Annotated in this window: 48 protein-coding genes and 2 pseudogenes (2 of these 50 running past the window's edge); 20 read left to right on the forward strand and 30 right to left on the reverse strand. The window is 64.8% G+C overall.

Going from position 1 to position 57671, the window contains the following annotated elements:
• The 5 genes from C7G42_RS13340 to C7G42_RS13360 form a co-directional block, all read right to left on the reverse strand.
• Window positions 1–259, reverse strand: partial view of a hypothetical protein gene (locus C7G42_RS13340; protein ID WP_106949401.1) — the 5' end (the start) only. It extends 392 nt beyond the left edge of the window; 259 of the gene's 651 nt are visible here — the first part of the coding sequence; its start codon is at window positions 257–259; its stop codon lies off the left edge, out of view.
• Window positions 260–382: 123 nt separating this feature from the next.
• Entirely contained in the window at window positions 383–970 is a 588-nt protein-coding gene (locus tag C7G42_RS13345; RefSeq protein WP_094973334.1) for a GNAT family N-acetyltransferase, read from the reverse strand.
• A gap of 39 nt (window positions 971–1009) precedes the next feature.
• Window positions 1010–2299 carry a M16 family metallopeptidase gene (locus C7G42_RS13350; protein WP_106949402.1) on the reverse strand — a complete coding sequence of 430 codons (1290 nt, stop codon included), beginning with the start codon at window positions 2297–2299 and terminating at the stop codon, window positions 1010–1012.
• Window positions 2296–3714, reverse strand: coding sequence for a threonine synthase (gene thrC, locus C7G42_RS13355; RefSeq protein WP_199580877.1), 1419 nt, complete (start codon window positions 3712–3714; stop codon window positions 2296–2298). The genes C7G42_RS13350 and thrC overlap by 4 nt, the downstream gene beginning before the upstream one ends.
• Before the next feature lie 585 nt (window positions 3715–4299).
• Window positions 4300–4944, reverse strand: a complete 645-nt coding sequence (locus C7G42_RS13360; RefSeq protein WP_106949404.1) for a response regulator transcription factor — start codon at window positions 4942–4944, stop codon at window positions 4300–4302.
• An 86-nt stretch (window positions 4945–5030) separates the two neighbouring features.
• Here C7G42_RS13360 and C7G42_RS13365 point away from each other — a divergent pair, with 86 nt between their 5' ends.
• Complete coding sequence (locus C7G42_RS13365; RefSeq protein ID WP_106949405.1) at window positions 5031–6413, forward strand: ATP-binding protein; 1383 nt, start codon at window positions 5031–5033, stop codon at window positions 6411–6413.
• On the opposite strand, the gene C7G42_RS13370 is transcribed toward C7G42_RS13365, so the two are convergent.
• The 9 genes from C7G42_RS13370 to coxB form a co-directional block, all read right to left on the reverse strand.
• Complete coding sequence (locus C7G42_RS13370) at window positions 6410–6775, reverse strand: nuclear transport factor 2 family protein (RefSeq protein ID WP_106949406.1); 366 nt, start codon at window positions 6773–6775, stop codon at window positions 6410–6412. The genes C7G42_RS13365 and C7G42_RS13370 overlap by 4 nt on opposite strands.
• Before the next feature lie 116 nt (window positions 6776–6891).
• The gene (locus C7G42_RS13375) at window positions 6892–7644 is read right to left on the reverse strand and encodes an SURF1 family protein (RefSeq protein ID WP_106949407.1); all 753 of its coding nucleotides are present in this window, start codon (window positions 7642–7644) and stop codon (window positions 6892–6894) included.
• Window positions 7641–8042, reverse strand: coding sequence for a DUF983 domain-containing protein (locus C7G42_RS13380; protein WP_106949408.1), 402 nt, complete (start codon window positions 8040–8042; stop codon window positions 7641–7643). Before C7G42_RS13380 ends, C7G42_RS13375 begins: the two co-directional genes overlap by 4 nt.
• Window positions 8043–8141: 99 nt before the next feature.
• Entirely contained in the window at window positions 8142–9038 is an 897-nt protein-coding gene (locus tag C7G42_RS13385) for a cytochrome c oxidase subunit 3 (protein ID WP_106949409.1), read from the reverse strand.
• A gap of 78 nt (window positions 9039–9116) precedes the next feature.
• Window positions 9117–9770 carry a cytochrome c oxidase assembly protein gene (locus C7G42_RS13390; protein WP_106949410.1) on the reverse strand — a complete coding sequence of 218 codons (654 nt, stop codon included), beginning with the start codon at window positions 9768–9770 and terminating at the stop codon, window positions 9117–9119.
• A gap of 5 nt (window positions 9771–9775) precedes the next feature.
• Window positions 9776–9952 carry a cytochrome c oxidase system small membrane protein gene (locus tag C7G42_RS13395; protein WP_035700697.1) on the reverse strand — a complete coding sequence of 59 codons (177 nt, stop codon included), beginning with the start codon at window positions 9950–9952 and terminating at the stop codon, window positions 9776–9778.
• Complete coding sequence (locus C7G42_RS13400; RefSeq protein WP_106949411.1) at window positions 9949–10893, reverse strand: heme o synthase; 945 nt, start codon at window positions 10891–10893, stop codon at window positions 9949–9951. The genes C7G42_RS13395 and C7G42_RS13400 overlap by 4 nt, the downstream gene beginning before the upstream one ends.
• Window positions 10894–10954: 61 nt before the next feature.
• Window positions 10955–12580 carry a cytochrome c oxidase subunit I gene (gene ctaD / locus C7G42_RS13405; protein ID WP_106949412.1) on the reverse strand — a complete coding sequence of 542 codons (1626 nt, stop codon included), beginning with the start codon at window positions 12578–12580 and terminating at the stop codon, window positions 10955–10957.
• An 87-nt stretch (window positions 12581–12667) separates the two neighbouring features.
• Entirely contained in the window at window positions 12668–13507 is an 840-nt protein-coding gene (gene coxB / locus C7G42_RS13410; protein ID WP_106949413.1) for a cytochrome c oxidase subunit II, read from the reverse strand.
• Window positions 13508–13954: 447 nt separating this feature from the next.
• Here coxB and C7G42_RS13415 point away from each other — a divergent pair, with 447 nt between their 5' ends.
• A complete protein-coding gene (locus tag C7G42_RS13415) occupies window positions 13955–14512 on the forward strand; it encodes an invasion associated locus B family protein (protein ID WP_199580878.1) in 558 nt (185 codons plus the stop codon).
• Window positions 14513–14548: 36 nt separating this feature from the next.
• Here C7G42_RS13415 and C7G42_RS13420 read toward each other — a convergent pair whose 3' ends face one another.
• The gene (locus tag C7G42_RS13420; RefSeq protein WP_199580879.1) at window positions 14549–15892 is read right to left on the reverse strand and encodes an HD-GYP domain-containing protein; all 1344 of its coding nucleotides are present in this window, start codon (window positions 15890–15892) and stop codon (window positions 14549–14551) included.
• A gap of 301 nt (window positions 15893–16193) precedes the next feature.
• On the opposite strand from C7G42_RS13420, the gene tldD reads away from it, so the two are divergent.
• From tldD to C7G42_RS13435, 3 genes and pseudogenes are all read left to right on the forward strand, one after another.
• The gene (tldD, locus tag C7G42_RS13425; RefSeq protein WP_106949726.1) at window positions 16194–17621 is read left to right on the forward strand and encodes a metalloprotease TldD; all 1428 of its coding nucleotides are present in this window, start codon (window positions 16194–16196) and stop codon (window positions 17619–17621) included.
• A complete protein-coding gene (lepB, locus tag C7G42_RS13430) occupies window positions 17618–18397 on the forward strand; it encodes a signal peptidase I (protein ID WP_106949415.1) in 780 nt (259 codons plus the stop codon). The genes tldD and lepB overlap by 4 nt, the downstream gene beginning before the upstream one ends.
• Window positions 18398–18484: 87 nt before the next feature.
• A pseudogene (locus C7G42_RS13435) lies at window positions 18485–19034 on the forward strand (nucleotidyltransferase family protein).
• 100 nt (window positions 19035–19134) lie between these two features.
• On the opposite strand, the gene C7G42_RS13440 reads toward C7G42_RS13435, so the two are convergent.
• From C7G42_RS13440 to C7G42_RS13450, 3 genes are all read right to left on the reverse strand, one after another.
• Window positions 19135–19713: a PAN domain-containing protein gene (locus C7G42_RS13440; RefSeq protein WP_106949416.1), complete on the reverse strand. Its 579-nt coding sequence runs from the start codon at window positions 19711–19713 to the stop codon at window positions 19135–19137.
• 110 nt (window positions 19714–19823) lie between these two features.
• Window positions 19824–21194: a glutamate--cysteine ligase gene (locus tag C7G42_RS13445; protein WP_106949417.1), complete on the reverse strand. Its 1371-nt coding sequence runs from the start codon at window positions 21192–21194 to the stop codon at window positions 19824–19826.
• A gap of 99 nt (window positions 21195–21293) precedes the next feature.
• Complete coding sequence (locus tag C7G42_RS13450; protein WP_018316363.1) at window positions 21294–21791, reverse strand: MarR family winged helix-turn-helix transcriptional regulator; 498 nt, start codon at window positions 21789–21791, stop codon at window positions 21294–21296.
• A gap of 126 nt (window positions 21792–21917) precedes the next feature.
• Here C7G42_RS13450 and gstA point away from each other — a divergent pair, with 126 nt between their 5' ends.
• On the forward strand, window positions 21918–22532 hold the full coding sequence (gstA, locus tag C7G42_RS13455; RefSeq protein ID WP_106949418.1) for a glutathione transferase GstA: 615 nt from the start codon (window positions 21918–21920) through the stop codon (window positions 22530–22532).
• Window positions 22533–22602: 70 nt separating this feature from the next.
• Here gstA and C7G42_RS13460 read toward each other — a convergent pair whose 3' ends face one another.
• From C7G42_RS13460 to C7G42_RS13475, 4 genes are all read right to left on the reverse strand, one after another.
• Window positions 22603–24816 carry an FAD-dependent oxidoreductase gene (locus C7G42_RS13460; RefSeq protein WP_106949419.1) on the reverse strand — a complete coding sequence of 738 codons (2214 nt, stop codon included), beginning with the start codon at window positions 24814–24816 and terminating at the stop codon, window positions 22603–22605.
• 165 nt (window positions 24817–24981) lie between these two features.
• Window positions 24982–26190, reverse strand: coding sequence for an acetyl-CoA C-acetyltransferase (locus C7G42_RS13465; protein WP_106949420.1), 1209 nt, complete (start codon window positions 26188–26190; stop codon window positions 24982–24984).
• 55 nt (window positions 26191–26245) lie between these two features.
• Window positions 26246–28036 (reverse strand): acyl-CoA dehydrogenase C-terminal domain-containing protein, encoded by a 1791-nt coding sequence (locus C7G42_RS13470; protein WP_106949421.1) that lies wholly within the window; start codon window positions 28034–28036, stop codon window positions 26246–26248.
• 103 nt (window positions 28037–28139) lie between these two features.
• The gene (locus C7G42_RS13475) at window positions 28140–28523 is read right to left on the reverse strand and encodes a nuclear transport factor 2 family protein (protein WP_106949422.1); all 384 of its coding nucleotides are present in this window, start codon (window positions 28521–28523) and stop codon (window positions 28140–28142) included.
• A gap of 196 nt (window positions 28524–28719) precedes the next feature.
• On the opposite strand from C7G42_RS13475, the gene C7G42_RS13480 reads away from it, so the two are divergent.
• Window positions 28720–29310 (forward strand): PadR family transcriptional regulator, encoded by a 591-nt coding sequence (locus tag C7G42_RS13480; protein WP_106949423.1) that lies wholly within the window; start codon window positions 28720–28722, stop codon window positions 29308–29310.
• A 69-nt stretch (window positions 29311–29379) separates the two neighbouring features.
• Here C7G42_RS13480 and C7G42_RS13485 read toward each other — a convergent pair whose 3' ends face one another.
• Window positions 29380–29556, reverse strand: a complete 177-nt coding sequence (locus C7G42_RS13485) for a DUF2934 domain-containing protein (RefSeq protein ID WP_106949424.1) — start codon at window positions 29554–29556, stop codon at window positions 29380–29382.
• Between the two features lie 289 nt (window positions 29557–29845).
• On the opposite strand from C7G42_RS13485, the gene C7G42_RS13490 reads away from it, so the two are divergent.
• The 3 genes from C7G42_RS13490 to C7G42_RS13500 all read left to right on the forward strand — a co-directional run bounded on the left by C7G42_RS13490 (window position 29846) and on the right by C7G42_RS13500 (window position 35381).
• Complete coding sequence (locus C7G42_RS13490; RefSeq protein WP_199580880.1) at window positions 29846–33328, forward strand: tetratricopeptide repeat protein; 3483 nt, start codon at window positions 29846–29848, stop codon at window positions 33326–33328.
• Between the two features lie 368 nt (window positions 33329–33696).
• Complete coding sequence (locus C7G42_RS13495; RefSeq protein WP_106949426.1) at window positions 33697–34614, forward strand: sulfite exporter TauE/SafE family protein; 918 nt, start codon at window positions 33697–33699, stop codon at window positions 34612–34614.
• Window positions 34614–35381, forward strand: coding sequence for a TIGR02186 family protein (locus C7G42_RS13500; RefSeq protein WP_245427686.1), 768 nt, complete (start codon window positions 34614–34616; stop codon window positions 35379–35381). Before C7G42_RS13495 ends, C7G42_RS13500 begins: the two co-directional genes overlap by 1 nt.
• A gap of 118 nt (window positions 35382–35499) precedes the next feature.
• Here C7G42_RS13500 and C7G42_RS13505 read toward each other — a convergent pair whose 3' ends face one another.
• Entirely contained in the window at window positions 35500–36408 is a 909-nt protein-coding gene (locus C7G42_RS13505) for a DMT family transporter (protein ID WP_106949427.1), read from the reverse strand.
• Between the two features lie 96 nt (window positions 36409–36504).
• Here C7G42_RS13505 and C7G42_RS13510 point away from each other — a divergent pair, with 96 nt between their 5' ends.
• The 3 genes from C7G42_RS13510 (at window position 36505) to C7G42_RS13520 (ending at window position 41020) form a co-directional block, all read left to right on the forward strand.
• The gene (locus C7G42_RS13510) at window positions 36505–37368 is read left to right on the forward strand and encodes a LysR family transcriptional regulator (RefSeq protein WP_199580881.1); all 864 of its coding nucleotides are present in this window, start codon (window positions 36505–36507) and stop codon (window positions 37366–37368) included.
• Between the two features lie 223 nt (window positions 37369–37591).
• Window positions 37592–40108, forward strand: coding sequence for a glycogen/starch/alpha-glucan phosphorylase (locus C7G42_RS13515; RefSeq protein WP_199580882.1), 2517 nt, complete (start codon window positions 37592–37594; stop codon window positions 40106–40108).
• Between the two features lie 96 nt (window positions 40109–40204).
• Entirely contained in the window at window positions 40205–41020 is an 816-nt protein-coding gene (locus C7G42_RS13520) for an acyl-CoA thioesterase (RefSeq protein ID WP_106949430.1), read from the forward strand.
• Window positions 41021–41057: 37 nt separating this feature from the next.
• Here C7G42_RS13520 and acmB read toward each other — a convergent pair whose 3' ends face one another.
• Both acmB and C7G42_RS13530 read right to left on the reverse strand, forming a co-directional pair.
• On the reverse strand, window positions 41058–42251 hold the full coding sequence (gene acmB, locus C7G42_RS13525) for a methyl acetate hydrolase AcmB (RefSeq protein ID WP_106949431.1): 1194 nt from the start codon (window positions 42249–42251) through the stop codon (window positions 41058–41060).
• A gap of 55 nt (window positions 42252–42306) precedes the next feature.
• The gene (locus C7G42_RS13530) at window positions 42307–43947 is read right to left on the reverse strand and encodes a flavin-containing monooxygenase (RefSeq protein WP_106949432.1); all 1641 of its coding nucleotides are present in this window, start codon (window positions 43945–43947) and stop codon (window positions 42307–42309) included.
• 169 nt (window positions 43948–44116) lie between these two features.
• Between C7G42_RS13530 and C7G42_RS13535 the strand changes: the two genes are divergently transcribed.
• Window positions 44117–45169, forward strand: coding sequence for a helix-turn-helix domain-containing protein (locus C7G42_RS13535; RefSeq protein ID WP_245427689.1), 1053 nt, complete (start codon window positions 44117–44119; stop codon window positions 45167–45169).
• A 152-nt stretch (window positions 45170–45321) separates the two neighbouring features.
• On the opposite strand, the gene C7G42_RS13540 is transcribed toward C7G42_RS13535, so the two are convergent.
• The 3 genes from C7G42_RS13540 to C7G42_RS13550 form a co-directional block, all read right to left on the reverse strand.
• Window positions 45322–46938, reverse strand: a complete 1617-nt coding sequence (locus C7G42_RS13540; protein ID WP_106949434.1) for a phosphoenolpyruvate carboxykinase — start codon at window positions 46936–46938, stop codon at window positions 45322–45324.
• A gap of 284 nt (window positions 46939–47222) precedes the next feature.
• The gene (locus C7G42_RS13545) at window positions 47223–49817 is read right to left on the reverse strand and encodes a CHAT domain-containing tetratricopeptide repeat protein (protein WP_106949435.1); all 2595 of its coding nucleotides are present in this window, start codon (window positions 49815–49817) and stop codon (window positions 47223–47225) included.
• A gap of 64 nt (window positions 49818–49881) precedes the next feature.
• On the reverse strand, window positions 49882–50631 hold the full coding sequence (locus tag C7G42_RS13550) for a HugZ family pyridoxamine 5'-phosphate oxidase (protein WP_106949436.1): 750 nt from the start codon (window positions 50629–50631) through the stop codon (window positions 49882–49884).
• Window positions 50632–50871: 240 nt separating this feature from the next.
• On the opposite strand from C7G42_RS13550, the gene C7G42_RS13555 reads away from it, so the two are divergent.
• The 5 genes and pseudogenes from C7G42_RS13555 (at window position 50872) to C7G42_RS13575 (ending at window position 54888) form a co-directional block, all read left to right on the forward strand.
• The gene (locus C7G42_RS13555; protein ID WP_008542552.1) at window positions 50872–51573 is read left to right on the forward strand and encodes a response regulator transcription factor; all 702 of its coding nucleotides are present in this window, start codon (window positions 50872–50874) and stop codon (window positions 51571–51573) included.
• A gap of 119 nt (window positions 51574–51692) precedes the next feature.
• Complete coding sequence (locus tag C7G42_RS13560; protein WP_199580883.1) at window positions 51693–53489, forward strand: sensor histidine kinase; 1797 nt, start codon at window positions 51693–51695, stop codon at window positions 53487–53489.
• Between the two features lie 26 nt (window positions 53490–53515).
• Window positions 53516–53983 (forward strand): annotated as a pseudogene (locus tag C7G42_RS13565) (HPr kinase/phosphorylase).
• 189 nt (window positions 53984–54172) lie between these two features.
• On the forward strand, window positions 54173–54574 hold the full coding sequence (locus tag C7G42_RS13570) for a PTS sugar transporter subunit IIA (protein WP_007597752.1): 402 nt from the start codon (window positions 54173–54175) through the stop codon (window positions 54572–54574).
• Window positions 54571–54888, forward strand: a complete 318-nt coding sequence (locus C7G42_RS13575; RefSeq protein ID WP_106949437.1) for an HPr family phosphocarrier protein — start codon at window positions 54571–54573, stop codon at window positions 54886–54888. The genes C7G42_RS13570 and C7G42_RS13575 overlap by 4 nt, the downstream gene beginning before the upstream one ends.
• Window positions 54889–55011: 123 nt before the next feature.
• Here the strand turns inward: C7G42_RS13575 and C7G42_RS13580 are convergent, their stop codons facing one another.
• Window positions 55012–56637, reverse strand: coding sequence for a glycosyltransferase family 39 protein (locus C7G42_RS13580; RefSeq protein WP_106949438.1), 1626 nt, complete (start codon window positions 56635–56637; stop codon window positions 55012–55014).
• A 114-nt stretch (window positions 56638–56751) separates the two neighbouring features.
• On the opposite strand from C7G42_RS13580, the gene lepA reads away from it, so the two are divergent.
• Window positions 56752–57671: the 5' portion of a translation elongation factor 4 gene (gene lepA, locus C7G42_RS13585; RefSeq protein WP_106949439.1), read on the forward strand. The gene runs 892 nt beyond the window's last position; the window shows 920 of its 1812 coding nt (coding positions 1–920); its start codon is at window positions 56752–56754; its stop codon lies beyond the right edge, outside the window.

Here is a 57671-nt window from a genome sequence, read left to right on the forward strand (position 1 = left end):
CTCCGACCGCATAGGTGGAGGCTCCGGCGCGCACCGTCACCTGCGGGCAATCGACGTCGTCTTCCGCCGGCTGACCAGGCGCGGGGGCGGGCTTGGGCGGGGCCGGCTCATCCGACTTGCCGCCGAACAGGTTCTTGAAGCGGTCGGTCAAGGACTGGGCGGCTACCGGCGAAGCTGCCGCGAATGACATCGACAAGACAAGCATGATCGCCGGCATCCGCCGCAGCACATTCTCCGATGACCGAAGCTGCTTCACCATCAAAGCCCGTACTCCAATGACAATTGCCCGGCCGATCACCGGCCGGAACATGCGGGTTATATCGCCAAAATCGGCGAACCCAAGGCAGCAAAAAGGGGGATTTGGCCACATGAATCGAGCGGCTCAGCCGCGGAAGTCCTCATGCAGCAGGCCGAACAGCAAATGGTCCTGCCAGACCCCGTTGATGCAGAGATAGCGGCGCGCCAGGCCCTCGCGGGAGAAGCCGCACTTCTCCAGCACCCGGATCGACGGCGCGTTGGTCGGGATGCAGGCTGCCTCCACCCGGTGCAGATTGAGCTCGCCGAACAGGGTCGGCAGAAGCACCCGCAGCGCAGCCGTCATGTAGCCGCGATGGGCATGGGGTTGCCCAACCCAATAGCCGATCGTGCCGGCCTGCACGATGCCGCGCCGGACATTGGCCAGCGTGATGCCGCCGACCATGGCGCCGTCGAGCTCTCGGAAGACCAGAAAGGGATAGGAACGGTCCGCGGCAATGTCCTCGGAATAGCGGCGCAGGCGGCGGCGGAAGCCGGAGCGGGTCAGGTCGTCCGACGGCCAGATCGGCTCCCAGGGCGTCAGGTAATCGCGGCTGGTTTCGCGCAAATGCGCCCATTGCAGGAAGTCCGACATCTGCGGCGCGCGCAGCAACAGCCCGTTGCCGCGCGGCGCGAGGGCGGCGGGTCCACTGGACGGCAGGCGAAAGAGGGCCATGGTGATGCTTCCCGGGGCAGCTCGGCCCGCGCGCGACTCCTAATGCAGCCGCGCCTTGGCACGTGCCCGCGTCAATCCTTCCGCAAAAGACACCGCCGTGTCCAGACCCCTGCCACTGCCTAATGCGACAACCGCAGGCCGGCTCCGCGACAGCAGCGCACGCGCGGCATCCCGGGTCGATTCGACGCTGACGGCATCGATCCGGCCCACCAGCTCCTCGACCGTCTGCGGCCGGCCATAGGCCAGAACGTGGCGTGCCAGCTGCTCGGCGCGGGACGAGCAGCTCTCCAGCGCCATCAAGAGGCCCGCCTTCATCTGCGCCTTGGCCCGCGCGATCTCGGCCTCGGTCAGCGTCTCCACCGAATCATTCATGATGTCGACCACGACCTCCATCATCTCCGGCGCATCGGCCGGGTCGGTGCCGGTGTAGAGGCCGAAGAAGCCGGTATCGGTATAGGGCGCGTGGAACGAATAGATGGAGTAGCAGAGGCCGCGCTTCTCGCGGACCTCCTGGAATAGGCGCGACGACATTCCGCCGCCGAGGATGTTGGTGAAGACCTGGAGCGAGAACAACGACAGATCGCTCTGCGGCACGCCCTCCAGCGCCAGCGTCAAATGCGCCTGCTCGAGCTCGCGATGCACCACCTTGGTACCACCCTTGCCGAACATCGCCGCCTGCGGCTTGGGACCCGGCGTCCCCTCAAAACTTGCAAAGCGCTTCTCGACCTCGGCGACCACCTGCTTGTGATCGACCGCGCCGGCCGCGGCCACCACCATGTCGGGCCCGCGATAATGCGTCGAGAGATAGTCGCGCAGCGAATCGCGATTGAAGGCGCGCAGCGTCTTGGCGGTGCCGAGCAGCGAACGGCCCATCGGCTGGTCGGGATAGCAGAGCTCGTTGAGATGCTCAAACACAACGTCGTCGGGAGTGTCCTGCGCAGCACCGATCTCCTGCACGATGACGTTCTTCTCGCGTTCGAGCTCATCGGGCTCGAACGCGGGATTGGCGAGGATGTCGGCGAGCACGTCGAGCGCCAGCGGCACGTCGGCCCTCAGCACCCGCGCGTAATAGGACGTGGTCTCGGTCGAGGTGCCGGCATTGAGGTCGCCGCCGACGGCCTCGATCTCCTCGACGATCTCGCGCGAGGAGCGCTTGGTCGTGCCCTTGAACGCCATGTGCTCGAGCAGATGCGAGATGCCGTGCTCGTTGGGCTTTTCATCGCGTCCGCCGACGCCGGCCCAGACGCCAAGCGCCGCGGTTTCGAGATGGGGCATCTTGTCGGTGACGACGGTCAGGCCGGACGCAAGCTTGGAAATCTCGACGCTCATCCGGCAACTCCTTGCTTTGCGGCGCGGCTGACCGACAGCACGAACCGCTCGACCTCGCCCTGCTCGTTCTTCATCACCTTCATGTGTTCGGATTTGGTCATGAGACCGTCGAGCCAGGCCGGCAGTTGCGGCCGCTGGCCGCAGGCCGCTTCAACGGCATCGGGGAATTTGGCCGGATGCGCCGTGGAGAGCACGATGCTCGGCACCCGCGTGTCGGTGGTGTCGCGGTCGGCCACGGCGAGCGCCACCGCCGTATGGGGATCGACCAGCTCACCGGCCTCGCGCCAGGCGGCGCGGATCGCAGCCGCGGTCTCGGTCTCGTCGGCGCGCCCGGCGTCGAACTCCTCGCGGATCGCGGCCAGCGTCGCGTCGGGCAACACGAACCGCCCGGACTGCTTCAGCTGCTCCATCGGACGGCGTACGCCGGCGGCATCGCGCCCGCCGGCCTCGAACATCAGCCGCTCGAAATTTGACGAGATCTGGATGTCCATCGAGGGCGATGCCGTCGCGTGCACCTCGCGCACCTCATAGATCCCCGTCTTCAGCGTGCGCGCCAGGATATCGTTGACGTTGGCGGCGATGCGCAGGGTCCGCACCGACAGCCCCATCCGCTTGGCGACGTAGCCGGCGAAGATGTCGCCGAAATTGCCGGTCGGCACGACGAAATCCACCGCGCGCGCCGGCGCACCTACTGCAACGGCAGAGGTGAAATAATAGACCACCTGGGCGACGATGCGCGCCCAGTTGATGGAATTGACGCCGGAGAGCGAGGTCGCATCGCGGAAGCGATGGTTGTTGAACATCCCCTTCACGAGGGCCTGGCAGTCGTCGAAATTGCCTTCGATGGCGAGCGCGTGGACATTGGCCGCGCCCGTCGTCGTCATCATCCGCTGCTGCACCTGGGAGATACGGCCGTGCGGAAACAGCACGATAAGGTCGACATTCTCCAGTCCCGCAAACGCATCGACCGCGGCGCCGCCGGTGTCGCCTGAGGTCGCGACCACGATGGTGGTACGCTGGCCGCGCTTGGCAAGCACATGGTCCATCAGCCGCGAGATCAGCTGCATCGCCACGTCCTTGAAGGCGAGCGTCGGACCGTGGAACAGCTCCAGCACGAACTGGTGCGGCGACATCTGGCGCAGCGGCACCACCGCCGGATGGCGGAAGGTTGCATAGGCTTCGTTCGCCATGCGGCCGAGTTCGGCATCCGAAATCTCGCCGCCGACGAAGGGACGGATCACCTCGACCGCGACCTCCCAATAGGGGCGGCCGAAGAAGCCGGCGATGGCTTCGGTGGAGAGTTGCGGCCAGATGGTCGGCACGTATAGGCCGCCGTCGCGGGCGAGCCCGGTCAGCATCACGTCGCAGAAGCCGAGTTCGGGGGCCTCGCCCCGGGTCGAGATATAACGAGTCAAACTGCCCTCCAAAGGCCGACCGGGCCTGAGCCCACTCGTTAAGCCTTTGATTTTACGAAATTACTTGTCAACAGCCAGAGGCTTTGGGCCACCATAAAGTGTTTTGCGGCATCAGGAAACCGCTTCCCGCCTCTACCCGGTCCAACGAAAAAGGGCTGCGGCGATGCCGCAGCCCTTCTCTTGGAAGGTCTGTCGTTAATGTGTGCAGACCGGTTTGCCTCGTCCGGGTCGCCGACCCGTCAAAAACTGTTCCCGCAACCTTGCGTCGCTCGTCACGAAACCGTCAAGGGAAAACGACGCGCGTGCCAGAATGTTCCAGGTTTTCCCGATCAGCCGCGCTTGAGTTAGTGTCAAAAGAGGGTGGAAACTGAAAAATTTGCCGTCTTTTCCCGAATGTTCAACATGTCGCGGAACCTTGTCTCGGCGCTCCTCGTTGGACCGGCGGACAGGTGTCAGCGACGTCCATGCATTGCCCGGCTGCGCGCCGACATCAATCCGCGCCGAACCGGCTGCATCCTGGAGCAGCCGGTTCGGTGCGCGCGCGGGCGTCAGCCTCGGGGCACGTGCAGGCGAGCAAATGCAAATTCAGCTCATCCCGATTTCGACCGCGATCCGGATCAGGTCGGAATGGTTCTTCGCCCCCAGCTTCTGCTTGAGCAGGGACGTGGTGTTGGCGACGGTTTTGTAGGAGATGCCGAGTGCCTCGGCGACTTCGACGATCTTGTCGCCGCGTCCGAGCAGACGGAGAATTTCGAGCTCCCGCGGCGTCATCTGCGAGGCCGGGTTTGCCTTGATGGCCGCGCCGGAGAACGTCACGGCTTCCGCGAGCTGAGGGGAGATGAAATTGTCGCCCGCCACCACCTTGCGCACCGCTTTCAGCAGGATCCGGGGATCGTCGCCCTTGGAGACGTAGCCCTGCGCCCCGAGCTCGACCGCCCGCACCACGAAGGCTGGGTCGTCGTTCATGCTGAACATGATGATCTTGGCGTCGGGATCGTCCTTGCGGATGCGTCGCATCAACTCGAAGCCCGAGACGTCCGGCAGGCTGATGTCGATCACGGTGACGTCGGGCCGCTTGCTGACATAGGCGCGATGGCCGGATTTGGCGTCGGTCGCCTCATCGATACGGATCGAATGATCCGAAGCGAACAGGGTGCGGCAGCCGGACAACACCACGGGATGGTCGTCGACAATCAGGACCCGGGTCCCCGGTTTGGTAGTATCTTGCATCGCGCACTCTCTTGTTCTTCGACTCATAGACCGGCGGGAACAAATGGAAAGAGCAAATCCCACCGACGCGCGTTAGAATTGACCTAATGTGGCAACGACTCTCGTTCAGAACGCAACTATTTCTTCCGCTCGGCGCGAGCTTGCTCGTAGCGCTGATCCTGGGCGGCATATTGCTGCATCTCTTTGCAACAATTCAGCTGGCCGATGAAAACGAGCCGGCACGACGCTCGACCAGGATCATTTCCGCCGCGCTCAACAACTCGCTGAGCGCCTCGGGCAATCCGCAGAAGACGCTGGATGCCTTTGTCCAACTGTTGGACACGTCCTCCGATATTCAATTCCGTCGTGTCGAAGAGGGTCCATTGCCCTCTCCGAGGGATGACATCCGCAACCTGAAATTGGTTCCAGGCTGGTTCATCAACCTGCTGACCATACCGGACATGGATAATGCCTCGCCTGTCATGATTGACGGCAAGCAGGTGGGCAATCTCGTGTTCCTGCCGGATCTCTCCGCCGATTTGTTCGAGAAGTGGATCGGCTTCCTCGCGCTGGCCAGCTTGGTCGCCGCGCTGATGCTGCTGACCGGTACCGTTGCCTATCTCTTCGCGGGTTCGACCTTGCGCCGGTTGCAACATCTCGGCAACGGGCTCACCCGCATCCGGCGCGGCGATTACGCAACTCCGATCCCGGTGGGAGGACCGCCCGAAATCCGGCAAAGCTGCGAGGAAGCAAATGCACTGGCGGCAACGCTGGCGCAACTCAGCCAGGACAATCGCGATCTGATGCACCGTCTGGTGTCGCTGCAGGACGACGAGCGGCGCGATCTCGCCCGCGAATTGCACGACGAGCTCGGACCGCTGCTGTTCGGCATCCGCGCCGGCACGATTGCGCTGATCGACGCCGCACCGCAGGCGGGAAATCTCAGCAACTCGGCCGAAGAGATGCTGCAATCGGTCGAAGCGCTCCAGCAGACCAACCGCCGCATCCTCGACCGCCTTCGGCCGCTCTACATTGAGGAGCTCGGCCTTTCGACCAGCGTGCGGACGCTGCTCCAGAACTTTCGCAAGCAGGCACCGCATATCGTCCTGACGGACACGATCGGTTCCGACCTCAATGGGGTCGACGGGCCGCTCGCGCAGACCGTCTATCGCGTGATCCAGGAGGCGCTGACCAACGTGCTGCGTCATGCCAAGGCCAGCAACGCCGACGTCCACGTGGCCATCACCGGTGAAACGCTCGTCGTCGAGATCTCCGACGACGGCGGCGGCTTCCCCGAAGGCAACGTTTTCGGCCGCGGCCTGACCGGCATGCATGAGCGCGTGCGCGCGCTCAGCGGATCGCTGTCACTGCTACGCGTGGACGGGCGAACCTATGTGCGCTGCCGCCTGCCGGTCCAATTGGCACGCGAGGCGCCGGTCTCGCCAAGCATGATCTTGTCGGAGAAACTCCCCACGCAAATCGAGCGCTAGCACGCGCGGCCAATTTGCGCAGTCTGTCGCGCTGGCTCGCACAGCATGTTGCGGATCTTGCCTTCCGGGCAAAATCGAAACGAGGCGCGAATACGAAGCGCCCCGGCAACCGAATATTCGAGATCAACGCCGTCCGAGGCGGGATGAATCTCCTCGAGCCGGAAGCCCGCCGACGAGAAAGCGCCAAGTCGCGGTCTCCAATACCCTTCGATCTCGCTCCTGCCGCGGTGGCACCGCGATTCGCTGCAGATGCATTCAAGCTCGGCGTCGTCCGCATAGAGGTCGAGCAACGTCGTGAGGTCGCCCTTCCGGCAGGCGTCCACCCAATCGACGACAATTCCCATCTGGTCGAAATCGCTCACGCCGCAATCCTGTCTGCCGCGGAAAATCGATCGCGGCTTAGGACCACACTCGTGAATGTGTGCTGAATGGTAAACCCCGGGCGATACCGGGTTCCCTCGGGAGCCTGCGGACGAGCTCAGCTCTGCCGCCGGCCTCTTGCCCACACGGCGAAGGCGATCAGCACGGCGCCTGCGAGCATGAACCAGGTGACGGCGTATTGCAGGTGATCGTCCTTCAGATGCACGTCGAGCGGCCCCGGACGCGGAATGCCGTTCGCGGGCGCGGGCTGCTCGAGGTCGACGTAGAACGGCGCGACCAAGCCCCAGCCGAGCGCGCTTGCGATCGCCGGATGATCGCGCACGAACCAGAGCCGCTTGTCGCGGTTCTCCGCCGGCGTCAGCCAGCCGGGCGGCTCGGGAAAGCGCAAATAGCCGGTGAGCGCGACCGATTGCCCGGTGACGAGCTTCTTCACCGCGCGATCCTCGACGCTGCGGTCCTGCATCGTGTTCTCGACGAAGCCCGCATCGATCACGACCGTCTCGCCGCCGGGAAGCCGCGCCGGCAGGAACGCCCAAGTCCCCGGACCGGAGGCGTCCTTGCGCACCGCGGAGCCGGAGGAATAGACCATCGCATCCGGCAGGGCCGCGTAGGTCGCGGTAAAGCTGACGCGGCGGAATTCGTCGCGCGCGGGATTGAGTGCGGCCCATTGCGAAGGCGGCGGCAGCGCAATGGGCGCCTCTGCAAGGCGCTCGGTGAGGGCTGCGACCAGCGCGTGCTTGGCGGTCCGGCGCTGCAATTGCCACAGGCCGAGCGCGACGAAGACGGCCGTGAGGAACAGCGTGAACAGCGCGAAGCCGGCCACGCGGGGCTTGCGCGCAGGCGGGTTCATTTCGCGCGGTCGACCAACCGGCCAGGCGCCGCCTTGTGGTGGAATTGCAGCGCGATCAGCAGCGACTTCATCGCCCGCAGCGGCAACAGCGTGGTGACCAGGATCAGCGGCAACCACAGCGCCGCATGCAGCCAGTAAGGCGGCTGGTATTTGACCTCGACGATCAGTGCGGCCGCCACCACGATCCCGCCGGCCAGCATGATGATGAAGATCGCCGGCCCGTCGCCGGTATCGATGAAGGCGTAGTCGAGACCGCAGCGGTCGCAGGCGGGTGCGAGCGTCAGGAAGCCTGCATAAAGCTTGCCCTCGCCGCAGCGCGGACATCTGCAGGCAAGCCCACGCAGCGCGCTTTGCAGGACGGTCGTTTCAGGCGCGGGCTTGGCGGCGGTGTCGTTCATGATGACAGACTCTATCATAGTTTTCGCCGAAACTTTCCGGCGGCCCGAAAAGCGAAAGGGCGGCCCGGGGGCCGCCCTTTCTGATCCCAGCGTGGCGGCTCAGTGCGCGCCGTGGGCCATGGTCTCGGCACCGTGTCCCCAGACATAGATGCAGAGGAACAGGAACAGCCAGACCACGTCGACGAAGTGCCAGTACCAGGCGGCGAACTCGAAACCGAGATGCTGCGTCGGCGTGAAATGGCCGGCATAGGCGCGGAACAGGCACACCAGCAGGAAGATGGTGCCGACGAGCACGTGGAAACCGTGGAATCCGGTCGCCATGAAGAAGGTCGCGCCATAAACGTTCCCGCCGAACGAGAACGCCGCATGGCTGTACTCATAGGCCTGCACGCAGGTGAAGAGCGCCCCCAGCACGACAGTGATGATCAGGCCGTACTTCAGGCCCTGGCGGTCGTTCTCCAGCAGCGCATGGTGAGCCCAGGTCACGGTGGTGCCCGACGTCAGCAAGATCAGCGTGTTCAGCAGCGGCAAATGCCAGGGATCGAAGGTCTCGATGCCATGCGGCGGCCAGGTGCCGGGGACGGCGCAGGCACCGGCCGCAGTACCGAGGCCGCAACCGAACACCGCATCGCGGGTGGCGTGGACCGCGTCCGCCGGAAACAGTGCGGCGTTGAAATAGGCCCAGAACCAGGCGACGAAGAACATCACCTCGGAGGCGATGAACAGGATCATGCCGTAGCGGTGGTGCAGCTGCACGACGCGGGTGTGGTCGCCCTTGTACTGGGCTTCCTTGATCACGTCGCCCCACCAGCTCGCCATGGTGTAGAGCACGCCCACGGTGCCGACGCCGAACACGATCGGCGCGGCCGAGAACATGTGATGCATCCAGGTGATCGCACCGACCGCCATGATGAAGGCCGAGAACGAACCGACGGCCGGCCAGGGCGATGGATCGACCAGGTGATAGTCGTGATGCTTGGTGTGCGCCGTTGCCATTTGCGGTCTCTCTCCTCAATCCCGTGCCTGTCGGGCACTTATCCCCTTGTTTCCAACCTTCCGGCGTCAGCCCGGCGGTCAGAGATTTCCCTTGCGCTTGTCGCCTTCGCCCGATGCGAGCGGCTTCACCACGGGATCCTTCACCGGATAGAACGTGTAGGACAGTGTGATGGTGTTCAACCCATCGTTCTCGTGATCGTCGGCGAGCGACGGATCGACGTAGAACACCACGGGCATCTCGCGCTTCTCGCCGGGCGCCATGGTCTGCTCGGTGAAGCAGAAGCAGTTGATCTTCTGGAAATAGGAGCCGACCGTCAGCGGCGCGACATTGTAGGCGGCCTGCGCGGACGTGGTGCGCGCGGCCTGGTTGGTCACGGTGTAGAAGACGGTCACGACCTGGCCGATATTGACCTCGATCTCGCTCTGCTCCGGCTCGAACTTCCAGGGCAGGCCGGGCGCGACGTTGGAATCGAAGCGCACCGAGATTTTCCGCGCGATCGGGCCGGTCGCCGGCGCGGAGGTCGCGACCTGGGTCGTGCCGTTGAAGCCGGTGGCGCGGCAGAACCAGTTGTAGAACGGCACCGCCGCGTAGGAGGCGCCGACCATCAGCGCGACCACGCCGCCGCAGATGGAAGCAACCACCACGTCGCGGCCGAGCCCGTGACGCTTGGTCGGCTCACGCCTGGCCGGCTTGGCGCCGACATCCTGCGATATGGTGGGCTCGTGATCCATGTTTCCTACATCGGCCGGACGAGGACTGCCGGCCCCTTGACCATGGTGACGGCGAAGAACAGCACCACCAGCACGCCGAGCGCGAGAGCGATCGCGATCGAGCGTTGACGACGGCTCTTCTTCTGCGCCTCGGTGAGGACGATTCCATCTGGCTCGGGTTTGTCGGCCATCGCGGTGATCATACGCCCCAGACCATGGGAGCCAGCGCGCGGAATACGACCTCGAGCAAGAGGGTCGCAAACAGCACGAACAGATAGAGGATCGAGAAGGCGAACAGCTTACGGGTCGCGCGCAGCGACGCAGCTCGCTCGCGGCGCATGTAGACGTTGATCGCGAGCACCAGCATGCCGGTGCCGAGGATCAGCGAGACGATGCCGTAGACGGCGTCGAAATAGCCGAGCGCCCAGGGTGCGGCGGCGACCGCGATCAGCACGATGGTGTAGAGCAGGATCTGGAGACGGGTCGCGTCGGGGCCGGCGACATTGGGCAGCATGGGAATGCCGGCGCGCGCGTAATCGTCGGAGCGGAACAGCGCCAGCGCCCAGAAGTGCGGCGGGGTCCAGAAGAAGATGATGGCGAACAGCAGCAGCGGCTCGACGTCGACCGTGCCCGTGACCGCGGCCCACGCCACCACCGGCGGCAGCGCGCCGGCGGCGCCGCCGATCACGATGTTCTGCGCGGTCCAGCGCTTCAGGCCCATCGTGTAGATCACGACATAGAAGAAGATGGTGAAAGCGAGCAGCGCGCCCGCGATCCAGTTGACGAGGATGCCGAGCGTCATCACCGAGAAGAAGGACAGCGTCAGGCCGAACGCCATGGCTTCAGGGCGGGTGATGCGGCCGCGCGGAATCGGCCGGTTCGCGGTGCGCGACATCTTGGCGTCGATATCGCCTTCCAGCGCCATGTTGAGCGCGCCGGAGGCGCCGGCGCCGACGGCGATGCAGAGCAGCGAGGTGATCGCCAGCACCCAGTGGAAACGCCCGGGCGCCATCGCCATCCCGACCAGCGCGGTGAAGATCACCAGCGACATCACCCGCGGCTTCAGGAGCGCGATGTAATCGCCGACCTCCGCTTCGGAGATGCGGGGATTGATGTCGATGGCGTTGTGGTCGAGGACGGACACTTAATTCAACTCGCTTCGTTATAAAGCCGCGGCGCCCGTCACGGGCGCCGCGGAAGATCGATCACTGCACGCGGGGCAGCACTTCGAACTGGTGGAAGGGCGGCGGCGAGGGCAAGGTCCACTCCAGCGTGGTCGCACCCGCACCCCACGGATTGTCGCCGGCCGGCACCTTCTTCATGAAGGCATCGAGCACGCAGTAGAGGAAGATCAGCACGCCGAAGCCGGAGATGTAGGACCCGACCGACGAGACCAGGTTCCAGCCCGCGAACGCGTCGGGATAGTCGACGTAGCGGCGCGGCATGCCCGACAGGCCGAGGAAATGCTGCGGGAAGAACACCAGATTGACGCCGATGAAGGTGACCCAGAAGTGCGCCTTCGCGAGCGTCTCGTTGTACATGTAGCCCGACATCTTCGGGAACCAGTAGTACCAGCCGGCGAAGATTCCGAACACCGCACCCAGCGACAGCACGTAGTGGAAGTGCGCGACGACGTAGTAGGTCTCCTGCAGCACGCGGTCGACGCCGGCATTCGCCAGCACGACGCCGGTGACGCCGCCGACGGTGAACAGGAAGATGAAGCCCACCGCCCAGATCATCGGTGCCCGGAATTCGATCGAGCCGCCCCACATCGTGGCGATCCACGAGAAGATCTTCACGCCGGTCGGAACCGCGATGACCATGGTCGCCGCGACGAAATAGGCCTGCGTCGCCGAGGACATGCCGACCGTGTACATGTGGTGCGCCCACACCACGAAGCCGATGCCGCCGATCGCGACCATGGCGTAGGCCATGCCGAGATAGCCGAACACGGGCTTGCGCGAGAAGGTCGAGATGATCTGGCTGACCATGCCGAAAGCCGGCAGGATCAGGATGTACACTTCGGGGTGGCCGAAGAACCAGAACAGATGCTGGAACAGCACGGGGTCGCCGCCGCCTTCGGGGTTGAAGAACGTCGTGTGGAAGTTGCGGTCGGTGAGCAACATGGTGATCGCACCGGCGAGCACCGGCAGCGACAACAGCAGCAGGAACACCGTCACCAGGATCGACCAAACGAACAGCGGCATCTTGTGCAGGGTCATGCCCGGCGCGCGCATGTTGAAGATCGTGGTGATGAAGTTGATGGCGCCGAGGATCGACGAGGCACCTGCCAGATGCAGCGACAGGATCGCGAAGTCGACGGCCGGGCCCGGATGGCCGGAGGCCGACAGCGGCACATACATGGTCCAGCCGGCGCCGACGCCGTTGGCGCCCGGCTCGCCCTCGACGAAGGTCGACATCAGCAGCAGCGCGAAGGAGGCCGGCAGCAGCCAGAACGAGATGTTGTTCATGCGCGGGAACGCCATGTCGGGCGCGCCGATCATCAGCGGCACGAACCAGTTGCCGAAGCCGCCGATCATCGCAGGCATGACCATGAAGAAGATCATGATCAGGCCGTGAGAGGTCACAAACACGTTATAGGTGTGCGTCTCGTGGAAGATCTGCACGCCCGGATACATCAGCTCGGCACGGATCGCGATCGACATCGCGGCGCCGATGACGCCGGCGATGACCGCGAAGATCAGGTACATCGTGCCGATGTCCTTGTGGTTGGTCGAATAGACGTAGCGCCGCCATCCGGTCGGATGGGCATGCTCGTCATGTCCGTGGTCCTGGGCGTGATCGCCGTGTGCCGCTGCGCTCGTTGCCATTTTCAAATCCTGCCTTGCGTCCCAATCGGACCTCTGGAGGTCCCGCCCTTATGTCGCTTTCAGTCCCTGAAAGCCGCTACCCGACGCTTACTGCGTCGGGCCGGCCGCGGAGGCGAAAGTGCTGGTGCCGCCGCTCGCATATTTCTTCTTGGCCGTCTCGACCCAGGAGGCGAACTCCGTGTCCTCCACGACGCGAATCGCGATCGGCATGAAGGCGTGGTCCTTGCCGCAGAGCTCCGAGCACTGGCCGTAGAACATGCCGGTCTTGGTGGCCTTGAACCAGGTCTCATTCAGCCGCCCCGGAATGGCGTCGATCTTGACGCCGAAAGCCGGCAGCGCGAAGGCGTGGATGACGTCCGCGCCGGTGACCTGGACACGAATCACCTTGTTGACCGGCACCACCATTTCGTTGTCGACGCCGAGCAGCCGGGGCTGCTTGTCCTGCGCCATCAGCGAGTCGAACTCGAACTTGCCGTTGTCGGGATAGGCATAGGACCAGTACCACTGCTTGCCGGTCGCCTTGATGGTGATGTCCGCCTTCGGCACGTCGAGCTCGAGGAACAGAAGCCGGAACGACGGCACCGAGATGCCGACCAGGATCAGCACGGGAACCAGCGTCCAGGCCACCTCGATCAGCGTGTTGTGGGTGGTCCGCGACGGCACCGGATTGGCCCGCGCGTTGAACTTGACGACCACGACCACGAGCAGCGCCAGAACGAACAGCGTGATCAGCGTGATCAGCACGAACAGGAAATTGTGGAACCAGACGATGTTGTCCATCACCGGGGAGCCGGACTCCTGAAGCGTCCATTCCCAAGGCTTCGGTTGCCCGAGCTCGGCAAACGCCACACCGCCCGTCGCCAGCGTCAGACCCGCCACGGCCAATCCTAGCAAGTGCCGGCCCACCGGGCCCATCGACATCCTCATGCCGTTCGCGCTCCCCTAACGAAATCACCCCAAGTGCGCTCCCCTGCTTGCGGGAAACGCTTATTCGATCCGCCCGCCTGACAACCGCCGCGCAAGAATACCTCTAAGAGGAATTGGGGCCCGATCGTGAGAACGCCGAAATCAAGCCTCTCAAACCATAATTTTTGATCTATCGCAATGCAGTCTTGAGCACGCACTGCCAGCGATCACCCGCAAGATAATTCCTAGTAAGATCAAACAAAAATACCGTTTCCCGGGACGCTGCCGCTTGACAGCGGAATTGCCCGCGGTAGGCACTGGCAGATGGCCGCGCAGGAACCTGATTCGTGCGGGCGGCGGCGGCACGAGGCGGCGCGGAATTTGCTTGGGAATTGCCTTCAAGACGCCGTCATTCCCGTATCAGTCCGCCACATGCGAGCGACCCAGGCGAGCAGAGGGACCGACCCGATGGGGTTTTCGAAATCGATGGCAGGTCTGGCCACAAGGCTGGCTCGAAGGCAGGGTACCCGCCTCCCGGCGCTATTCAGCCTGCTGGCTGCGATCGGCCTTCTGGCACTTCCCGGCCTCGCCCATGCGCAGGGCGCAGTGCGCTCCGTCCATGGCGACTGGCAGATTCGCTGCGACACCCCGCCGGGCGCCCAGACCGAGCAATGCGCCCTGATCCAGAGCGTGGTAGCCGAAGACCGCTCCAACGCCGGCCTGACCGTCATCGTGCTCAAGACCGCCGACCAGAAGAGCCGCCTGATGCGCGTGGTGGCACCCCTGGGGGTCCTCCTGCCCTCCGGCCTCGGCCTCAAGCTCGACAACCAGGACGTCGGCCGCGCCGGCTTCGTCCGCTGCCTGCCCAATGGCTGCGTCGCCGAGGTCGTCATGGACGACAAGCTGCTCGGCCAGCTCCGCTCCGCCAAGACCGCGACCTTCATCATCTTCGAGACCCCGGAAGAAGGCATCGGCTTCCCGCTCAGCCTGAACGGGCTCGGTGAGGGTTATGACAAGCTGCCGTAGGGCCGCCGCTTCGGCCTTTGGCCGCGCGCCCCTCTCTCAGTCCGCGTAACGGGCGGCGATATCCCTGAACTGATCGGTGATTGCAGCGAAGGCATCCGCGACATCGGGATCGAAGTGGCGGCCGCGGCCCTCGAGGATGATCGTGACCGCCTCATCATGTGACATCGCGTCCTTGTAGACCCGGCGCGTGGTCAAGGCATCGTAGACGTCGGCCACCGCCATCAGCCGCGCCGAGAGCGGGATGGCGTCGCCCGCGAGCCCGCGCGGATAGCCGCTGCCATCCCATTTTTCCTGGTGGTTCAGGGCGATTTCCTTGGCACAGGCGAGGAAATCGACGGTGATGCCGAGCTGCCTCTCGGCCTTCTCGATTGCGTCGTAACCCAGCGTCGTGTGGGTCTTCATGATCTCGAATTCCGCCGGATCGAGCCTGCCCGGCTTCAACAGGATGCTATCGGGAATGCCGACCTTGCCGATGTCGTGCAACGGCGCCGATTTGAACAGGATGTCGATCTGGCGCCCCCGCAGCTGATCGGCAAACGCCGGATGGGATTGCAGCTGGACGGCCAGCGCCCGAACGAAGTGCTGGGTGCGGCGAATATGGTTGCCGGTCTCGTTGTCGCGAGTCTCCACCAGAGACGCCAGGATCACGATGGTCGCATCCTGCGTCTCCCGGATCTCGCGGGTGCGTTTCTCCACCTCAAATTCAAGGTGCTCGTTCTGGTTCTTCAGGACATCCCTGGCGGTCTTCAAGGTCGTCTGGGTCGAAAAATCCTTGCGCACCAGGAATTCGCGCCACCAGCCGACTCCCGCCGCCAGGATGAACAGGGTGACGACGTGATACGACCAGTAGCAGAATGCCCCGAAATCCTTGCCGAGCTCGACCTGCATGGCGGCTTCGAACATCAGCAGGATCGCAATCCCCGCCGGCAACGCAAAGCGGAACTGAACGCCCAGGATGACGAAGCAATAGAATTCGAGGAAGGTGAAGTTGAGGATTCCGACCCACGATTTGATCCCCATGCCGCCTTCGCGGTCGATCATCGACAGGACCCAGAACACGCTGCAAGCGACCGCCACGATGAAGGTGGACATAACCGATTGCCAATGCCGCCGCGCCGTATCGGTGAAGGAATAGGCGATCCCGATTCCGAGCAGCGGCAGGCAGAGCTGGATGCGACCGAGATTTGCCGGCGCGTTGAAAGCCATCCAGTCGACAAGATAGTCGCCGAGGATCAAGACCATCCCGACCGCGAGGCTCGCTTGAGCGTAGCGATAATAGAAGCCGTGATAATATCGGCAAAACTTCTCTTCATAATCCGCGCTGGCGAACGACAGTTTTGGCCGCAGCGGCAGAGCATCAGCTTGATCGAGACTCGTCACGGTACGGCTTCCCTGCACGCCCACCTCGTGCGCGCGAACGGCCACCGTTCCATGGGCGCCCTTAAATCACGGTGAAGTCACAATCCCGTAGAAATACGCCGTGGCGAAATGACCGTGTCGTTACGCCGGAGGGCGTCGGCTCCCGCTGTGCCTGAACGGGATGGACGAAGCGAACCTCAAGCTCCCGAAGGGCCGCGAGGCCATGGTTTTCTATCGTTTCCGTAATGTGACGGCCCGCCCCCTCGCGTAACCACCGGGAAACCATTATCTTGCCTCACATCTCCAGATTATGGACGGACGCATGACCAACCCAGCCACGACCTCCCTGCTCGACCGCGCCAATCTCGACCGCGACCAGGTTCGCCACGAGGTCGCGCGCGGGCTTTCCGGTGCCGACGACGGTGAGCTGTTCCTGGAGTACAGCCAGACCGAAGCGCTGATGTTCGACAACGGGCGGCTGAAGCAGGCGACCTACGACACGTCGCAAGGTTTTGGCCTGCGTGCCGTCAAGGATGATGCCGTGGGCTACGCCCATTCCTCCGACGTGTCGCTGCCGGCGCTGATTCGCGCCGCCGACGCGGTCGCGGCCGTGCGCGGCGGCTATTCCGGCAGCTTTGCCGCGCCGCCTCCCCACACCAACGTTCGGCTCTATGCCGACGACAATCCGCTTGATGCCCCCGGCTTCGAGACCAAAGTAAAACTGCTTGCCGAGATCGACGCCTATCTGCGCGACAAGGATCCGCGGGTGCGGCAGGTCAGCGTCAGCCTCGGCGCGACCTGGCAGGTCGTCGAGATCCTGCGGCCCGACGGCGAGAGCTATCGCGACATCCGTCCGCTGGTACGCGTCAACGTCTCCGTGGTCGCCGGCCAGGGCGACCGCCAGGAGAGCGGCAGCAAAGGCTATGGCGGCCGCGCCGGCTATGCCGAATTCATCGAAAGCAAGAACTGGCGCGATGCCGCCGACGGCGCGCTGCGCGAGGCGCTGGTCAATCTGGAATCGATCCCCGCCCCCGCCGGCGAAATGGACGTCGTGCTCGGGGCCGGCTGGCCCGGCGTGATGCTGCATGAAGCGGTCGGCCACGGCCTCGAAGGCGACTTCAACCGCAAGAAGACGTCGGCATTTGCCGGCCTGATGGGCAAGCAGGTTGCGGCCAAGGGCGTCACCGTGGTCGATGACGGCACCATGGCCTCCCGCCGCGGCTCGCTGTCGGTCGACGACGAGGGAACGCCGACCAATCGCACCGTGCTGATCGAGGACGGCATCCTGGTCGGCTACATGCAGGACCGCCAGAACGCGCGGTTGATGAACATGAAGCCGACCGGCAACGGCCGCCGCCAGGGCTATGCCCATGTGCCGATGCCGCGCATGACCAACACCTACATGCTCGCGGGCGACCGCGATCCGGCCGAGATCCTGGCGTCGGTGAAGAATGGCGTGTACGCCGCGAATTTCGGCGGCGGCCAGGTCGACATCACCTCGGGCAAGTACGTGTTCCAGTGCACCGAGGCCTACAAGATCGAGAACGGCAAGCTGGGCGCGCCGCTGAAGGGCGCCATGCTGATCGGCAACGGGCCGACCGATTTGCATCGCATCCGCATGATCGGCAACGACCTTGCGCTCGATACCGGCATCGGCACTTGCGGCAAGAACGGACAGGGCGTGCCGGTCGGCGTCGGCCAGCCGTCGCTGCTGATGGAGCGCATCACCGTGGGTGGAACCGGCGCATGAGCACCGAAGAAAAGGTCACCGTCACCTCCAAGCGCAAGAGCAGCGGCTGGGCCGGGCAGATCGCACAGCTCGCCGGCATCGTCGCCGCCGTCTTCATCGCCAAGGGCGCGCTTGCCGAGCCGTTCTACGTGCCGTCGGGCTCGATGGAGCCGACGCTGCTGATCGGCGATGCCCTGCTCGCCTCGAAATTCCCCTACGGCTACGGCACCTCGTCGCTGCCGATCCAGATCAATTTGCCCGAGAGCGGCCGCGTCTTCGCGGAAACGCCGAAGCAGGGTGACGTCGTGGTGTTCCGCTGGCCCGGCGATCGCTCGCAGGCCTGGGTCAAGCGCGTCGTGGGATTGCCAGGCGATCGCATCCAGATGCGGCAGGGCCAGCTCTTCATCAACGACCGCCCTGCCGAGCTCAAGCCGGACGGCATCGGCGCTGCCGAAGACGACAGTGGCGGCAGCGAGCAGGCGTATCGCTATGTCGAGACGCTGCCGAACGGCGTCTCGCATTTGATCTTCAAGATGCGCGACAACGGCCCGCTCGACAACACGCCCGAAGTGACGGTGCCGGCCGGCCACCTCTTCGTGCTCGGCGACAACCGCGACAATTCCGCCGACAGCCGCGTGCCGCTGCGCTCGGGCGGCGTCGGCCTGCTGCCGATCGACAATCTGATCGGCCGTGCCGATGCGGTGGTCGGCTCCTGGGATCTCGGCATGCGCAGCCAGCCGGTATACACTTGGCTCTCCGGCTTCCGCCTCGGCCGGTTCTTCACCGCCGTGCACTGAGCGCGTAGATCCTGCGGTGGGCAAGGCGGAAGCGTTGCCCACCTCTTCTGTCGCAATCTGGAGATTGCCCTAACCTGCGACTCCCCGATGTTCCGCGACGAATTCCTCGCATTGGCGCTCCGCAATCCGGTCAACGTCGCGATCACCGACGCGCTCGTGCAGTTCGCGCTGCCGGATGCGTGGCTGGTTGCAGGTTGTCTGGTGCAGACGGCGTGGAATGAGCTCACGGGCCGCCCGATCGGTCACGGCATTGCCGACTACGACGTGTTCTATTTCGATCCCGATACCTCCTGGGAAGCCGAGGACGCGGTGATCCGCACGCTGCATGCGCGGCTTGGACATCTCGGCGCCAAGATCGAGATCCGCAACCAGGCGCGCGTCCATCTATGGTACCCTGCCAAGCATGGCCTGCCCTATCTGCCGTTGACGCGTTCGACTGACGGTATCGAACACGCAATTCGGAGTGAGGCGCGCAGGCGGAGATTTCGACGTCGATGCGCCCCACGGGTTCGACGACGTCGCGGGGTTGATCGTGCGCCCGAATCGCGCGCTGAACTTTTCCATCGCCAATTACGAAGCGAAAGCCGCGCGCTGGAGGGCGCTGTGGCCTGAGCTCACGGTGATCGCGGCGGAGTGAGACGCCGCAGGGTGGGCAAAGCGAGGCGTGCCACCACGCTCTGACGTGATTGCAGAGAGATTGTGGGCACGGCGCTTCGCGCCTTTGCCCCGCAGCCCGCCTACCGCACCACGCCCGACGTGAATCCCGCCTTGCGTCGCGGCGGCTTGATTTCCTTCTTCAGGAAACAGCGCGCCTCGCGCCCGGTGTAGCCGGGGCGGGCGTAGGTGAAGGCGCGGCATTTGTTGTCGGCGGTGCAGGCGGCCTTGCAGGCCTCTTCACCCTCGCCGTTCTTGATCTCGAAATTGCGCAGATCGCCACCGGGGCGGTCGATCGACGTCTCCACGCCCTCGACCCGCGGCTCGATCACGCCGGCACCGCGCACACCCGAGATGCAGCAACTTCCCGGCACCCGCGCCGGCACGGTGTTCTTCAGCCAGCACACCGCCGCGCCGCCTTCGACGTCCGGGTAGCTGAAGCTCCACGAGCGGCAGCGGCGGTCGCGCTCGCACAGCAGCGCGCAATCCTCGGGATCGCCCGAGGCGACAGGCGAGCTGAAATAGTCGCCGCCGGGCCGGTCGAATGCAGTCTGGGCGCGCGCCGGCACGCTCGCGAAGGCGAGCGAAAGCAGTGTGACGCAAGCCACGGCGCAAGCCATGACTTTTGCCATGAAGGCCCGGGACAGGCGGCCCTTCCCCATCGGAACAGCTTTCGAGTTATTGACGACGCTCGGTTTTTTCGGCCGGTCATTTGATCGCCGCAAACCTGTATGGGCGATGAACGGCCGAAACCTGGTCGTTGGCCTATGGTCTAGAACGCGTATTCCGCGTAGGCCGGTTCCACCGAGCCCTGCCAGGGCCCGTTGAACTTTTCGAGCATCTCCTCAGCCGGCGTCCGGCCTGAGTCGATGATGCGGTCGAGCGGCTCCAGATGCCGCGTTTCGTCGCGCCCGAGCTGGTCGATCCGGCCGCGCCGGCGCAGGCCCGCATGTGCCAGCACGAGGCATTCCTTGGCGATCTCGAACAGATAACGGTCCTTGATGCGCGCCTTGAAGCCGAAGCGCGGCACGTCGTCGCGCAGCGACTGACGCTCGGGCGCGGTCCAGTGCTTCGCAATGTCCCAGGCCGCGTCGAGCGACACATCGTCGTAGAGCAGCCCGGCCCAGAACGCCGACAGGGCGGGCAGGCGGCCCCACGGGCCTCCGTCGGAACCGCGCATCTCGAGATAACGCTTGAGGCGCACCTCAGGGAAGATCGTCGAGAGATGGTTGGCCCAGTCCGACAACGTCGGACGCTCGCCGGGAAGGTTGTTGTTGCGGCCGTCGAAGAAGGCGCGGAACGAGGAGCCCGATACGTCGATGTAATCCTCGTCGCGCTTGACGAAATACATGGGCACGTCGAGCGCATAGTCGACATAGCGCTCGAAGCCCATGCCGTCTTCGAACGCCCACGGCATCATGCCGGCGCGTGCATTGTCGGTGTCGCGCCAGATCTCGGAGCGGAACGAGAGGAAGCCATTCGGCTTGCCTTCGGTGAACGGCGAATTGGCGAACAAGGCTGTCGCGACCGGCTGCAGCGCGAGCGAGACGCGCAGCTTCTTGACCATGTCGGCTTCGGAGGAGAAGTCGAGATTGGTCTGCACCGTGCAGGTCCGGTACATCATGTCGAGGCCGTACTGGCCGACCTTCGGCATGTAATTGGTCATGATCTTGTAGCGACCCTTGGGCATCACGGGGATGTCGGCGCGCGACCAGGACGGGGTCATGCCGAGACCGAGGAAGCCGATGCCGAGCGGCGTTGCGATCTCACGCACCTGCGCCAGATGCGCCATCAGCTCGCTCTGGGTCTGGTGCACGTTCTCGACCGGCGCGCCGGAGAGCTCGAACTGTCCGCCGGGCTCGAGCGAGATCGCACCGCCGCCGGTGACGTCGTAGAGGCCGATGATGTTGCCCTTCTCCATGATCGGCTCCCAGCCGAGCAGGAGCTTCATGCCTTCGAGAAGCGCGCCGATGCCGCGCGCGCCCTCGTAGGGCACGGGGCGGTGGCCTTCGAGCGTGAACGGCGTCTTCTCGTGCTCTGTGCCCATTCGCCACTCGGACGGTGGCTTGCAGCCTGCCTCGAACCACGAAACGAGTTCGTCGCGCGATTGCAGCGGCGTCATATCGATCTGGTCTCGCGCCATATCAAACTCTAATCAAAGGGCGCTTCGATCGAACGCGCGCGGGTGGCGGGATGGCCCGCGAACCCATCGGGCGCACGGACGAGCTGGTGTGCCGCGCGATCATCGCGAAGGCGAGGTTTCGTTGACGTTGGCGACTGGCGGCAGTTTCATCTCGCCGCACGAGCAGCCCAGCCGGTCGAGCAGACCGCTGAGCTTGACGGCATCGGCATCGGACAGTTTCGAACCGACATATTTCTCGATCGCGGCCGAATAGGCGCTCCACATCCGCTTCTGCAACTCGCGGCCGGCTTCCGTGATCTCGACGAACTGACCGCGCTTGTCGATTTTGCATTCGCGCCGCGAGGCGAGGCCCTCGTCGACCAGGCGGTCGATCAGGCGCGAGGTGGAATATTGCGGGATGAGCATCTGCCGTTCGAGTTCCACCGGCCTCAGCTCGCCCGACGGCGCCCGCGACAATTCGAGCAGCGCGTCGTACCATGCCAGCGGCGGGAAGCCGGCCTTCTTCAGGTCCTGCTCGACGCAATCGAGCACGCGGCTCTGCACCCGCATCAGGCGGATCCAGGCGGAAGTCGCCTCGGTCGATGGTTTGCGTTTCATGGTCCCGCTCTAGCTCGTCGCCCGTCTCTTACCCCATTTGATGCAGCTGCATCAATCTTGACTATTTCAAGCAGATGCATGTAGTCGTTCTTTCGGCCGAACCAAGCGTCAAGAGGAGGAAATTCCATGAAACTGTACTATTCGCCCGGTGCCTGCTCGCTGTCTCCCCACATCGCGCTCCTGGAAGCCGGCTTGCCCTATGAGCTGGTCAAGGTCGATATCCGGGCCAAGAAGCTCGAAAATGGTGAGGATTACCTGAAGCTGAACCCCAAGGGCCAAGTCCCTGCGCTGGGCCTCGACAGCGGTGAGATCGTGACCGAAGGCCCGGTGATTGTCCAGATGATCGCCGATCAGGCTGCGGCCAAGGCGCTGGCACCCGCCCATGGCAGTTCCGAGCGCTGCAAGCTGCTGGAGTGGCTGAACTTCCTCACCTCCGAGGTGCACAAGAGCTTCGGTCCGATGTTCGCGCCGGCCCTGAACGACGAGGCCAAGGCCTTCTTCAGGGATCGCGTCATGGGCAAGCTGAAATACATCGACAGCCAGCTCGCCGGCCGCGACTACCTGATGGGCAAGCAGTTCACCGTCGCCGACGGCTATCTTTTCACGATGCTGACCTGGGGCGACCGGATGAAGTTCGACCTCTCGGCGATGCCCAACCTCGTTGCCTATAAAGACCGGGTCGCGGCGCGCCCGCAGGTACAGGAAGCGCTGAAGAAGGAAGGCCTCGCGCAGGCGAAATAAGCAGGGCTCCTCCAAAAGTGAAAGGCCGGATCGTCGATCCGACCTTTCCTGATTTTGCGCACGCGCGCTCTCAGGCCGCCGCCTTCTTCGGCGCGAAGCGGCCGTAGAAGGTCTCGCCCTTCGCCGCCATTTCTTCGAGCAGTTTCGGCGGGGTGAAGCGCGAGCCGTATTTCGCTTCCAGCTTGTGGCAGAGCTCGACGAACGTCTTGGGTCCCATGAAGTCGATATAGGACAGCGTGCCGCCGGTGAACGGCGCGAAGCCGAAGCCGAGGATGGAGCCGACATCGGCCTCGCGCGGATCGGTGATGACGTGGTCCTCGACGGTGCGCGCGGCTTCCACCGCCTGCACCACCAGGAAGCGCTGCTTCAGTTCCTCGATATCGAGCGTGTCAGGGTCGAGCTGCTTCGGCTGCAGCGCCGAGAGGCCGGGCCAGAGGCTCTTCTGGCCTTTGCCCTTCTCGGGATAGTCATAGAAGCCCTTGCTGTTCTTGCGGCCGAGACGGCCCTGCTTCTCGACCATCTCCACCATCAGGTTCCTCTGATCGGGGTTGATGGCGTTGGGGCCGAGATCGGCCTCCGTCGCCTTCATGATCTTCAGACCGAGATCGAGCGCGACTTCGTCGGAGAGCGAGAGCGGGCCCACGGGCATGCCGGCCATCTTGGCGCAGTTCTCGATCATCGCGGGCGGCACGCCCTCGAGGAACATCTCGTTGCCCTCGGCGACGTAGCGGCCGACGCAGCGGTTGGCGAAGAAGCCCCTGGAGTCGTTGACGACGATCGGCGTCTTGCCGATCTGCCGGACGTAATCCAGCGCGGTCGCGAGCGCGAGATCGCCGGTGTTCTTGCCCTTGATGATCTCGACCAGCATCATCTTCTCGACCGGCGAGAAGAAATGGATGCCGACGAACTTGCCCTGGTCCTTGAAGCCTTCGGCCAGCGAGGTGATCGGCAGCGTCGAGGTGTTCGACGCGAAGATCACGTCCGGCTTCATGTGCTCCTGCGCCTTCGCGAAGGTATCGGCCTTGACCTTGCGGTCCTCGAACACGGCCTCGATGACGAGGTCGACGTCCTTCAGCGCCGCATAGTCCGCGGTCGGCGTGATGCGCGCGAGCAGCGCTTCGGCATCCGCGGGCTTGGCGCGGCCCTTCTTGATCTGCTCCTCGATCACCTTCTGCGCATGCGCCTTGCCCTTGTCGGCGCTCTCCTGGTCGCGGTCGATCAGAACGACGTCGAGGCCGGCGCGGGCCGAGACGTAGCCGACGCTCGCACCCATGAAGCCCGCACCGATCACGGCGATCTTCTTAACCTTGGTTGCAGGCACGTCCTTCGGACGGCGTGCGCCCTTGTTGAGCTCCTGCATCGACAGGAACAGGCTGCGGATCATCGCGGCCGCTTCCTTCGAGCGCAGCACCGAGGTGAAGTAGCGCGACTCCACCCGCAGCGCGGCATCGATCGGCAACTGCAGGCCCTCATAGACGCAGCTCATGATGGCACGCGCGGCCGGATAATTGTCGTAGGTCTCGCGGCGATAGATCGCGTTGCCGGCCGGGAACATCATCATGCCGGCCTTGGAGAACACCGGACCGCCGGGCAGCTTGAAGCCCTTTTCGTCCCAGGGCGCGACCGCCTTGCCGCCGCCCTTGATCCAGTCCTTTGCGGCCTTGACGAGATCGGCGGCGGGAACGATGGCGTGAATGAGGTTGAGCGCCTTCGCCTTCTCGACGGTGACGGGATCGCCCTTGAGCAGGATCGTCATGGCGTCCTGCGGCGGCACCAGGCGCGGCACACGCTGCGTACCGCCGGCACCGGGGAATAGGCCGACCTTGACCTCGGGCAGGCCAAGCCGGGTCTTGGGATTCTCCGCGGCGACGCGGTAGTGGCAGCACAGCGTGATCTCGAAACCACCGCCGAGCGCGAGGCCGTTGATCGCGGCCGCCCACGGCTTGCCTGACGTCTCGATCGAGCGCAAAACCTGCGAGAAGCGGCGGCTCTGGTCGAACAACATCTGGTTCGCGGCGGTCTCGCCCTGCTCCTTGAAGACCTTGGCGTAGGCCTGGTTCATGCCTTCGAGCATGGAGAGATCCGCGCCGGCGCAGAATGCGTCCTTGGCGGAGGTGATGACAACGCCCTTCACCGCGGCATCCGCCGTGGTTTGCTTGACGATCGCGTCGAGCTCGTTGGTCGAGGTCTCGTCGAGCACGTTCATCGAGCGGCCCGAGATGTCCCAGGTGACGAGCGCGATGCCGTCTGCGTCGGTCTCAACCCTGAAGTTCTTGTACGACATGTTGCTTGCTCCTCGGGGCCGCAGCCGGTCTCAGGCGCGGCGGTTGACTGTGATATCGTGGTGATCTCGTAGGGTGGGCAAAGGCGCCCTTGCGCCGTGCCCACCATCTTTCGCGGAGATATCAATGGTGGGCACGTTTCGCTTTGCCCACCCTACGGCAGTTCGTTACACGCGCTCGATGATGGTCGCGGTGCCCATGCCGCCGCCGATGCACAGCGTGACGAGAGCGGTGGACTTGTTGGTGCGCTCCAGCTCGTCGAGCACGGTGCCGAGGATCATCGCGCCGGTCGCCCCTAACGGATGGCCGAGCGCGATTGCGCCGCCGTTGACGTTGATCTTGGCGTTGTCGATGTCGAAGGCCTGGATGTAGCGCAGCACGACCGAGGCGAAGGCCTCGTTGAGCTCGAAGAGGTCGATGTCCGACTTCTTCATGCCGGAGCGCGCGAACAGCTTTTCGGTGACGTCGACCGGACCGGTCAGCATCATCGCTGGCTCGGAGCCGATGTTGGCGAACGCGCGGATCTTTGCACGCGGCTTCAGGCCATACTTCGCACCCGCCTCCTTGCTGCCGAGCAGCACGGCGCCGGCGCCGTCGACGATGCCCGAGGAATTACCGGCATGGTGCACGTAGTTGACGCGCTCGATCTCCGGATGGGACTGGATCGCAACGCCGTCGAAGCCGCCCATCTGCGCCATCATCGTGAACGACGGCTGCAGCTGCGCCAGCGACTGCATCGTCGTCGACGGACGCATGTGCTCGTCCTTGGCGAGGATGGTGAGGCCGTTGATGTCCTTCACCGGGACGATCGACTTGTCGAAGCGGCCTTCCTCCCAGGACTTCGCCGCGCGCTGCTGGCTCTGCACCGCATAGGCGTCGACGTCGTCGCGCGAAAAGCCGTATTTGGTCGCGATCAGATCCGCCGACACGCCCTGCGGCATGAAATAGGCCGGCACCGCCATCGACGGATCCATCGGCCAGGCACCGCCGGAGGCGCCGATGCCGACGCGGCTCATGGATTCGGCGCCGCCGCCGATCACCAGTTCATGCTGGCCGCTCATCACCTGGGCTGCGGCAAAGTTCACGGCATCGAGACCGGAGGCGCAGAAGCGGCTGATCTGCACGCCGGGCACGGCTTCGCCGAGACCGGCCTTCAGCGCCGCGAAGCGCGCGATGTCGGAGCCGGCTTCACCGACCGGATCGACCACGCCCAGGATGACGTCGTCGACGGAATCCTCGGGCAGATTGTTGCGGTCCTTCAGCGCCTTCAGCGGCACCGTCGCGAGTGCGAGCGCGGTGACTTCGTGCAGCGAACCGTCCGCCTTGCCGCGGCCACGGGGGGTGCGAACGTGGTCGTAGATGAATGCCTCAGGCATGACGCCCTCCTGATATGATGTTCGATACGATTGGGAGCAGGCAGCGGGAGCAGGCTCAGAACGCTTCCGCCGGCAATTCCATGATGGTGGCGCAGCCGGCCTGGATGCGCGCAAGATTGGCGGCGGTCTCCGGCAGCATCCGCTCCATGAAGAAACGGCCGGTGACGAGCTTGGTGGAGAGATAGGGCGTCGCCCCGCTCTCGGCAATCTTGGCATTCGTCACCTTGGCCATCTTGGCCCACATGTAGCCGAGCGCGACGAAGCCGAAGAGATGCAGGTAATCGGTTGCGGCGGCGCCGGCATTGTCGGGCTTCGCCATCGCGTTCTGCATCAGCCAGGTCGTGGCCTGCTGGAGATGGCCGAGCGAGGTCGAGAGCGGGGTGATGAACGGCTTCAGTGCCTCGTCGCCGCCGTTCTCCTTGGCGAAGGCCATGACTTCGCCGAAGAAGGCCATGATGGCGCGGCCGCCGTCGCGCGGCAGCTTGCGGCCGACGAGGTCGAGCGCCTGGATGCCGTTGGCGCCTTCATAGATCATGGCGATGCGCGCATCGCGCACGAACTGCTCCATGCCATGCTCGGCGATGTAGCCGTGGCCACCATACATCTGCTGCGCCTGCACCGCGTTGGCGAAGCCGTAGTCGGTGAGGAAGCCCTTCAGCACCGGGGTCATGAGGCCCATGTGATCGTCGGCGGCCTGGCGGTCCTTCGGGTCTTCGGAGCGGTGGGCGACGTCGCTCTTCAGCGCGGTCCACATCACGAAGGCGCGCGCGGCTTCGTTGAAAGCGCGGATCGAGAGCAGCGTGCGGCGCACGTCGGGATGCACGATGATCGGGTCGGCCTGCTTGTCCGGCGCCTTCACGCCGGTGAGCGAGCGGCCCTGGATGCGCTCGCGGGCATAGGCGACCGCGTTCTGATAGGCGACCTCGGACTGCGCGAGACCCTGCACGGCAACGCCGAGCCTCGCCTCGTTCATCATCACGAACATGCCCTGCATGCCCTTGTTCTCTTCGCCGATCAGCCAGCCGGTGGCGCTGTCGTAGTTCATCACGCAGGTCGAATTGCCGTGGATGCCCATCTTGTGCTCGATCGAGCCGCAGACGACGCCGTTGCGGGCACCGACCGAGCCATCCGGATTCACGAGGAACTTGGGCACCACGAACAGCGACACGCCCTTGATGCCGGCCGGTGCGCCCTCGATGCGGGCGAGCACGAGGTGGATGATGTTGGGGGCGAGGTCATGCTCGCCGGCGGAGATGAAGATCTTGGTGCCCGTGATCTTGAAGCTGCCGTCGGCCTGCCGCACCGCCTTGGTGCGGAGCATGCCGAGATCGGTGCCGCAATGCGGCTCGGTCAGGTTCATGGTGCCGGTCCATTCGCCGGCGACCATCTTCGGCACGTAAATCTGCTTCTGCTCGGGCGAGCCATGAACGATCAGCGCCGCGGTCGCGCCCATGGTGAGACCGCCATACATCGAGAACGCCATGTTGGCGGAGATCTGGAATTCGTTTACCGCCTGCGAGAGCGTCACCGGCAGGCCCTGGCCGCCGAACTCGGTCGGCGCCGACAGACCGAGCCAGCCGCCCTCCGCGACCTGCTTGAACGCTTCCTTGAAACCCTTCGGGGTGGTGACGCTGCCGTCATCGGCGCGCTTGCAGCCTTCGAGATCGCCCACGCGATTGAGCGGCTGCAGCACCTCTTCGGCGAGTTTGGCGGCTTCACCGAGAATGGCTTCACGCACGTCGCTCGACGCATCGGAGAAGCCGGCCAGATTGTCGTAGCGGTCGATCTGGAAGACGTCGTTGAGCAGGAAGTTCACGTCTTCGACGGGGGCTTTGTAGATCGGCATTGCGGTCTCCCGGCATGGGCTTGAAGTGGTGGAATTCTCTGAACGATCCCTGCGGCGCAGCTTCATCCGCGAGCTTAGCGGGTTCTGCAACCTCGGGGCAGGGTCATGACTGGGCGGCCAACTGCTCCGCCATCAGGCGGTGCAGCATGTTGATCGCCTTGAGCGGACGCACCATCACCTTGAAATGCGTGATGTGTCCCTCGGCATCGAAGCTGATGATGTCGACACCATTGATCTCGATACCGTCGATCATGGTCTTGAATTCGAGCACGGCGCCGCGCTCGCTGGTCCACTCACCGACATAGGTGAAGCCGGGACCACCGAGCACCTTCTCGGCACTGGAGAGGTATTTGAAGGTGATGTCGCGCCCGCGCTGCGGCGAATGCACGACGGGACTTTCGAAGACGGCGTCGGGATGCAGGAGGCCCCAGAGCGCGGCGCGATCATGAGACTTCATGTAGGCGTACCAGGAGTCGAGACCGGTCATTCTCGGGTGCCTCCCTCAAGGCCATGTAAAAAATGCGAAAACAACCCCATGCACAGTAGAGATCTGATTGATTTCGTTGAGCTTTTACAGGCCGGATTTCGAGGCCGTCCTGCAGAGTCCATATGCACATTGACGCATATGCGCCAATGCGCATAAAGTCAAGCGAGTTGGTCGAGGTCGAAGAAGGAGGCCGGTCATGGCACTGGGCGACGCAATCCTCGCATGCCTGACGGAACGTCCGATGACGGGCTACGAGCTCGCCAAGACGTTCGACTCCTCTATCGGCTTCTTCTGGAAGGCCGACCACCAGCAGATCTACCGGGAGCTCTCCAAGCTGCGCGACCGCGGCCACATCCAGGGCCGCGAGGTCGTGCAAACAGGCAAGCCCAATAAACTCATCTATACGCTCACTCCCGAGGGCCGAACAGCGCTGCGGCACTGGGCCGCGCGGCCGAGCACGCCGCCTTCGATCAAGGACGACCTCCTGATCCGCCTGCATGCGCTCGACAGCATCGACATCGAGCCCATGCGCACCGATCTGATGGCCCGCTTGGAGCACCACCGCGACCGCCACGCCAATTACGAGCGCATTTTGAAGAAGCGCTTTCCGGAGGGAATGGCGGAGGGCCGGCTTGATCTCGGTAACCTGCTCCTGCTCCGCCTGGGGGCGCGCCATGAGCAAATTGTCGCCGACTTCTGCGAGGAGGCGCTCGATGCGCTGTCGGCGATGAGCGGCAAGGCCACGGTGGTGCCGCTGGAAGACGGCAAGCGCGAGGGGAAGGGCTGAGGCGGACGTCTGGATGAAAGTATCGAGAACCGCGAGAAGTCGTCGCGGGGCGGGAACATCGACGGTCCGTTAAACGGGCAAATTGTCGCTCATCCCGGGCGGCACGTCGCCCTGCTCGGACCGCTCGGCCAACAGCTCTTTTTCAGCCTCATACCAGAAGGCATCCATTTTCTCGTTGGGTTCGCCGGCACCCTTCCAGATTTCATAGGCGCGTTTGCGAACATCTTCTTCGGTCAGACCAGCCATTCTCAGCCATCCTTCGTTGCTGCAGCTCCAAGCGGCCAGCACGCATAGAGTTCCTTCCTGGAGCGTGGGGAGGGCGAGATTTGCGACCGCATCCGACGGTCCGAGCGGGAGCAGGCCGCCCAACTTTAAGACACCCGCGACGCGTTCCTTAACCCGTTATTTACCGTAACGGACAAAAGTCGGTTTTCGAGGCAGACGACCCGCGCCATATCCGATTGTCTTGCAACCGGCACGCGTGGGGAGACTGGAGGCGCCGGGTGGGGCGTCGGAGTCGGAACCGGACAGAGTCATGAATTCGCGCGTATCGTGGAGTGTTGACGGCATCGATCCATCCGTCAGGGAGCGGGCCGAAGCTGCTGCGCGTCGTGCCGGCATGTCACTCAACGATTGGCTGAACTCCACCCTCGGCGAGACCGCTCCCCCCAACTTTCGCGAACCTTACGACCAGCGCCCGCAGGCTCCGCCCGCTCCGAGCCAGGAGAGCCGCGAAGTCGCCGACATCCACCAGCGGCTCGACGCGATCACCCAGCAGATCGAACGGATTTCCAAGCCCGTGCAGCGCAGGGATACTCCACGACAGGATTCGTCGCGGCAGGACCCTACGCGGCCTGACGGCGCGCGCGAGCAAGGCGTTGCGCGCCAGCTCAACGATGCGATTTCGCGGCTCGATGCACGGCTGTCGCAAATCTCAAGGCCGCAGCAGCCTCAACCGCAGCTGCCCCCGGCTCCGCGCCCGGCGCCGGCCGACGCGCGCCAGCGCCAAGCCGATGCGGTCGAGCGTGCGGCAGCGCAGGTCTATCGCAACGCCCCGCCCCTGAGCCCCGCTTCGTTCGACGTCGCCGTCGCCGAGATCACCGCGCGACAGAGCGAGCTCGACGGCTTCACGCCGCGGCAAATGCCGCCGCGTGCCGCGCCCTCGATCGCGCCCAATGCCGCTCCCTGGGCCGCTCCAGTCGCACCTCCGATGGCGCCACCCGCGCCTGCCTATGCTCCGCCGCCACCGCAGCCGGGGCCGGATTTTTCCGCGCTCGAGCGCCATCTGCTCAAGATCACGAGCCAGATCGAGTCGCTGCAGCGCCCCGACAATACCGAGCAGGCGATCAATGCGTTCCGCAGCGAGCTTGCCGAGATCCGCAACGCCATCACCGAGGCGATGCCGCGGCGCGCGATCGAGTCGATCGAGAACGAGATCCGTTCGCTGCACCGGCGGATCGACGAGACGCGTTCCAACGGCACCGACGGCCAGGTGCTGTCAGGCATCGAGCACGCGCTGTCCGACATCAAGCAGGTGCTGCGCACGCTGACGCCGGCGGAGCAGCTCACCGGCTATGACGAGGCGATCCGCAATCTCGGCGCCAAGCTCGACCTGATCCTGCGCGCCAATGACGATCCCTCGACGGTGCATCAGCTCGAAAGCGCGATCGCAGCGCTGCGCGGCATCGTCTCCAACGTCGCCTCCAATGAAGCGCTGGCACGCCTGTCCGAAGACGTACAGCTGCTATCGTCCAAGGTCGACCAGGTCACCCGCGCCTCCGGCCAGGGCGACAGCTTTGCGGTGCTGGAGCAGCGCATCGCGGCGCTCACCGCGGCGCTGGAAACGCGCGAGCGGCCGCAAGCCACCGAGAGCACCGAGCACCTGGAATCCGCGATCCGCGCGCTGTCGGACCGTTTCGACCGCATGCAGGTCGGCAACGATTCGGCCTCGACCTTTGCCCATCTCGAACAGCGCGTCTCGTATCTGCTGGAGCGGATCGAAGCCGCCGCCGATCCGCGCAACGGCAATTTGAGCCGCGTCGAGGACGGCCTGCACGACATCCTCAGGCACCTCGAGCGGCAGCAGGCGACCTATTCCGCGCTGGCCGAGAGCCGCAGCTCCGCGGCCCCGGCCGATTCCGGAGTGGTCGATCTGGTCAGGCGCGAGCTGTCCGACATCCGCTTCAGCCAGACCGAGACCAACCGCAGCACCCAGGACTCGCTCGACGCCGTCCACAGCGCGCTCGGCCATGTCGTCGACCGCCTCTCGATGATCGAGGGCGATCTGCGCGCGGTGCGCACCGCGCCGCCGGCCCCTGCGCCGATGCCGATGGCCGCGCCCATGGAGCCCGCTCCGCCGATGGCGCGTGAGCCGCGGCCGCAAGCCCAGCAGCCGAAATACGATCCCAAGCCCGAGCTGCCGAACCCCGCCGCGCAGCAACACGGCCAAAGCGCCTTCGCCCAAGCCGCCTTTTCCGCCGCGCCGCGTGAATTCCATGCCCCTGCCCCTGTCGCGCCGCCGCCGGTGCCATCGGCACCACCGGTGCCGCCGCGCGCGATCAGCGAGATCCTGGAACCGCACACGGTGCCCACGCGCGCCGCGCTCGCGCCGGAATTGCCGCCGGATCATCCGCTCGAGCCGGGCACACGGCCCGGTGGGCGGGTTGCCACGCCCTCGGAACGCATCGCCGCCTCCGAAAGCGCGATCAGCGACATTCCCGCCGCTGCGAAAGAGCCGGTGTCGTCGTCGAGCTTCATCGCGGCCGCCCGCCGCGCCGCTCAAGCCGCCGCCGCTCAGCCGGAAGCGCCGGCGCGCGGTGCCAAGGGTACCAAGGGTGGTGCGAAGGCCGGGGCCGATCGCGCCAAGGACAAGGACGGCAGCTCGACCATCACCTCGAAGATCCGCTCGCTGCTGGTCGGCGCGAGCGTGGTCGTCATCGTGCTCGGCACCTTCAAGATGGCGATGAACCTGCTCGAGGGCGGCCCGTCGCCGGCGCCGCAGGCCATGGACAATACGTTGAGCCAGCCGGCGCCGCAGGCCCCGCCGCCGCCGGTGATCGAGAACAAGCCGGCCACGCCCGAGCAGGTCACGCCGTCGATGACCTCGCCGACGCCGATCGGACGGCAATCCCAGAACAACGCCGCGCCGGCAGCTGCTGCGCCCGGCCCGGCCAACTCGGCCTCGGTTGAAATTCCCCCGGCGCCCGCCGCAGCCGTGCCGCCGCCTGCCGCGAGCAGCGACGTCACCGGCGCGCTGTCGGGCACGAGCCGCGCCAAGCTCGGCATGATCCAGGTGCCGCCGAGCGAAAAACTGCCTGACGGGATCGGCGGCCCGCTGCTGCGCACCGCCGCGATGAAGGGCGATGCGACCGCGGCCTACGAGATCGGCCTGCGCTTTGCCGAAGGCAAGGGTGTTGCCACGAATTACGACGAAGCGGCCAAATGGTACGACCGCGCGGCGCAGGCCGGCGTGATCCCCGCGACCTTCCGCCTCGGCACGCTCTACGAGAAGGGCCTCGGCGTGAAGAAGGACGCCGACATCGCCCGCCGCTACTACACCCAGGCCGCCGAGCGCGGCAACGCCAAGGCGATGCACAATCTCGCGGTGCTCGACGCCGACGGCGGCGGACGCGGCGCCAACTACAAGAGCGCGGCAATGTGGTTCCGCAAAGCCGCCGATCGCGGCGTCGCCGACAGCCAGTTCAACCTCGGCATCCTCTATGCCCGCGGCATCGGCGTCGAACAGAACCTCGCCGAATCCTACAAATGGTTCAGCCTCGCCGCCGCTCAGGGCGACACCGACGCATCCGGCAAGCGCGACGACGTCGCCAAGCGCCTCGACCCGCAATCGCTCGCGGCCGCCAAGCTCGCGATCCAGACCTTCAGCGCCGAGCCGCAGCCCGACGACGCGGTCAACGTTACGGCTCCGAACGGCGGCTGGGACAGTGCGCCGCAGGCAAGCGCCAAGCCCGCGCCGAAGCCGGTCGCGGCCAAGCGCTCGGCCTCCGCGGCGCATTGAGGCGCTGGCATTTAGATCGAACCAAGTGAGCCACAAGCTCGGTGCACCTCTCCCGCTTGCGGGAGAGGTCGGCGCGTCCCGGGCGATGCGAAGCATCCTCCCGCGCGCCGGGTGAGGGTTCTATCCTCTGGGGGATTGTCCCGTTGTGGAAATACCCTCTGCCCGACCCTCCCCCGCAAGCGGGGGAGCGAGCGCACCTGCGATGACGCCAAGCTTCATCGCACTCTCCTCTTCACCCATTCACCACGCCCGAAATTCCGGGTCCCTCCCCGCTCCAAATTCCGCTATTGAGAGACGCGGCAATCGTTCCGACCTTCCGGCGGGCGTTGCGCGACAATCGATCAGTCTCGCCGGAGCGTGGTCCTTCGATGCAGCTCTACCTTCCGATCGCCGATCTTCCCGTCAACGTCTTCCTGGTGCTGGCGATGGGCGCCGCGGTCGGCTTCGTCTCGGGCATGTTCGGGATCGGCGGCGGCTTCCTGATGACGCCGCTGCTGATCTTCATCGGCATCACGCCGGCGGTGGCGGTCGCCTCGGTCGCGAGCCATATCGCAGCTTCCTCGTTTTCCGGCGCGCTGTCCTACTGGCGGCGGCGTGCGATCGATCCGGCGCTGGCGGGCGTGTTGCTCTGCGGCGGCGTCACCGGCACGGCGCTCGGGGTGTGGACCTTCACGCAGCTGCGCGCGCTCGGTCAGCTCGACCTGATGATCGCGCTCTCCTACGTCGTGCTGCTTACCACGGTCGGCAGCCTGATGTTCTCGGAAGGGCTGCGCGCCCTGATGCGAACCCGGCGCGGCGCGCTGCCGCCGCGCCGCACGCACAACTGGATCCACGGCCTGCCGCTGAAGATGCGGTTCAAGCGCTCGAAGATCTATCTGTCGGTCATCCCCGTGGTGGTCGTCGGCATTATGATAGGCTTCATCGGCGCCATCATGGGCATCGGCGGCGGCTTCATCCTGGTGCCGATCATGATCTATCTCTTGCGGGTGCCGACCTCGACGGTGATCGGGACCTCGATGGTGCTGACGCTGGTCACGATGCTGTTCGCGACCATGCTGCATGCGGTGACCAATCATCTCGTCGACGCGGTGCTGGCACTGATCCTGATGGTCGGCGGCGTCACCGGCGCGCAGTTCGGCGTCCGCGCCGGGCAGAAGATCCGCGGCGAGCAGCTACGGCTGCTGCTCGGCCTTCTGATCCTCTCGGTCGGAATCCGCTTCGCGGTCGAGCTGGTGATCCAGCCCGCGGACCTCTTCACCATCCGCGAGGTAGGGGGCAGCAGCTGATGCGCACGCTCGTCGCAGCGCTTCTCATCCTCATGCTCGGCTCGGTGGCGCGGGCCGAGCGGCTGATCGTGTCGGTTTCCAACCACCGCGTCACCGTGACTCCGAACTATTCGGGCGAGGAGCTGGTGCTGTTCGGCTCGGTCGAGAAGGACGCGACGACGCCCGCCGATCGCACCGCCTACGATCTGGTCGTCACCGTGATGGGCCCGCGCGCCGACATGGTGACGCGGCGCAAGGAACGCACCTTCGGCATCTGGATCAACACCGATTATCGCCAGTTCCTGCAGGTGCCGAGCTATCTGGCACTGTTCGCCAACCGCCCCTTCGACGCGGTCACCTCGCCCGAGATCGCGCGGCGCCAGCAGGTTGGGTTGAACAACGTGCTGCTCACGCAGAGGGTCAGCGGCGACTTTGCCGACGTGGTGCCGAACGACGCATTCCGCTCGGCCTTCATCCGCCTGCGCACCCAGCGCGGGCTCTATCGCGAGGATCCGAGCGCGGTTACGTTCCTGACGCCGACCCTGTTCCGCACCGGAATCCCGCTGCCGGCGGAGGTGCCGATCGGCACCTACGAAGTCGAGATCAGACTGTTTGCGAACGGCGCGTTCATCGGCAAGACCGAGACCGCGTTCGAGATCGTCAAGGTCGGCTTCGAGCAGTTCGTCGCCACCACCGCGGGGCAGAACGGGCTGATCTACGGCCTCGTGACCGCCGCGATGGCGCTGATGACGGGATGGATGGCGTCGATCGTGTTTCGGAAGGATTAGCCGTCGTCATTCCGGGGCGCGCGCGGCGCGAACCGCACCTGAGAATCCATTCATCCGCGGAGTTGGTGCCCGATGGATTCCGGGCTCGAGGCTTCGCCTCGCCCCGGAATGACAGCTTCTAGGCGGCCACCTTCGCCGGCCGCGTCACCAGGTAGATGCCGAGCGCGACCGGGATGATGCCGAGCAGGTCGCGCGCCTCGACATGCTCACCGAGGACAAGATACGCGAACAGCATGCCGAGCGGCGGCATCAGGAAATGATAGGCGCTGGCGGCGGTGGCGCCGCACACTTTCAGGAGATGGAACCAGAGCCAATAGGCGAGGATCGAGCCGCCGAGCACGAGGAACGCAAAGGCGCCGATCAGCCCCGGCGTGAAGTCGATCGCGTGCACGTCGGCGAAGGTCAGCGCAACCGGCGTCAGCGCGAGGCCGGCAGCGAGGTTCTGCACGCCGTTGCCGATCCACAGCGATCCCTTCGGCGCCAGCAGCTTGAACAGGATCGTCCCGGCGACGAGCGAGGCCAGCGAGGCCAGCGTGAAGACGATGCCGTGCAGGGAATCCGTGCCGACCGACAGCCGATGCCAGACGATCAGCGTCACGCCGGTGATGCCGAGAAGCAGGCCGCCGGCCTTGCGCCAGGTCATGCCCTCGCCGAGCAGCAGCGCCGCGAGCGCCGCGGTGAAGACCGGGTTGGCCGAGACGATCAGGCCGCCGAGGCCGGCCGAGACCGATTGCAGGCCGGTGTAGCCGAGGCCGAGATAGAGCGCGTTGTTGGCAATCCCGAGCACCGCGAAGATCGCCGCATCGCGCCACGACAACGACCAATCGCCGCGGATCAGCGTGGCGCCCAGGATCAAGATGCCGGCGAGCGAGAAGCGCGCCGCGAGCAGGATCAGCGGCGGGCAATGGGTGACGCCGATCTTGCCGGCGACGAAGGCGTAGCTCCAGAGCAGGCAGAACAGGCCGATGGCGAGCGGCAACGTGTTGAAGCGGGTGCGGGGGGCCGAAATCGAGGGGGCGAGCGACATGGGGCATTCTCCTGAGCCTCGATCTAGGGACCCGGCTTGTCATTTGGAAATTAAATGATTAACTCATCGCCAGTTGATTTTCGAATGGAGGCCGCCATGCTCGATCTCGAGCTGCTGCGCAGTTTCGTCTCGGTGGTCGAGGCCGGCGGCTTCACCCGCGCCGGCGAGCGCGTCCACCGCACGCAATCGACCGTCAGCCAGCAGATCAAGCGGCTGGAGGACGACGTCGGCCAGGTGCTGCTGCATCGCGACGGCAAGAACGTGCGCCCGACCGAGGCTGGCGAGCGGCTGCTGTCTTATGCGCGGCGGCTGCTCTCGCTCGCCGAGGAGGCGCGCGACGTGCTGCGCCAGCCGGACGGCGAAGGCGCGATCCGGCTCGGCATCCCCGAGGATTTCGCGGCGTACCGTCTGACCAAATTACTGGGGGCGTTCTCGCGCTCGCATCCAGGCCTGCGGCTCGACGTGCGCGCCGACCAGAGCAAGCATCTGGCGCGCGATCTCGAACGCGGCGAGCTCGACCTTGCGCTGTTCAAGCGTGCGGCCGGCGAGAAGGGCGCGATCGCGGTTTGGCCGGAGCGCGTGCACTGGGTCACCAGCAAGAGCCATCCGGTCGATGTCCACGCCGCGTCCGTGCCGCTGATCGGCTTCCCGGCGGGCTGCCTCTACCGTGCCGGCGCCATCCACGCGCTGGAAAGCGTCGGCCGTGCCTGGCACATGGCCTATTCCTCGTCGAGCCTGTCAGGCATCCAGGCCGCGGTCGCCGCCGGCATGGGACTGAGCATCCTGTCGGAGATGTCGATCCAGTCCGACCACCGCGTGCTGACGGCGAAGGAGGGTTTTGCCCCGATCAACAAGACCGAGGTCGCACTGATGGCCTCGCCCGATGCGAGCCCGGCAACGCTGCGGCTTGCGGATCGCCTCGCCGAATTTTGCGATGCGGTGCAGGCCAAGGCAGCGTGAAGCCGCTCAGCAGTTTCACAGGCTTTTCCTCCACACTGATGGCTGAATTGATCGGCAATCTAGCGCCGAATCCCGGTTTCTCCGTGCTCGCCCGGGTTTCCAAATCGGCCCGTTCCTTGCATAAATTTACGACAGCGCAGTGCAAGGCCGCATCGGTGACAGTTCCGGTGCAGGGGCAAGACGCGTAAAGTTTAGTGGTGAGTTCGACCAGGAAGTGACGGCTTTGCAAGATCAATCGTTCCAGCCCAGTTTTCCCGCCCCCGGCCAGCCGATCGACGAACTCGCGCTGGCCGAGATCAAGGGCACGATCCTGGCGAAGCTGCGCCTTGCCATCGGCAAGGATGCGGGGATGGCGACCAAGCACGACTGGTACCAGGCCGCGGCGCTGGCGCTGCGCGATCGTGTCGTGCATCGGTGGCTCACGGCCGAGAAGCACAGCTACGACGCGGGCCGCAAGCGCGTCTATTATCTCTCGCTCGAATTCCTGATCGGCCGTCTCTTCAGCGACGGGCTCAACAACATGGGCCTGCTCAAGATCTTCGAGGTCGCGCTCGGCGATCTCGGCGTCTCGCTGCCGGAGTTGCGCAAATGCGAACCGGACGCCGCCCTCGGCAATGGCGGCCTCGGGCGCCTCGCCGCCTGTTTCATGGAGAGCATGGCGACGCTGTCGATCCCCGCGATCGGCTACGGCATCCGCTATGATTACGGCCTGTTCCGCCAGATCATCAACCAGGGCTGGCAGCAGGAATATCCCGACGAATGGCTGAGCTTCGGCAATCCCTGGGAATTGCAGCGGCCCGAGGTGATCTACGACATCAATTTCGGCGGCGACGTCGAGCATGTCGACGACAAGGGCCGCGACCGCGCGATCTGGCATCCGGGCGAGACCGTGCAGGCGATCGCCTATGACACGCCGATCGTGGGCTGGCGCGGCCAGCACGTCAACGCGCTCCGGCTGTGGTCGGCGCGTTCGCCCGATCCGTTGAAGCTGGATGCCTTCAACAAGGGCGACTATGTCAGCGCCACCGCCGAGCAGTCGCGCGCGGAAGCGATCTGCAAATTCCTCTATCCGAACGACGAGAGCCCGGCGGGCCGCGAGTTGCGGCTGCGCCAGGAATATTTCTTCGTCTCGGCCTCGCTGCAGGATCTGATCAAGCGGCACCTCGCCTCCGACGGCCAGCTGCGCAGCCTTTCGTCGAAGGTCGCGGTGCAGCTCAACGACACCCATCCGAGCCTTGCCGTCACCGAGCTGATGCGCATCCTCGTCGATCTGCACAATTTCCGCTGGGACGAGGCCTGGAAGGTCACGGTCGCCACGCTGTCCTACACCAACCACACGCTGCTGCCCGAGGCGCTCGAGACCTGGCCGGTCGAGCTGTTCGAGCGGCTGCTGCCGCGGCACCTGGAGATCATCTACCGCATCAACGTGCAGCATCTCGCGCTTGCGGAGGCGCGCGCCCCCGGCGACATCGACTTCCGCGCCTCGGTCTCGCTGATCGACGAGAAGAGCGGCCGTCGCGTGCGTATGGGCCAGCTCGCCTTCGTCGGCTCGCACCGCATCAACGGCGTCTCGGCGATGCATTCGGACCTGATGCGCGAGACCGTGTTCCACGATCTCAACCATCTCTATCCCGGCCGCATCACCAACAAGACCAACGGCATCACCTTCCGCCGCTGGCTGATGCTGGCGAACCCGAAGCTGACGGACTTGTTGCGCGAGACCTGCGGCGAGGCCGTGCTCGACGATCCGACCCAGCTCTCGCTGATCGAGGCGCGCGCCAGCGACGTCGAATTCCAGAAGAGGTTTCGCAGCGTCAAGCTTCACAACAAGACCGCGCTGGCCCGCCTGATCGGCGAGCGGCTCGGCATCAAGGTCGACCCGACCGCGCTGTTCGACGTGCAGATCAAGCGCATCCACGAATACAAGCGCCAGCTGCTCAATATCATCGAGACCGTCGCGCTGTACCAGGCGATCAAGGACGATCCCAACGGCAATTGGGTGCCGCGAGTGAAGATCTTCGCAGGCAAGGCGGCGGCCAGCTATCGCTATGCCAAGCTGATCATCAAGCTGATCAACGACGTCGCCGAGGTCGTCAACAACGATCCCGCCATCGGCGGCAAGCTCAAGGTCGTCTTCCTGCCCGACTACAATGTCAGCCTGGCCGAAGTGATCATTCCCGCAGCCGACCTGTCCGAGCAGATCTCGACCGCCGGCATGGAGGCGTCCGGCACCGGCAACATGAAGCTGTCGCTCAACGGCGCCCTCACCATCGGCACTCTCGACGGTGCCAATATCGAGATCCGCGACCATGTCGGCGCGGAGAACATCGCGATCTTCGGCATGGAAGCCGGCGACGTGATGATCCGGCGCAAGCAGGGGCTGGACGCCTCCGACGTGATCCGCAACTCGCCGAAGCTCTCGCGCGCCATCAACGCGATCGGCACCGGCGAGTTTTCGCCCGGCGACCCCGGTCGTTTCGAATCCATCGCGCATGCGCTGCGCTATCTCGACCATTACATGGTCAGCGCCGATTTCGATTCCTATTACGAGGCGCAGCGCGCAGTCGATGCGCGCTGGCTGGTCTCGCCGGCCTGGACCCGCGCGTCGATCCTCAACGTCGCGCGCATGGCGTGGTTCTCCTCGGACCGCACCATCCGCGAATATGCCGAGGAGATCTGGAACGTTCCGGTGAATCCGACCACGCCGCTGCTGCCCAATCTGCGCGACGCCGCCGGCTGATTTTCCGCGACGTGGAAGCAGCGTTACCCCGCAGGTAGTTGCGCAAGCCGGCGACGGACGTGGTATGACGTCCGTCATTGAACGCCGGATCGACAAATGCACGCCAAGCTTCCTCACCCATTCGACGACGCCACCCGCGTCACCGCCGGCGATTCCAGCTGGCAGGGGCATACCAGCGACGATTACTGGGCCTTCGTCGGTCCGTTCGGCGGCGTCACCGCCGCGACCATCTTGCGCGCGCTGATCGAGCATCCGCAACGCGCCGGCGATCCGCTCGCGCTCACCGTCAATTATTGCGCGCCGATCGCCAAAGGGCCGTTCGATCTCGACGTGCGGCTGGTGAAGGCCAACCGCTCCAGCCAGCACTGGAGCGTCGAGCTCAGCCAGGGCGGCGGCGAGGTCGCGACGCTCGCCACCGCCGTGTTCGCCGAGCGCCGTCCGTCCTGGGAGCACAGGGTGGCGCAATATCCGGATGCAAAGCCGTTCGAGGAGACGCTGCCTTTTCCGAACATCAAGGCCTCATGGGCCAACCAGTACGAATTCCGCTTCGTCGAGGGCGAGATGCGGATCGGCCCGCCGCAGGCCGAGCTCGCCAGCACCTATTCGAAAATCTGGATCAGCGATCGCGAACCACGCAAGCTCGACATGCCGTCGCTGATGTCGATGTCCGACGCCTTCTTCGGCCGCATCTTCCACGCGCGGCGCGAACTGGTGCCGTTCGGCACGGTGTCGCTGACGACCTATTTCCATACCGACAGCGAAGCGCTGGCGGCCGAGAACGTCACACGCGTATTGGCGACGGCCGATTCGAAGATCATGCACAAGAGCTACGCCGACCAGAATGCCGAGCTGTGGTCGCCGAACGGCCGGCTGCTCGCGACGACGACACAGATCGCGTATTTCAAGGCGTGAGCTCTCTCCACCCCTCGTCCCGTTCTCGCCGGGGTTCCTAACTTGCCATTCGCTGCCTCAGGCTCTGATAAAACGCCGTCTCGAAATTCATGTAACCGATGAACGACGTTGGATCGCCGAACGGGAGAATCTGCGTGGCCCAGAACCCGCCGACCCCGTTCTGCCGGTCGATCCAATAGAACAGATTGGCAAGGCCCGCCCAGCCGAGGGCGCCGGCGGGACGCCCGGTGGGTGCTTCCTGGTCGTTGATCATGAACGAGAGTGCCCAGGACTTCGATTGACCCGGGAAGAACTCGGCATCATTGCACAGCGCCGGGATGACGCCGGTGATCGGTGTCACCTTCTTGTCTCCGAGATGGTTCTTCTCCGCCATGCGCACGGTCTCCGCCTTCAACACGCGGCCATGCTCGCCAGCGCCGTCGTTCAACCACATCCGGATGAAGCGCATGTAGTCGCCGACCGTGCCGTAAAGGCCGTGGCCACCCATGTGCACTTCAGGCTCGGCGGGGAGCTCGAAATCCATCGGCGTCAACGAGCCGTCGGCGCCGCGCGCGTGGATGCCCGCCAGCTTGCTGCGCATGGCGTCGGTCAACTCGAAGGTCATGCTTCCGATTCCGAGCGGCTCGAAGATGCGCGTCTTGAAAACCTCTCCAAGCCGGCGCCCGGTGATGGCCTCGACGATTTGGCCGCACCAGTCGAGATTTGTGCCGTAATCCCAACGCTCGCCCGGATCGAACAGCAGCGGCGTCATCAGGCAGGCTTTGGAAGCGGTGATGACGCTGAGCTGCCCCTTCTCCTCGGCCAGGCGGTTGTAGGTGCGGTTGATGAAGTCGTAGCTGAGGCCGGCGGTATGCGTCATCAGCATCCGCGTGGTGATGTCCCGCTTGGGCGCCCGCAGCATCGGCTCACCCGCGGCATCGAAGCCCTCGATGACCTGGAGCTTGCCGATGTCCGGAGCGTAGCGCTTGGCCGGTGCGTCGAGATCGAGCTTGCCCTCTTCCACCAGTTGCAGCACGGCCGTGCCGGTGATCGCCTTGGTCGTGGAGAAGATGGCGAAGATGCTGTCTGTCGTCATCCCGGCTGGCTGGTCGAGACGCCTTTTCCCAGCTGCGCCTTCGTAGATGTTGCGATCGCGGTTCGTCACCATCGCGACGACGCCGGGCACACGCGGCGTGGACGTGACGACGCCGTCGAGAACGGCGTCTGCGGCAGCACCGAAATTCGTGCTCATGATTGTCCTCCCGTTGTATTGAATGAATTCCGTCGATGCAGCGCCTTGCGAGCACTCAGCTCATGGTAAAGCCCTGGTAGCCGCTGGCAGCGACCTCGTCGCATTTCTGCCGATAGGCGCCGACGCCCCCGCAATAGGACAGTACGCGGCGCGGTTTGCCTTCGACGTTCGAGCCCAGGTACCAGGAATTGGTCTTCGCGATCAGCGTCGCGTTGGCGGTCTCATCGTGATGCGCCACCCATCCGTCTTCGGCATCCTTGGTCGGCTCAACCACCTTCAGGTTCTTTGCACGCACGAACCTGATGCAATCGTCGATCCATTCGACCTGCTGCTGGAGACAGGTGGTCATGTTGCAGAGCGCAGCCGACGGGGCCAGCGGCACCGCGGTCGTGAACAGGTTCGGATAGCCGTGAACCTGCAGGCCCATCGTGGTGCGGATATCCTTGCTCCAATCCTCCTTCAGCGACCGCTCGCCGCGGCCCCTGATATCGATGCGTGTCAACGCGCCGGTACCGGCGTCGAATCCGGTCGCCAGAATGATGACGTCGAGCTCGTGGATCGTCCCGTCCGCGGTCTGGATACCCGTGGGTGTCACGCGTTCGATCGGATTGGCCTTGACGCTGACGATCTCGACATTGGGGCGATGGAAGGCTTCGAGAAAGTTCTGCTCCAGTGGCACCCGATGCGTCCCGAAACCGTAGTCGGCCGGAATCAGGGCATCGCACAGCTTTGGATCCTTCAGTCGTTCGCGCATCTTCTCGCGCACGAAGTCCGAGATTTCGGCGTTGACCTCGGCGTCGAAGAACAACTCGGCGAAGGACGATATCCATAGCTTCAGAGAGCCGTCGTTCCAGCAATCCTCGATCACCTCCCGGCGCCGCTCCGGCGTCAGTCCGGCCCAAGCGTGCTCGAAATCGTATTCGAATCCGGTGAAGGTATGTGGCAGGCGCTCCGTGAGGTGCTGGAATTTCGACTTGTAGGCCTCCGCGTCTTCCTTGCTGTACTTGGGGTTCTTCATCGGAATCATGTATTGCGGCGTGCGAACAAACACTTTCAAATGACCGACCTCGCCGGCGATGGTCTGGATGACCTGGATGCCGGTTGCGCCGTTGCCGATAACGCCGACGCGCTTGCCGCCGAATTCGACCGGCTCCCTGGGCCAGCGCGCCGTGTGGAACAGTTGCCCCTTGAACGTCTCCTGTCCCGGAAACGATACGTAAGGCGCGGAGAGCATGCCGCAGCAGGTGATCAGGAACTGGGTATCGATCACGTCACCCCTGTCGGTCGTGACCAGCCAGCGCTGTGTGGCTTCGTTGAAATGGGCGCTTTTGACGATCGTCCCGAACTGGATGTCCTTGCGCAGATCGAGGCTGTCGGCGATGTAGTTGAGCCAGCGTTCGATCTCCGGCTGGCCGGGAAATTTCTCGCTCCAGCTCCATCCCTTGTAGAGTTCCTCGGAGAACAGATACTGGTAGATGTGGCTCTCTGAATCGAAGCGGGCGCCAGGATAGCGATTCCAATACCAGGTGCCGCCTACGCCTGCAGCTGCGTCAATCGCCCTGACCTTCAATCCCTGTTCGCGCAAACGGTAGAGCTGATAGAGCCCGGCGACGCCGGCTCCAACAACCACCGCGTCGAATTTCGCCGTTACCTGCGCGCCGTTGCTTCCGTTGAGATTGGTCGCCGCTTCTGCCATTTTTCCCTCCCGGGTCTTTCTAGAGCGCGCGGCCTTCCCCACCCGTCGTGTGATCGGATGATCGTGCATCGCGTCATTCGTCGGTCCTGCGGTTGCCTGCGGCTTTTCACCGTTCTTCCGCAATCGCAGGGAACGCGAGGGAGGCTATGAGGCGGGCTGCGCTCCCGGCTTGAACAAAACCGACAATCCTTTGAATGAAGCCGGAACTCGGCGCCGACCCTGCTCGAGCGCGCTTGGCAAATGGCAAATCCGGCCTATGCTCTGCCTTGCTGATCGGCCAACGAGAACAACAAGCAGCCGACCACGCCAAAACTCCAGGGAGGAGGCTCGCGCGATGGGGCAGTTCATCACGGTCGAGGAGCTGCCACGCTATGCTCCCGGCGAAATGATGTTGGACAGTTCAGCGGTGGGCAAAGCCGATTTTCGGCTCCGCGTGTTCCGCTATGGGCCATCCGATATCTGGGTGCCGCCGTCCGAAAACTTTTTGATCGTGATTTATCGCGAAGGCACGACGGCGATGAACCGCCGCGTGACCGGATCCTGGAAGCAGGATCAGGTCGGCCGCGGTGTCACGACGCTCCTGACGCGCGCGGAAGCTTCGAACTGGCGATGGTGTCATGACGTCGAGGTCAGTCATTTCTACATCTCGCCTGATCTCATGGCGAAGACCGCAAGCGAGGCTTTTGACCAGGACACCGAAAGTGTCGAGCTTCATGATCTGCTCAGGATCGAGGATCCGGTCCTGACCTGGATCTCTGACCAGATGGTGCAGGAAGTTTCCGCAGGAGGTCCGGGTGGCCGGCTCTGCTACGACGCGATGGCACTTCAGGCGAGCGTCCACATCCTGCGAAAATATGCCTCGGTGCAGTTCAAGCTGCCCTGCGCGCAAGGGCGCTTTAGGCCGGCACATGCGCGGATGATCGAGGACTATATCGAGCAGAACATCTTCCGGAACATCACGCTCGACGAACTGGCCAACATCTGCAACTGCACGCCGGTGCAGTTCACCCGCAAGTTCCAGGTGCACTATGGCATGCGTCCGCACGCCTACGTCCTCACGCGCAAGGTGAAACGCGCTTGCGAGCATCTGCGCAAGGACCGGCTCGCATTGAAGGAGATCGCCCTGCTGAGCGGGTTCTCCGACCAGAGCCATCTCAACCGGATTTTTCGCAGGCACATGAGTGCGACGCCCGCAGAATATCGCAAGCAATGCACAGGCTAGCCGGACCCGCCATCACTGGGCCGCCGAAGCAGCGGCCACGCCGGGGGGGAGGGCGAAACATTGAAGCCAGGCAGCCTGACGAGGCCCCGGCCGCAAAAAGAAAGGGCGGCTGATCGAGCCGCCCTTCCTCGTCACTCACGTCCCGCGAAAACTTACTCCGCCGCGAGCTTGACCTCCGGCGCGGCGGCGCGCACCTCGGCATCCACCTGGGCCTCGAACTTGGCGAAGTTCTTCTGGAACATGCCGACCAGCGCGCGGGCCGTCTTGTCGAACTCGTCCTTGTCCTTCCAGGTGTTGACCGGGTTGAGGATCTCGGCGGGCACGCCGGGCAGTGCGGTCGGGACCGCGAAGCCGAAATATTTGTCGGTGCGGAATTCGACGTTGCGAAGCGAGCCGTCGAGCGCGGCGGTGAGCAGCGCGCGCGTCACCTTGATGGGCATGCGCGAGCCGACGCCGTACTTGCCGCCGGTCCAGCCGGTGTTGACCAGCCAGCAATCGACATTGTGTTGGGCAATGAGGTCACGCAGCATGTTGCCGTAGACGCTGGGGTCGAGCGGCAGGAAGGGCGAGCCGAAGCAGGTCGAGAATTCCGGCTGTGGCTCGGAGCCCAAGCCGCGCTCGGTGCCGGCGACCTTGGCGGTGTAGCCGGACAGGAAGTGATACATCGCCTGCGCCGGCGAAAGTTTTGCAATCGGCGGCAGCACGCCGAAGGCGTCGGCGGCGAGCATCACCACGTTCTTCGGCTGCGGCGCGCGGCCGGTGCGCGAAGCGTTCGGGATGAAGTCGAGCGGATAGGCCGAACGCGTGTTCTCGGTCTTGGAGCCGTCGTCGAAATCCACCACGCGGGTGTCCTCGTCGAGCACGCAGTTCTCCAGCACCGCGCCGAAGCGCGTGCTCGCGGCATAGATCTCCGGCTCGGCTTCCTGCGACAGCTTGATGCACTTGGCATAGCAGCCGCCCTCGAAATTGAAGACGCCGTTCGGGCCCCAGCCGTGCTCGTCGTCACCGATCAGCGTGCGGTTGGGATCGGCCGAGAGCGTGGTCTTGCCGGTGCCCGACAGGCCGAAGAAAATCGCGGTGTCGCCCTTGGCGCCGACATTGGCCGAGCAATGCATCGGCATCACGCCGCGCTCGGGCAGATAATAGTTCAGTGTAGTGAAGACCGACTTCTTCATCTCGCCGGCATAATAGGAGCCGCCGATCAGGACGATCTTGCGGGCAAAATCGATCGCGACGACGTTCTCCGACTTGCAGCCGTGGCGCTTCGGATCGGCGCGGAAGCTCGGCATGTCGATGATGGTGAGCTCCGGCACGAAGGTCGACAGCTCGATCGCCTCGGGGCGGATCAAGAGCGTGCGGATGAACAGCGAGTGCCAGGCGAGCTCGGTGAAGACGCGCGTCTTGATCCGGTAGGCCGGGTCGGCGCCGCCGTAGAGATCCTGCGCGAACAGCTTCTTGCCTTCGGCGTGCTTGAGGAAATCCTGATAGAGCGTCTCGAACTGCTCTGCGGTGATGGACTGGTTGCCGGCCCACCACATCTTCTTATCGGTGGTGGCGTCACGCACCGTGAACTTGTCCTTCGGGCTGCGCCCGGTGAACTCACCGGTGTCGGCGCAGAGCGCGCCGTCAGAGGACAGCACCGCCTCGCCCGCAGCGAGCGAGTATTGATAGAGCTGCGGCGCACCGAGGTTCCAGTGAACCTGCTTGAGATTCTTTAAGCCGAATTTGTCGGCGCCGAAGGCACCGTTGCGCACGCCCGTCTCTTGCACGAAAAATCCTCCTAGAACCCGCGACATTCAGCGCGACCAAGTTTGAGCGCCATCGCAGTCACCGTGATGAAAGGGCCATTCGGCCTCGGCTGAACGACCTAATAATCATGAACGCTGGCGTTGCCAAGCCGATCCCGCAGGATTTGGTTTATTCAAGGACCGCGCCAAACGTCGCGCATGTCAGCTCTGAGCATCTGCACCACAAAATACAAGATGATCGCGCAACCAAACGCGAAATTCGACGTTGATCAGGGTTTTTTGCGACGCACAATCCGGCTGCCGGCTTATCGTACCTCACCTTCGCCGATCAGTGCGAAAGGTCCCCACATCGCGGGATAGGCGTTACGGGGCGAGGAGGTGTCATCAACAAAGGTTAACATGGCGCGACGCAAGGCTTCGGCACGGCCGATTTTCGGTTGGTTCTTGAGCAGCTCGAACGTCGATGTGGTGAGGCGGGTGGCGGCTTCCGAATCCACGGCCCAATGCGAGACCAGCAGCGCGCGGGCTCCTGCGTAGAAGAACGAGCGCGCCAATCCCGACAGCGCTTCGGCGCCGGGCTTGGCGCCGGCGATGGTGTTGCAGGCCGACAGCACCACCCAATCGGCGTTGAGCTTGAGCTGGGCCACCTCGCTCGCGGTCAGAAGACCGTCGTCGAGCTCCGACGGCCGATCGGGAATCGACAGCGCGAGCGAGGGCTCGCCCAATCCCTTGACGTCGCCGGCAACGAGACCGTGGGTCGCAAAGTAGATGATGCCGTATTGAGCAAGCGCTGCACGCTTCAGCGTCGTTTCGCTGGCGTCGCGTCCGAGATGGATGTCGGCGTCAGTAGCACCGACGTCTCTTGCCACGGCATTCAGTTCATCGGCGGTATCGGGCAACTGCGGCAGCGCCTGCGCAAGCCGCGCGCGGTCGACGCCCGCGCCACGCCAGAAATCGGTATAGGCAACCGTCGCAATGCTGCGCGCCGCAACCTTGCCGCCTGCGGCGCGACGGTCGGCGGGTCCTTCGGCTGCGGGGTTGAAGACGGGATCGCCGAAGCCGGTCATTGGCTTCACGCCCTGATCCCTGCGGGCGAAGGCGCGCAGGGATTTCAGGGAGATCACCGAGGGCAGCACCGAGACGGCCTGACGCCGCAGCAGCCAGGCCGCGTCGCGATAACCTTCGAGCCGGTCCGGGATCGCAGCCTGCGGCTTCTCTGTCACGAGTAGATGAAACGGCAAGGCGGTCAGCGCCGCGGACGGCACGACCAGCAGATTGCGCTTGTCCTTTGTCAGCGCCTCGACCGGGCCGAGCAGCGCGACATAGAGCTCGTTGGCGAGCGCGAGATCGAACAGCCCCGATTTGCCGGAGGCATCGCGGGCCTTGCCGACATCCAGCCCCCTGCGGAACGCCGACACCTTCCGCGCCATCGCGTCGGCGCCGAGCGAGATCTCCTTCCAGTCGGCGCCGTCGCGCGTGATCGCGATGACATAGCTCTGCTTGTCGACGACGGAGAAGATCACCATCGCCTCGTCAGCCGACAGCAGCGGCTGGATGTCCTTCACCGCCAGCGGCAGCGGGTTGGAGAGCGAGGCGTAGTCGGGAAACTCGAGCGCGAGCGTCTTCTGCAAGCCCGCGCGCTCGTTCGCGATCGCGGCGATCCGCGCGCGGCTGCGCTGCTCGGCTGCGACGTCGCGCTGCGCCGATTGCTTCGACACCGCGGCGATGATCGCCTTGTCGAGCGCCTCGGCCTCGGCCGCGAGATCCTGATCGCGGCGCACCAGCTCGGCGAGCCGGTCGCTGCCGGCGGCCATTCGCACCGCGAGCTTGTTCACGGCAGAGGCCGCGGACGATTGCGTGCCGCGCTGGATCGCGGCGAGCCCGTCGTCGAGCGCCTTGTCGCTCGTCAGCAGTGCCTGCTGCCGCGCGGCGAACAGAACAGGCAGCACGACACGCAACTGCGCGCGATTGCCGGCAAGCGTCTTCTCCGCGAACGGGAGGGCGTCGGCGGTCCGGCCCGCCACTTGAAGGAAATTGGCGAGATTGCCGGTCGAGGTCGCGACATCGGGATGATCGGGTCCGAGCGCACGCTCGCGGATCGACAGCGCGCGGCGATAGAGCGGCTCGGCCTCGGCATAGCGCTGCTGGTGCTCGTAAAGCCCGGCGAGATTGTTGAGCGAGCGCGCCACGTCGGGATGATCCGCCCCCAGCACCTTTTCGCGGATCGCAAGCGAGCGCTTGATCGGCGCCTCGGCATCGGCGTCGCGGTTGAGGTCGCGATCGACCTGGCCGATATTGTTCAGGACGGTGGCGACCGCGGGATGCTCGGGCCCGGCGGCCCTCTGATAGATCGCCAGCGCCCGCTGAAACAGCGGTTCGGCGTCGGCAAAGTGCTCCTGCTTCACGTAGAGCGTGGCGAGGTTGTTCAGAGCACGGCCGACATCGGGATGCTCGCGCGACAGGTTCTTTTCGCTGACGGCCAGCGCGCGCTTGAATAGCGGCTCGGCTTCGGAGAAGCGGCTCTGCCGCTGATAGAGCGCCGCCAGATTATTCAGGAGCGGCGCGATCTCGACGGTGCCCTGACCGGTCCCCTTCTCCATCAACGCAATGGCCCGCTTGTAGAGCGGTTCGGCCTGATCGTCGTGGCCCTGGTCGGCGTGGATCTGCCCGAGATTGTTGAGCGCGGCGGCAAGATCGCGGTTGTTGCTGGTATTCTCGAGCGAGGTCACCATGGCCTGGGCCAGCGGCAGTGCCTCGGAATATTTGCCGGCGCTGCGGAGTGCATTGATGCGCGCGCTCTGCGCTGACAGATCGCCCTTCTGGGCGAAGCCCGGCGCGGCAAACGACGTAGTGATCGCGAGTGCCAGACCCGCAGCCAATGCGAAACGACGACGCGTCATGAACCCTTCTCGCTGCGAGCCTTAAGACCTGACCGTCTTGGGTCGCAGCGATGGGTCGCGGCGTTCAATTCTTTGCGTTCTGGTCCACCTTCATGCGCGCTTCGCCAGCCAGACGCACCAGCATCTTGCGCAGCGATGTGCCGTCCGTCACCCGCTCCGGGAAGTCCAACCGCAGCGCGGTCTGGCCGTCCTGCATGTCGAGGCCTTCCGGATCGCAGCCGGTGCAGCGCCAGTCACCCGCGGCAGCGCCGAGGAGCTTGGTCGCATAGAGGCCCATGGCGTCGCGATGATCGGCATTCATATGCGCGACAGCTCCCTCCTCCGCCGCCAGTAGATCTTCGGCGCCGGTGAGGTCGGTGAGGAACTGCGCGGGCTGGAGGTCGACGATCCGGCCGAAGCCGGCAACCAGATGGGTTCCCGTCGGGCGGATCCGGAAAAATGAGAAATCCTTAAAAGAAACAAAGGCTTCCGCCGACGGATGCGCATTGAGATACCGCCGCTGGAGCAAATCCTTGTCGGCATCAGCCCGCTCCGCCCGGCCGGACAGCATGATCCGGGCGCCCTCCAGCGGATCGCCGGCGGCCCGCTCGTCCAGCATCAGCGAGACCCGGCTATCTGCCAGGATGTTCCTCGTATGCACAGCAAGGCCCGAGATCAGCAGGATGGGCGAGCCGTCGGGATGGCTGGCCAGATTGACCAGGGAACAATAGGGGTCGCCGCTGCCGGCCATGAGGGTTGCCAGCGCCGCCTGCCGCGAGCGACGCAGCAGGGATCTGGCCAGCTTTCCGGGGTCGAAATCAGGAGTCGGTTGCATCGGCTTTCTCGGATCAGGTGGTTGCAAGGGAGGCCTTTTTTCGGGTAAACGAGGGTCTGGTTATGGGTCGACATGCGGCGAATCTGCCGTGTTTCGTGGAACTTGGTCACACTTCAGCCCAGCTTGCATTGCTCGGTGACAAGGTTCGAACGCCAATTCGGCACCCATGTATTCGGCGCATCAGTGGATTGCTCGCCGTTTTAAGCCACGACCCAAACGGACAGCAGAAAGCAGAGGCTCATGCCCACAATCGCTTTGGTCGACGACGACCGCAACATTCTCACATCCGTCTCGATCGCGCTGGAGGCCGAAGGCTATCGCATCATGACCTACACCGACGGCGCTTCCGCGCTCGACGGTTTCCGCACCACCCAGCCCGATCTAGCCATCCTCGACATCAAGATGCCGCGCATGGACGGCATGGAGACGCTGCGCCGCCTCAGGCAAAAGTCCGACCTGCCGGTGATCTTCCTGACCTCCAAGGACGAAGAGATCGACGAGCTGTTCGGCCTCAAGATGGGCGCCGACGATTTCATTCGCAAACCGTTCTCGCAGCGCCTGCTGGTCGAGCGCGTCAAGGCGGTGTTGCGCCGCTCGGCGCCGAAGGATCCGACCGTCGCGCCCAAGGAGAACGACGCCAAGGCGCTCGACCGCGGCCTGCTCCGCATGGATCCGGAACGGCATACCTGCACGTGGAAGAACGAGCCGGTGACGCTGACCGTCACCGAATTCCTGATCCTGCAGGCGCTGGCGACCCGGCCCGGCGTGGTGAAGAGCCGCAACGCCCTGATGGACGCCGCCTATGACGATCAGGTCTATGTCGACGACCGCACCATCGACAGCCACATCAAGCGGCTGCGCAAGAAGTTCAAGGTGGTCGACAACGAGTTCGAGATGATCGAGACGCTCTACGGCGTCGGCTACCGCTTCAAGGAAGCCTGAGGGCGCAAGGCTCCTTCACGAAGAACTGAGAGCATCGCCGGTTCTGATTCCATCACGACCGGGATGGCTCTAGGATGCGGGGACGATTGCCACGAGCTGTCCTAACGCGGGCGTAAGCATTGCTGGACCGAACGCAGCCTGATGAGAACCAGAGCGCCGGGGATATCGCATCCGACGGCGTTTCCGAGCACGTCGTCGAAGACAAGCCGCGGGGCTTCCGACCGCTGAACTGGCTCAAGCGCGCCGGGCAATTCTTCTTCGCGCTGTCCTTCTCCAGCCTGACCCGCCGCATTGTCTCGCTCAACCTCGCCGGCCTCGTCGCGCTGGTGGCGAGCATCCTCTATCTGTCGCAATTTCGCGCCGGCTTGATCGACGCGCGGGCGCAGAGCCTTTTGGTGCAGGCCGAGATCATCGCCGGCGCGATCGCGGCCTCCGCCACGGTGCAGACCAACGCCATCACCATCGATCCCGACCGGCTGCTCGACCTCAAGCCGGGCGAGACCTATGGCGGCCCGGACGAATATTCGCCGCTGGACTTCCCGATCAATCCGGAGCGCGTGGCGCCGGTGCTGCGCACGCTGATCTCGCCGACCAAGACGCGCGCGCGCATCTACGATCCGAACGGCAGCTTGCTGCTCGACAGCCGCAACCTCGAAAACGTGCTGCGCCTCGACCTGCCGCCGCCGGCCGAGAAGCCCGGCTTCGTCGAGCGCGGCATGGTCGCAGTGCGCACCTGGCTGAACCGCGGCGACCTGCCGCTCTATCGCGAGCTCGGCCCCGAGAACGGCAACGGCTATGCCGAGGTGGGCGATGCGCTCCAGGGCCAGAAGCGCTCGATGGTGCGGGTCAATGCCCGCGGCGAGGTGATCGTCTCGGTCGCGGTCCCCGTGCTGCGCTCGCGCGCGATCCACGGCGCGCTGATGCTGTCGACCCAGGGCGACGACATCGACCAGATGGTCACTGCCGAACGCCTCGCCATCCTGAAAGTCGGCGGCGTCGCGGCCGCCGTCATGATCATGCTGTCGCTGCTGCTCGCGAGCACGATCGCAGGTCCGGTGCGCCGGCTCGCCGACAGCGCCGAGAGCGTCCGCCGCCGCATCAAGGCCCGCATCGAGATTCCCGATTTCACCCGCCGCCGCGACGAGATTGGCCATCTCTCCGGCGCGCTGCGCGACATGACCAGCGCGCTGTACAGCCGGATCGAGGCGATCGAGATGTTCGCCGCCGATGTCGCCCACGAATTGAAGAACCCGCTGACCTCGCTGCGCTCGGCGGTCGAGACGCTGCCGCTGGCGCGCAACGAGAACAGCCGCGCGCGTCTGCTCGAGGTGATCGAGCACGACGTCAAGCGGCTCGACCGCCTGATCTCCGACATCTCCGATGCCAGCCGCCTCGATGCCGAATTGCAGCGCCAGGATGCGATCCCGGTCGATTTGCGCCGCCTGCTGACGACGCTGGTGTCCGTCGCCAACGAGACCAAGCTCGGCCACGACGTCGCGGTCGAGACCCGCTTCGAGGGCCGCAGCCCGACCGACGCCTTCGCCGTGACCGGTCACGATTCACGGCTCGGGCAAGTGGTCTCCAACCTGCTCTCCAACGCGCAGTCGTTCTCGGAACCCGGCAGCAAGGTGCGCCTCACCTGCCGCCGCGCGCGCGGTGAGATCGAGATCGTGGTCGACGACGACGGCCCCGGCATTCGCGACGACGCGGTGGAGCGCATCTTCGAGCGCTTCTACACCGATCGTCCGCATCAGGGTTTTGGCCAGAACTCCGGCCTCGGCCTGTCGATCTCCAAGCAGATCGTCGACGCCCATGGCGGGCGCATCTGGGCCGAGAACCGCGCAGGCCCGCCGGATGACGAGGGCGTGCCGACGGTCGCAGGCGCGCGCTTCGTGGTGCGGCTGCCGGCGCTATGAGCCAAGGTCGCCTGAACCAAGGCAGCCTGAACGAAAGCGGGCCCAGCGTTCACGCCTCCGCGGTCAAGGTCGGACGTCTGGCGGTGCTGATCCGCGGTCCCTCCGGCTCCGGCAAGTCGCGCCTTGCCTTCGATTTGATCATGGCGGGACGCTCGGGCGTGATCGAAACGGCCGTTCTGGTCGGGGACGACCGTGTCCATCTGGCGACAGTCGGCGATGAAATTGAGGTCCGCCCCGCGCCGGTATTGGCCGGCCTGATCGAGATCCGGGGACTCGGGATCCGCCGCTGCGACTTCGTGGAGCATGCGACCGTCGGTCTCGTGGTCGATCTGGATGCCGCCGACGCGGAGCGCCTGCCGCCGACCAAATCCCTGAAAATCAGTATTTCCGGTGTCGAATTACCGCGAATCCCGGTTGGCCGCGACTATTCGCCCCTCCCGCTGGTTGTCGCGGCCTTGACCACTACCAAGAGTTAACCTTCGACTAACCCTTGAGGCGATTGTTTGAAGGGAAATGGTAACCATATGAACCCCACTATCGCGACCGAATAGACCGGCGCAGCTCCCCTTATCCATCCGTCTAGATTCAGGGAGATACGCAACATCCCCCCTTGCGCGGGGGCTCTGGATGGTCAAAGTGGCGCGTTCGTGCGGTGCACCAAAAGCGCCCGCGGGAGTTTTCCGATGATTGGTCTAGTACTTGTGACCCACGGGCGCCTTGCCGACGAATTCAAGGCAGCGCTTGAACATGTCATGGGCCCACAAAAGCAAATCGAAGCGATCACGATCGGCGCCGAAGATGATTCCGATCTCTGCCGAAGCGACATCATCGAGGCGGTTAATCGCGTCGATTCCGGCGACGGCGTTGCGATCCTCACCGACATGTTCGGCGGCACGCCGTCGAACCTCGCAATATCCTGCATGAGCCGGCCCAAGGTCGAGGTGCTGGCGGGCATCAACCTGCCCATGCTGGTGAAGCTCGCCAAGGTCCGCGAAGAGCGTCCGCTACCCGATGCGATCGCGATGGCCCAGGAAGCGGGCCGCAAATACGTCACCATTGCCAGCCGCGTGCTCGCCGGCAAATGAGCGACGAGGCGCCACAAGCGGGGACAGGCGTGCCCGCGGGCGCGATCTCCAAGGACCTCCTGATCATCAACAAGCGCGGCCTTCATGCGCGGGCCTCAGCGAAATTCGTCCAGGCGGTCGAGCGCTTCGATGCGCAGGTCTGGGTGACGCGCGGCGGCGAGACCGTCGGCGGCACCTCGATCATGGGCCTGATGATGCTTGCCGCCGGACCGGGCACCACGATCACCGTGGCCGCCGCCGGCACCGACGCGACAGCCGCGCTCGCGGCCATCACCGAGCTCGTTGAAAGCAAGTTCAACGAGGAAGGGATTTAGGTCCCTCGCCAAGTGCTCCGTGCCGTAGGGTGGCAAAGCGAAGCGTGCCCACGCGTATCACGATTGCCGAAAGATGGCGGGCACGGCGCTAACGCGCCTTTGCCCACCCTACGAGACCGTCATTCACTTCCCCGGCGGCGCGATGAAGACGTTCCAGCTCATCGCCGGGCCGGGCTTGCCGTGGGTGAAGCGGCGCGTGGTCATGACGATGCGCTCGGCGTTCGGCGCGACCTCCGAAACCCATTTCTCGAATTTGGGCAGGCGCTCGTCGGTCGCATCGAACACGGCGATGAAGCCGTATCTTTTGGCGTCGTCGAGCGAGGTCAGCCCGGACCCCCAGGCCTCGTTCGGCGTGAACGCGGCCGGATGATCCGGGCTGTAGAACACCATCGGCTGGATCGTCTCCATCGTCCCCGCAACGACCGCCCAGCGCGAGGCGAAGCGCGCGTGCCAGGCCTGGGTCAGCTCGCGTGCGAGCTCGGAGCGCGCGCCATAGGTCGCCGTGTTGCCGGCATTGGCCGTCATCTCGCGCGCGGCGATCCAGGGCGAGGCGGCGAGCGTGGCAACGCTGAGCACGAGCCAGATCGCGGCGATGTTGAACAGCGCCGCGCCCTGCACCCGCAACGTGGGAATCGCGACCAGCGCGAGCGGCACCAGGAAGAACAGCGAGATGCCCCAATCGGTCTTCAGGTAGACGCCGAAGACCAGCGCGCCGAGCGGGGGGCCGAGTGCGACGATGATCTGGATCATCCACACGTTCAGCGCCTGCGAGACGTTGACGCCCGGATTGGCGCCGCGCGCCCAGGCGCGCGTGACGATGCGCAGGGGTGCGCGCAGCAGCAATGTGAACCACGGCGGCACCAGCGCCATCGCCAGCGCGGCGAGCGCCACCGGCAGCGCCAGAAGTCCGGCATTGTGCAGCATGTAGCCGGTGACGAGCTGATGCACCTGGCCGGTGTCCGCGAGGCTGTAGGTGTCGCCGGCATAGGTCAGCGGCACGAAATGCGCATCCGCCAGCCAGACCACGTGCGGGATCATCGCCACGACCATCGTCGCAATCGCGACCCACGGCGCCGGCGAACCCAAAAATCTCATCCGCTCCGGATGGAGCAGCGCGGCAAGCCCGATGGCGCCGATCATGGTCAGCACCCAATATTTGGTCATCAGCGCCAGCGCGCCGGCAAGCCCGAGCAGGAGTCCGGACTGCCAGCTGCGCTTCTCGAACGCGTTGAGATAAGCGAGCACCAGCAGCGGGAGCGTGACCAGCTGGAGCAGATCCGGGTTGTACTTGAAGCCCTTGAAATTGAAGATTGGGTAGAGCGCGGCCATCACCACGACCAGGAACGCGCGCCGCGCATCCACCACGCGCATCGCGACGAGCCAGCAGATCACCATGCCGGCGCTGACCGTAGTCATCGCCAGCGCATAGGTCGCCCAGTCCGCGGCCGGAAACGCCGTGAACCAGAGCCCGGCGACCCAGCCCGACAGCGGCGGATGCTTGCCGTAGCCCCAGAGGAATTTCTGGCCCCAGCCATAGGCTTCCGCAACGTCCATGTGAACGTCCTGCGCTGCCTTGAGATTGATCAGGATGAAGGTCCAGAGCACCGCGTGCAGGATGGCGAGTTGGATCACCAGCCACAATCTCGCCTCGGGGCGGACCGCGCAGGCAACCAGCCAAGCCCGGAAGCGGCCAAAGCTCAGGCGGGCCTTCGTGCGGGTTCTGGCGGCGGTCAAAGCAGTGGTCGACATGGGCGCTTGCCTAGCGCGTTTTGGGCATTCGTGGAATCAGCTTGGCGTGAAGAAAGGCCCTGAAATTACAGCAATATGGTTGCCGCACGGGGATGTGAGTGGTATCCCGCGCCCATGACGACCGTCCCCATTTCCAACATCCGCAATTTCTCCATCGTCGCCCATATCGACCATGGCAAATCGACGCTGGCCGACCGCCTGATCCAGATGACCGGCGGCCTCTCCGACCGCGAGATGGCGGGCAAGGAGCAGGTGCTCGATTCCATGGACATCGAGCGCGAGCGCGGCATCACCATCAAGGCGCAGACGGTGCGCCTCGCGTACAAGGCCAAGGACGGCAAGGACTACATCTTCAACCTGATGGACACGCCCGGCCATGTCGACTTCGCCTACGAAGTCTCGCGGTCGCTGGCGGCGTGCGAAGGTTCCCTGCTGGTGGTCGATGCCAGCCAGGGCGTCGAGGCGCAGACGCTCGCCAACGTCTACCAGGCGCTCGACAACAATCACGAGATCGTGCCGGTCCTGAACAAGGTCGACCTTCCTGCCGCCGAGCCCGAGAAGGTCAAGCAGCAGATCGAGGACGTCATCGGCATCGACGCCTCGGACGCGGTGATGATCTCGGCCAAGACCGGCCTCGGCGTCCCCGACGTGCTGGAAGCCATCGTCACCCGCCTGCCGCCGCCGAAGGGCGACCGCGACGCGACGCTGAAGGCGCTGTTGGTCGACAGCTGGTACGACGTCTATCTCGGCGTGGTCGTTCTGATCCGCGTCGTCGACGGCGTCATGAAGAAGGGCAGCCGGGTGCGCATGATGGGCACCGGTGCAGCCTACGACATCGAGCGTGTCGGCTTCTTCACGCCGAAGATGACACAGGTCGACGAGCTCGGCCCCGGCGAGATCGGCTTCATCACCGCCGCCATCAAGGAAGTGGCCGACACCCGCGTCGGCGACACCATCACCGACGACCGGAAGCCCGTCACCGAGATGCTGCCGGGCTTCAAGCCGGCGATCCCCGTGGTGTTCTGCGGCCTGTT

The organism is Bradyrhizobium sp. MOS003 (assembly GCF_003020125.1).
Lineage (GTDB): Bacteria > Pseudomonadota > Alphaproteobacteria > Rhizobiales > Xanthobacteraceae > Bradyrhizobium.

What these genes read in the sequence shown, in the direction of transcription:
- C7G42_RS13345 (WP_094973334.1), bottom strand. Translation starts at nt 970, where the DNA reads ATGGCCCTCTTTCGCCTGCCGTCCAGTGGACCCGCCGCCCTCGCGCCG.
- C7G42_RS13350 (WP_106949402.1), bottom strand. Translation starts at nt 2,299, where the DNA reads ATGAGCGTCGAGATTTCCAAGCTTGCGTCCGGCCTGACCGTCGTCACC.
- C7G42_RS13360 (WP_106949404.1), bottom strand. Translation starts at nt 4,944, where the DNA reads ATGCAAGATACTACCAAACCGGGGACCCGGGTCCTGATTGTCGACGAC.
- C7G42_RS13365 (WP_106949405.1), top strand. Translation starts at nt 5,031, where the DNA reads ATGTGGCAACGACTCTCGTTCAGAACGCAACTATTTCTTCCGCTCGGC.
- C7G42_RS13375 (WP_106949407.1), bottom strand. Translation starts at nt 7,644, where the DNA reads ATGAACCCGCCTGCGCGCAAGCCCCGCGTGGCCGGCTTCGCGCTGTTC.
- C7G42_RS13380 (WP_106949408.1), bottom strand. Translation starts at nt 8,042, where the DNA reads ATGAACGACACCGCCGCCAAGCCCGCGCCTGAAACGACCGTCCTGCAA.
- C7G42_RS13385 (WP_106949409.1), bottom strand. Translation starts at nt 9,038, where the DNA reads ATGGCAACGGCGCACACCAAGCATCACGACTATCACCTGGTCGATCCA.
- C7G42_RS13390 (WP_106949410.1), bottom strand. Translation starts at nt 9,770, where the DNA reads ATGGATCACGAGCCCACCATATCGCAGGATGTCGGCGCCAAGCCGGCC.
- C7G42_RS13395 (WP_035700697.1), bottom strand. Translation starts at nt 9,952, where the DNA reads ATGATCACCGCGATGGCCGACAAACCCGAGCCAGATGGAATCGTCCTC.
- ctaD (WP_106949412.1), bottom strand. Translation starts at nt 12,580, where the DNA reads ATGGCAACGAGCGCAGCGGCACACGGCGATCACGCCCAGGACCACGGA.
- coxB (WP_106949413.1), bottom strand. Translation starts at nt 13,507, where the DNA reads ATGAGGATGTCGATGGGCCCGGTGGGCCGGCACTTGCTAGGATTGGCC.
- C7G42_RS13415 (WP_199580878.1), top strand. Translation starts at nt 13,955, where the DNA reads ATGGGGTTTTCGAAATCGATGGCAGGTCTGGCCACAAGGCTGGCTCGA.
- tldD (WP_106949726.1), top strand. Translation starts at nt 16,194, where the DNA reads ATGACCAACCCAGCCACGACCTCCCTGCTCGACCGCGCCAATCTCGAC.
- lepB (WP_106949415.1), top strand. Translation starts at nt 17,618, where the DNA reads ATGAGCACCGAAGAAAAGGTCACCGTCACCTCCAAGCGCAAGAGCAGC.
- C7G42_RS13440 (WP_106949416.1), bottom strand. Translation starts at nt 19,713, where the DNA reads ATGGGGAAGGGCCGCCTGTCCCGGGCCTTCATGGCAAAAGTCATGGCT.
- C7G42_RS13445 (WP_106949417.1), bottom strand. Translation starts at nt 21,194, where the DNA reads ATGGCGCGAGACCAGATCGATATGACGCCGCTGCAATCGCGCGACGAA.
- C7G42_RS13450 (WP_018316363.1), bottom strand. Translation starts at nt 21,791, where the DNA reads ATGAAACGCAAACCATCGACCGAGGCGACTTCCGCCTGGATCCGCCTG.
- gstA (WP_106949418.1), top strand. Translation starts at nt 21,918, where the DNA reads ATGAAACTGTACTATTCGCCCGGTGCCTGCTCGCTGTCTCCCCACATC.
- C7G42_RS13460 (WP_106949419.1), bottom strand. Translation starts at nt 24,816, where the DNA reads ATGTCGTACAAGAACTTCAGGGTTGAGACCGACGCAGACGGCATCGCG.
- C7G42_RS13465 (WP_106949420.1), bottom strand. Translation starts at nt 26,190, where the DNA reads ATGCCTGAGGCATTCATCTACGACCACGTTCGCACCCCCCGTGGCCGC.
- C7G42_RS13470 (WP_106949421.1), bottom strand. Translation starts at nt 28,036, where the DNA reads ATGCCGATCTACAAAGCCCCCGTCGAAGACGTGAACTTCCTGCTCAAC.
- C7G42_RS13475 (WP_106949422.1), bottom strand. Translation starts at nt 28,523, where the DNA reads ATGACCGGTCTCGACTCCTGGTACGCCTACATGAAGTCTCATGATCGC.
- C7G42_RS13480 (WP_106949423.1), top strand. Translation starts at nt 28,720, where the DNA reads ATGGCACTGGGCGACGCAATCCTCGCATGCCTGACGGAACGTCCGATG.
- C7G42_RS13485 (WP_106949424.1), bottom strand. Translation starts at nt 29,556, where the DNA reads ATGGCTGGTCTGACCGAAGAAGATGTTCGCAAACGCGCCTATGAAATC.
- C7G42_RS13490 (WP_199580880.1), top strand. Translation starts at nt 29,846, where the DNA reads ATGAATTCGCGCGTATCGTGGAGTGTTGACGGCATCGATCCATCCGTC.
- C7G42_RS13495 (WP_106949426.1), top strand. Translation starts at nt 33,697, where the DNA reads ATGCAGCTCTACCTTCCGATCGCCGATCTTCCCGTCAACGTCTTCCTG.
- C7G42_RS13500 (WP_245427686.1), top strand. Translation starts at nt 34,614, where the DNA reads ATGCGCACGCTCGTCGCAGCGCTTCTCATCCTCATGCTCGGCTCGGTG.
- C7G42_RS13505 (WP_106949427.1), bottom strand. Translation starts at nt 36,408, where the DNA reads ATGTCGCTCGCCCCCTCGATTTCGGCCCCCCGCACCCGCTTCAACACG.
- C7G42_RS13510 (WP_199580881.1), top strand. Translation starts at nt 36,505, where the DNA reads ATGCTCGATCTCGAGCTGCTGCGCAGTTTCGTCTCGGTGGTCGAGGCC.
- C7G42_RS13520 (WP_106949430.1), top strand. Translation starts at nt 40,205, where the DNA reads ATGCACGCCAAGCTTCCTCACCCATTCGACGACGCCACCCGCGTCACC.
- acmB (WP_106949431.1), bottom strand. Translation starts at nt 42,251, where the DNA reads ATGAGCACGAATTTCGGTGCTGCCGCAGACGCCGTTCTCGACGGCGTC.
- C7G42_RS13530 (WP_106949432.1), bottom strand. Translation starts at nt 43,947, where the DNA reads ATGGCAGAAGCGGCGACCAATCTCAACGGAAGCAACGGCGCGCAGGTA.
- C7G42_RS13545 (WP_106949435.1), bottom strand. Translation starts at nt 49,817, where the DNA reads ATGACGCGTCGTCGTTTCGCATTGGCTGCGGGTCTGGCACTCGCGATC.
- C7G42_RS13550 (WP_106949436.1), bottom strand. Translation starts at nt 50,631, where the DNA reads ATGCAACCGACTCCTGATTTCGACCCCGGAAAGCTGGCCAGATCCCTG.
- C7G42_RS13555 (WP_008542552.1), top strand. Translation starts at nt 50,872, where the DNA reads ATGCCCACAATCGCTTTGGTCGACGACGACCGCAACATTCTCACATCC.
- C7G42_RS13570 (WP_007597752.1), top strand. Translation starts at nt 54,173, where the DNA reads ATGATTGGTCTAGTACTTGTGACCCACGGGCGCCTTGCCGACGAATTC.
- C7G42_RS13575 (WP_106949437.1), top strand. Translation starts at nt 54,571, where the DNA reads ATGAGCGACGAGGCGCCACAAGCGGGGACAGGCGTGCCCGCGGGCGCG.
- C7G42_RS13580 (WP_106949438.1), bottom strand. Translation starts at nt 56,637, where the DNA reads ATGTCGACCACTGCTTTGACCGCCGCCAGAACCCGCACGAAGGCCCGC.